This window comes from Aeromicrobium sp. EU05-FHT14F07, from assembly GCF_058790455.1.
This window is the reverse complement of record NZ_JBYTCR010000015.1, coordinates 1-54,350: the sequence shown is the minus strand read 5'-3', so window position 1 is coordinate 54,350 and position 54,350 is coordinate 1. Positions and strand designations below refer to the sequence as shown.

Below are 54,350 nucleotides of genomic sequence, written 5' to 3'. Positions count from 1 at the left end.
GTCGAGGCCCTTTCGGAGCGCAGGACGAGGACAAGCCGCGCCAGCGCAGCACCACCTCCGCGAGAAGCCGTGCCAGCGCAGCCCCACCCGAGAGACAAGCCACGCCGACGCAGCCCCACCCGAACGAGAAGCAGAGCCCCCCGCGGACGACCTCAGGCGGGCTCGTGCCCTGACGCCAGCCCGAGGAAGGGGACGAGGCGTGCCAGGAGGTTCTCGCGCAGGACACGCGCCGACCACGCGTGGTCGGCGCCGGGGATCTCCGCGAAGGTCGCCTGCGGCAAGAGGTCTGCGTAGCGACGTCCGTACTCGAGCGGCACGATCTCGTCCGCCGTGCCGTGCACGACCTGGACCGGGCCGGTGTACCCGGCCGCCTCCGCGTACACGTCGAGGTCGTCGCGGACATCGTCGATGAAGGCGCGGCCGAGCCACATGCCGCCGACGTCGAAGCCGTCGTCCTCCTCGACGGTGGCGAGGGAGCGGCCCTGGATCTCGTGCTTCACGACGATGTCGTCGACGACGACCCCGGCGGGCGACCAGAGGGTGAGGCTGGCCACGAGGTCCGGGAGCCGGGCGGCGGCGAGGGCCGACTCCACCGCGCCGAGGCTGTGCGCCACGACGTGGACGGAGCGGGACCGGTCGGCCGCGAGCGCGCGGATCATCGACGACACCTGCTCGACCTCGTCGCGCAGCGTGATGTCCGCGAACTCGCCGTCGCTGACGCCGTGCCCGAGGCGGTCGTACGTGCGGACGACCGCCCCGAGGGCCGTCAGGCGCCTGGCGACCTGCACGAACAGACGCCGTGGCCCGACGCTGGAGTCGCTGAACCCGTGCACGAGCAGGACGGACGGCGCGCCGTCGGCGACGTCGACGGGACGGAGCTCGTGACCGCGGACCACACGGCCACCATGGGAGAGCGTCAGCGGCACCACCTCGGGATCCTGCGGCCCCACGTCAGTTCCTCCGGTCGGCGAAGCCCGGGGGCAGGTCGCCGGGCGCCGTGTCGATCACGGTCTCGTCGTCGATGCCGACGAACTCGAAGAGGGTGATGTGCGCGAACTCCGGCACGACGTAGATCGGGTAGGTGGGGCCCTCGTCGCGGTAGCGGCGCATCTCCTCGAGGTGGTCGTTCTGGAACAGGACGGTCCTGGACCCGTCGAGCTCGACCCAGTGGGGGAAGAAGATCGTGCCGTGCAGGACGCGGTCCTCGGGCACGACGTTCACGACGACGCTCGTGCCGGTCGGCTCGTTCCACGAGATCTTGAAGACCCCGCGACCCAGACCGACGAGGTCGACCTCCTGGTCCTTCACCCAGCGACCGCCGACCATCCCGGAGTGGATCCGGTAGTCGATCGTCGTGGCGTTCTTGACGTACATCTCGTACTGCCACCCGTTGGCGTAGGTGTAGACGAGGCGGTGGCCGACGATCGCGTCCAGGTCCTGCTCGGGGACGGGGTTCTCGATGCTCGTGTGCGTGTCCATGACTCCACTCTGACACATGATGCGTTTGTTTCAAACGCATACGGCGCGGGTCGCGTACCCTGTCGGCGTGCCCGACCCCACGAGCCAGGACGACCTCGGCGCGCTGGCCCGTGGCCTGAGCGACGAGATCGGCCCGTTGCGCCGGACGCTCCTCAACGCCTCACGGGCCCGCGCCGGTCTCCCCTCGCTGCCCGATGCGCAGATCGAGGTGCTCCGTCGCCTCTCCCCCGACCGCTGGGAGAGCCCGACGGCGCTCGGTCGCCGGTTGGGGCTCGCTCGACCGACGGTCAGCAACCTCGTCTCGGCCATGGAGAGAGGTGGTCTCGTGACGAGACGAGCCGACGCGTCGGACGCTCGCAGCGTCCAGGTCGGCCTCACCGACCTGGCCCGTGAGCAGCTGCGCGTCTACGACGCCGCAGCGGAGAGCCTCCTCGTCGAGGTCCTCCACGACCTGGACCCGCCGGAACAGAGCACCCTGCGCGACGTCCTCCCCCTCCTCGCCCGGATCCGCGCCGCACTGGACGAGGGCGGGGCTCGCTCCCCGGGCTCGTCGTTCGAGGCGCGGACGGACGAGGCGTAGCCGGACGAGGACCCTGCGGCGACGAACGGCCCTGCGCGCCTCAGGCGTCGAGGACGGCGAGGACCTGGTCGCGGCGGGGCAGGCCGGAGGCGCGGCTGAGGACAGTGCCGTCCGGACCGACGACGAGGACGGTCGGGGTGCGCATGACGTTGAGCCGGCGCACGAGGTCGAGGTGGGACTCGGCGTCGACCTCGACGTGCGTCACGTCGGGGCGGGTCGAGACGACGTCGCTCAGCAGGGTGCGCGTGGCGCGGCAGGGGCTGCAGAAGGCGCTGGAGAACTGGACGAGGGTCAACCGGTCGCCCAGCGGGCCGCCGATCTCCTCCGCCGTGAGCACCTCGCGGGTCTCCGTCGGGACCTCCGGTGCCGCTCCGGTCGCCGGCTCCCGCGTGGCCCCGCCGTCCACGGCCTGCACGGGCGCAGCCGACGCCGGGGCGGAGAACCGACCGTCACGACGGCGCAGCAGCAGGGCCACGACGCCGGTCGCCGCGAGGGCGACGAGGAGGACGATCACACCGGTCACCTCATCAGGTTACGACGCCCCCGGTCGTCCGACCTCAGGTCCGGGATCGGCCCCTAGACCGTGAGGACCGCCAGCGACGCCCCCACGTGGACCGCGGGGCCGACGAGGGCCACCGACACCGCGGCGGGGAAGGCCCACGTCTGCGGCCCGGGCAGGGCTCCGATGCTCCAGGCCCGTCCCAGCACCTGTCCCAGGACGGCGCACCCGGCCGCGGCGCCGCCGACGGCGAGGCCCAGCACCCACGTGCCGGTGCCGTCGACCGTCGCGGAGACGAGCACGCCGGTGAGCGCACCCGCCGTCACCGCGGCCGACCCGAGCAGCACCCTGTCGCCCGGCAGCGCCCACACGAGGAGCGCCACGGAGAGCGCGGCGGCGGCCATCGCGACGACGTCGATCGAGGCCGACTCCCCCGACGCGGCCACCCACCCGGCCGCGCACGTGGCGACGACGCCGACGAGCACGGTCGCGGCCACGGCCCGCACGAGGTCCTCGCGCCCGTCACGTCGCAGCATCTGCCCGACCAGCCCGGCGAAGACGACCACCGCGGACCCGAGCATGACCCCGGAGAACACGCCGGCGGAGATCAGCGCGTCCTCGGTGGCCACCGTCCCGTCGGTCCCACGCAGCAGCTGCGGGTCCCACGCGACCGCCGTGGCGACGGCGCCGCCCGCCACCACCGGCACGAAGGTCGTCAGCCGCGGCCGCTCCCCCGCACCGTGGGCCGGGGCGGTGGCGACGAGCACCTGCACGACGAGGACGCCGACGGCGACGAGCCACAGCTCACCTGTCGCGACCGCGAGGGCGAGCAGCCCCGCCAACGCGGCGGAGAGCAGGGACGGGACGAGTCGAGTCACCCTCGCATGATGCCAGGTGGCGGGGTGCGGCCCGACCCGCTCAGCCCACCGGCTCAGCCGCCGGCGAAGGGCGGCAGGAACTCCACGAGCGCCCCGTCGTCGAGGCCCACCTCGGTGCGGTCACGACGCCCGACGGGCACCTCCCCCACGAGGACGGAGCACATGTCGAGCACGGCACGCAGCCGCGCGTCGCCGTCGTGGCGGCGCACCGCCTCGTCGACGGCCTCGGCGAGGGTGCTCGCCGCCAGCTGCTCGCTCTCGACCCCGGCGGCGGCCCGCGCCGCCGCCCAGTAGCGCACCGTCACCACAGGTGTCGACGTCCCGTCCGCCCCCCGGCCACCTGCCGGTGTGACGTCGTTCTCTTTCGCGACACCTCGTGGTGATTCGTCCGACACATGCACTAGTCTGGGCCATGCGACGAGGCCACGGTGATTTCACCTGGCCTCTTGTCATAAGTGCGAGCCGCGGGCACGGCGCCCGGGGCGGACCGACGGAGGACCGCAGTGTCACACCTCTTGCTCCTGACCAAGAGCACCCAGTCCTCGGTGGAGGTGCTGCCCGCCCTCGCGCTGCTGCCCCACCACGTCAAGATCCTCCCGGCGGAGGCCAGCGCGCTCATCGACGCACCGCCCTCCGACGCCGTCCTCGTCGACGGCCGTCACGACCTCGCGCAGGTCCGCAGCCTGACCCGCGTCATCCGCAGCACGGGGATCGAGTGCCCGCTGGTGCTGATCCTCACCGAGGGCGGACTCGCCGTCGCCGCCTCCGACTGGGGCATGGACGACGTCATCCTGACGACCGCCGGCCCGGCGGAGCTCGAGGCCCGGCTCCGGCTGGCCATCGGCCGCGTGGCAGCCGGTCAGGGCGGCGAGGACGACTCCCACGTCATCGCCTCCAGCGGTCTCGTCGTCGACGAGGCGACGTACACGGCCAAGCTGGAGAACCGCACGCTCGACCTCACGTTCAAGGAGTTCGAGCTCCTGAAGTTCCTCGCCCAGCACCCGGGCCGGGTCTTCACCCGCCAGCAGCTGCTGCAGGAGGTGTGGGGCTACGACTACTTCGGCGGCACCCGCACGGTCGACGTCCACGTACGACGGCTCCGCGCCAAGCTGGGCACCGAGCACGAGACGCTGATCGGCACGGTGCGCAACGTCGGCTACCGCTTCGTCGCGACGACGGCGGAGGCCGACGAGCCCGCCGCACGCCGCAGCACGTCGGTGCCCGGGCCGGGCGCCCGCGCCTAGCGGACGCCGGATGGACCGCATCAGCGCGCTGGACCTGGTCGCGCTGGTCCTCGACGAGGGCAGCTACGAGTCCTGGGACGAGCCGATCGACGTCTCCGCGTACGCGCCGGACTACCGCGCGGCCGTCGAGAAGGCCACGCAGCGCTCCGGCTGCGACGAGTCGATCATCACCGGACGGGGACTCGTCCGGGGCCGTCCCGTCGCGTTCGTGCTGAACGAGTTCGGCTTCCTCGCGGGCTCGATCGGCCGCGCCGCCGCACAGCGCATCGTCGCGGCCGTGCGGCGTGCCACCGCGGAGGGCCTGCCGCTGCTCGCCTCGACCGCGTCGGGCGGCACGCGCATGCAGGAGGGCACCCCCGCGTTCGTCCACATGGTCGACATCTCCCGCGCGATCATGGACCACCGTGCCGCGGGGCTGCCGTACCTCGTGCACCTGCGGCACCCGACCACGGGCGGCGTGTTCGCGTCGTGGGGCTCGCTCGGCCACATCACGGTGGCCGAGCCCGGCGCGCTCGTCGGGTTCCTCGGTCCGAAGGTCTACGAGCTGCTGGAGGGGCGACCGTTCCCACCCGGGGTGCAGGTGAGCGAGAACCTCGCCCGGCGCGGGATCGTCGACTCCGTCGTGCTGCACGAGGAGCTCCCGTCGGTCGTCGACCGAGCACTCGGGCTGCTGCTCGACCCCGTCGCCGACGGGTCCCGCACCCGACGGCCCGGCGTGGAGCCGGGTGCGCCGCGGCGTCACGGCACCTGGGAGTCGATCGAGATCACCCGCGCCGAGCCGCGCGTGGGCGTGCGCGACGTGCTGCGCCACGGCAGCGACGCCACCGTGCGACTGCAGGGCACCGAGGAGGGCGAGCGCGACACGGCGATGCTGGTGGCGTTCGCGCGGCTCGACGGCGTGCCCTGCGTGGTGGTCGGCCAGGACCGCACGACGCAGACCCCCGCCAACCCGATGGGACCGGCGGCGCTGCGCGAGGCGCGGCGCGGCATGCGGCTGGCAGCCGAGCTGGGTCTCCCGCTGGTGTCCCTGATCGACACCCCGGGCGCGGAGCTGTCGGCGAGCGCCGAGGAGGGGGCGATCGCCGGCGAGATCGCCCGCTGCATCGCCGCCATGTCGACGCTGGAGGTCCCGTCGGTCTCCGTGCTCCTCGGCCAGGGCTCCGGCGGCGGTGCGCTCGCCCTGCTGCCCGCCGACGTCGTGGTGGCCACCGAGAACGCCTGGCTCTCGCCGCTCCCGCCCGAGGGTGCGAGCGCGATCGTGCACGGCGACGTCGACCACGCACCGCAGATGGCGCAGCAGCAGCGGGTCTCCGCCCTCGACCTGCAGGAGACCGGCACGGTGCACCACGTCGTGCCCGAGCCGGAGGACGACTCGCCCGAGGCGCTGGCGCGCGCGGTCGCCGCGGAGGTCGGGCACCGGCTGCGCGAGCTGCTCGACGCCCGCGGCGCGAGCGGCCTCCCGTCCACCCACGCCTAGGCTGGGAGGGGTGAAGACCTCTCGCGACCGTCGATACGGCGGCATGGTGCTGATCTGGACCGCCATCGGCGCCCTGTTCACGCTCGTCAACGGCAACCCCGTCTGGATCGGCGCGTTCCTGGCGATCGGCGTGGCGCTGGCCGAGTCCCAGCGCGGCGAGGTCGAGCCCGCGACGCCGCCGTCGGCCGCCCCCGACGCCGCACAGGCGCCGCCGGCCGACGACCACGGTCTGATCGCCCTGAACCACGCCGTCCACGCGGCCGACGGTGTGGAGCCGTTCAACGAGGCCACCCGCCTCGCGATCGCGGCCGGCGCCCGGTTGCGCGTGGCACGCGTCGTCGACGGTGGCGTCGCGGCCGCGGTCGCCCCCGACGACGCGCCCGTGGAGCTCGCGGTGCACCCCGACCACCGACGCCAGGGTCGCGGTCGCGCCCTCGTGAGCGAGCTGCTCGACGCGGGCGAGCGTCGGTTCTGGGCGCACGGCGACCTGCCCGGCGCGCAGGCGCTCGCGTCATCCCTCGCGCTCGAGCCGGTCCGCACGCTGCTCGTGCTGCGCCGCGAGGGCGGCGAGCCGGTCGTCGAGCGGGTTCCCGACGGCGTCCGCATCCGCACGTTCCGCCCCGACGACGCCGACGCCGTCGTCCGCGTCAACGGTCGCGCCTTCGCCGACCACCCGGAGCAGGGCGCGATGGACCGCGCCGACTTCGACCGACGCGCCGCCAGCGACTGGTTCGACCCCGAGGGCCTCTTCGTGGCCGAGGACGAGCAGGGCCAGGTCATCGGCTTCCACTGGACGAAGGTCGAGGCGCCGGCCTGGGGCGAGCCTCCCGTCGGCGAGGTGTACGTGGTCGGCGTCGACCCCGACCACCACGGCGGCGGGCTCGGCACGGCGCTGACCGCCCGCGGACTGCGACACCTCGCCGAGTCGGGCGTGGACGTCGTCGACCTCTACGTCGAGGGCGACAACGCCCCCGCGCTCGCGGTGTACCGCAGGCTCGGCTTCGTCGAGCGGGCGCGCGACGTGCTCTACGCCCGCTCCTCCGAGCCGGCTAGCTGAGCCCGCGCTGCAGTGCCGCCGCAGCACGACGCATGGCGCGCGGAGCGGAGCGGCCGATGCCGACCATGTTCGCGAAGCCGTGGATGAGACCGCTCTCCTCCACGTGCTCCACCCGCACGCCCGCCGCGCGCAGGTGCTCCGCGTACGCCGTCCCCTCGTCGCGCAGCGGGTCGAAGCCGGCGGTCACGAGGTAGGCGGGTGCCACGCCGTGCACGTCCTGGCGCAGCGGCGAGAGCCGGTCGTCGGCGCGGTCCTCGTCGCCCGCGAGGTAGTTCTCCTCGCACAGGTCCATGAACGCCTTGGTGAGCAGGAAGCCCTCGCCCAGACGCGTGCGGCTGGGTCGCTCCTCGACGAAGTCGGTGGCCGGGTAGACGAGCAGCTGGAACGCGGGCGCGACGACCTCCTCGGAGCGGGCCGCGTGCTGCGCGACGAGCGCTGAGAGGTTGCCACCGGCGCTGTCGCCGCCGATGGCGATCGCACCGGGCTCGATGCCCAGGCCGGGGGCGTGCTCGGTGACCCAGCGCCAGGCCGCCCACACGTCGTCGAACCCGGCGGGGAACTGCGCCTCGGGCGCCAGGCGGTAGTCGACCGAGACGACCCGCACCTGCGCCTCCTCCGCGAGGAAGGAGCAGACGGCGTCGTAGGCGTCGAGGTCGCCGTAGACCCAGCCGCCGCCATGCAGGTAGACGAGCGCCGGGGAGCGTCCGCTGAGCCCGCGCGGCGTGTAGAAGCGCAGGCCGACCGGACCCTCAGGACCGTCGATCGTCCGGTCCGTCACCGCGCCGACGGGCTGACGTCCGCCGAGCATCCGGAACGCCTCGGTGTAGACCCGTCGACCGCGCGTGATCGAGAGCGTCTCCACCGCCGGACCGTTGAGTCCCATCACCCGCAGCAGCAGCTGCATCTCGGGGTCGAGCGTGCGCCCGTCGACCTCGACCGGACGGCCGGCGAGGCGCCGGACGACCGGGGTCGGGAGCGAGAAGAGGGCCTGGGCACCCTTGGCCTGCACCAGCGCCAGCAGGTCCGACGTCGTCACCATGCGCGCAACATAGCGCGCCGTCGCGCCCGGCGGAGCGCTTCGCCGCACGACCCCGCAGCTTCGGGCCTCGCGCGCCTCGACGGGCCGCGGACCGTGCCGTCGGGACCCGCCGACGCACGCCACCGACCGCCGGCACCGCGCCCACGGACGGACGCGCACCCGCGCCGTTCAGGCGACGTTCACGTCGTCTTGCCACAATGTGCGCGTGGACACCACCGATCTGGACCTGCCTGCGGTCGAGAACCCCTCGTCGCCCGACGAGTTCGACGTCGACCCGCCGTACGAGCCCGTCGACGACGCACTGCCGGCCGACCGGTTCCTCGACCGGGAGCTGTCGTGGATCGCGTTCAACGCCCGCGTGCTCGAGCTCGCCCAGGACCCGAGCCTGCCGCTGCTCGAGCGGGTGCGGTTCCTGTCGATCTTCGGCAGCAACCTCGACGAGTTCTTCATGGTCCGCATCGCCGGCCTCAAGCGTCGCATCGCGGCGGGCGTGGCGGTGCCCTCGGCGAGCGGCTTCCACCCCAAGGACGTGCTGGCCAACAGCCTCGAGGCGAGCCACCGGCTGATGGTCGAGCAGGCGCGGACCTTCGTCGACGACGTCGTGCCCGCCCTCGCCGACGCCGGCATCCACCTCGTCCGGTGGGACGACCTCGCCGCGCAGGAGCGCGAGGAGGTCGCGGCCACCTACCGCGAGCGGGTCTTCCCCGTGCTCACGCCGCTGGCCGTCGACCCGGCCCACCCCTTCCCGTACATCTCGGGCCTGTCGCTGAACCTCGCCCTCGTGCTGCGCAACCCCGAGACGGGCAAGCAGCACTTCGCGCGCGTCAAGGTGCCGCCCATCATCGACCGGTGGATGGTCACGAGCGCCGGCCGCCACGTGCCGCTCGAGGACGTCATCGCCGCGCACCTCGACCTGCTGTTCCCCGGGATGGAGATCATCGCGCACCACGTGTTCCGCGTGACCCGCAACGAGGACCTCGAGGTCGAGGAGGACGACGCGGAGAACCTCCTCAAGGCGCTCGAGAAGGAGCTGCTGCGCCGTCGCTTCGGTCCGCCGGTGCGCCTGGAGGTCGAGGAGTCGATCGACGAGGAGGTGCTCGACCTGCTCGTCACCGAGCTGGGCATCCGCCACGGCGAGGTGTTCCGCCTGCAGGGTCCACTCGACCTGCGCAGCCTCGGCGAGATCGCCGACCTCGACCGCCCTGAGCTGAAGTTCGACCCGTTCGTGCCCGGCACCCACGAGCACCTGGCCGAGGTCGAGACCGCCAGCCCGGCCGACCTGTTCGGCACGCTGCGCCGGCGCGACGTCCTCGTGCACCACCCGTACGACTCGTTCGCGACGAGCGTGCAGCGCTTCATCGAGCAGGCCGCCGCCGACCCGCACGTGCTCGCGATCAAGCAGACCCTGTACCGCACCTCGGGCGACTCGCCCATCATCGACTCGCTCGTCGACGCCGCCCGCGCCGGCAAGCAGGTGCTCGTGCTGGTCGAGATCAAGGCCCGCTTCGACGAGCAGGCCAACATCCGCTGGGCCCGCAAGCTGGAGCGCGCCGGCTGCCACGTCGTGTACGGGCTCGTCGGGCTGAAGACGCACTGCAAGCTGGCGCTGGTCGTCCGCGCGGAGCCCGACGGGCTGCGCCGCTACGCCCACCTCGGCACCGGCAACTACAACCCGAAGACGGCCCGCCTGTACGAGGACTTCGGGCTCCTCACGAGCGACCCGGACATCACGAACGACCTGCTCGAGCTGTTCAACTCGCTGTCCGGGTTCGCGCAGCAGGGTGACTATCGCAGCCTCATGGTGGCACCGTCGGGCCTGCGCGAGGGGCTTCTCGAGCGCATCCGCCAGGAGATCGCCCACCACCGGGCCGGTCGGCCGGCAGGCATCGCGTTCAAGGTCAACTCCCTCGTCGACGAGGCCGTCATCGACGGCCTGTACGAGGCGTCGCGCGCGGGCGTGCCCGTGCGCCTGGTCATCCGCGGCATCTGCACGCTCCGACCCGGCGTGCCCGGGCTGAGCGAGACCATCGAGGTCCGCAGCATCCTCGGTCGCTTCCTCGAGCACAGCCGCGTGTACTGGTTCAGCGGCGGAGGCGAGCCGGAGGCCTGGATCGGCTCGGCCGACCTGATGCACCGCAACCTCGACCGCCGCGTCGAGGTGCTGGTGCGGGTGCCGAGCGAGCAGCACACGCAGGTGCTCGGCGACCTTCTGGAACGCATGGCCGACGACGAGACCAGCTCCTGGCACCTCGGCCCCGACGGCACCTGGACGCGCCACCCCACGGGCCGCGACGTCCAGTCCGAGCTCATCGCCCGCGCGAAGAAGCGCCGCAGCCGCCTGTCCTGACCCCGCCGCACCGCCATCGCGGCATCGACCACCGCTTCCGCCGGTCGAGTAGCGGGCACGCGCGAGGAACGAGCGCCGTGCCGCGTATCGAGACCACCCGGCAACGGATCAGCGTGGGCCAACCCCCAGCGAACGCCCAGAATGGTCTCGATACACCTCCCCTCGCTAGCGCTCGTGGAGGCACTCGACCAGCGAAACGTTTCGCTGGTCGAGTAGTAGCGACGGCGAGCGCCAGCGAGCTCGTCGCTACGTATCGAGACCACCCGGCAACGGATCAGCGTGGGCCAACCCCCGGCGAACGCCCAGAGTGGTCTCGATACGTCGCCGCCGGCTCCTCCGTCGCGGCGTCGCCCACTCGACCAGCGAAACGCGTCCGGCGGGCCTCAGCAGGCGGCGAAGAGCAGGGCGCCGGTGCCGAGCATGAGGACGGTGCCGTCGGCGGAGCGGTCGAACGACAGGCTCACGGTGGCCTGGTCGACGGCGACCCTCGGGTCGCGCAGCTCGTCCTCGACCTGGCCGGAGCGTCCGACGAACGGACCGGTGGCCAGTCGCTCGCGCAAAGGCGCCTGGCGACGGGCGCGGGCGACGTCGTCGAAGGTCATCGAGAAGGTCGCGGTCTGCGCGCTCGGCCCGGAGCCGCCCCGGTCGGTGAGCGACCGGCCGCTGTAGACGTAGCCCGCGAGCCGGCCGGCGCGCGCCTGGGCGGCCTCTGCCTCGTCCGCCGACTCGGCGGGCACGGCCGCGTCCTCGCAGCCGAGCGCACCGGCCTGCAGCAGCACCGTGTCGGCGTCCGCCAGCGGTCCGGCGGTGTCGACCGCCCGTCGCACCGACGTCAGCGCCGGGGCACGCCCGGTCGCGGCACGCACGACCTCCTCGACCGCGGCGGAGTCCGACCCCGCGACGAGCAGCCCGGCGCGCCGCAGGAGCCGGACGTCGGCCAGCTGGTCGCCCAGCCCGGTCGAACCCAACACCTCGGCCGACGCCGTCCAGCGCCCGCCGCCCGCGTCGTCGAACCCGGCGCGCCGGAACCCTGCCTCGAGCCGTCCCCACGACAGGCCCGGACCCGGCGCGACGACCAGCACGCCGGCCGCCGTCGGGTCCTGCACGTACGCCTCCCAGGCCACGTCGTCGGTCGACCAGCCGAGCGCGCCCGGGACGGCGTCGCCGAGGTCGTCCAGCACCGACCGGGTGGTCAGGTCGCGTGCGCCGGGGTCGTCGGACCCGACGTCGCGCACACGCTGCCAGTCCGTGAGGCCGAGCACGGTCGTGCCCGCGGGCGCCGCGGCGAGCGCGGCGGCCAGCGGGCTGCGCACCTCGGCCCGAGCGGTACCGGAGACCCACCAGCCGGCGGCGATCGCGACGGCCAGGACCACGACCGCGACCAGCGGGTCGCGTGCTCGTCGCAGCACCGCACACCTCCTCGCGCATCGGCCCGTCACCGTCCGGACACCTAGGACGTGAACAATACGAGGCATGGCACGTGAACGTCCGCTGACCGCCGCCGGAGCCGTCACCTGGAGGCGCTGCGCGCCCCGTCCGGGCTCGTCGGGGAAGCGGGGCGTCGAGGTGCTCCTCGTCCACCGGCCCCGCTACGACGACTGGACCTTCCCGAAGGGCAAGCCGGACCCCGGCGAGGACCTCGTCGCCACCGCCGTGCGCGAGGTGGCGGAGGAGACCGCCCAGCGCGTGCGGCTCGGCCACCCGCTCCCCGACACCCGCTACCGGGTGGCCGGGGGCCCGAAGCGGGTCAGCTACTGGGCGGCGCGTGTGGTCGGCGAGACGGCGACGCCGTTCCAGCCGAACCGCGAGATCGACGACCTGCGCTGGGTGCGCCCCGGCGAGGCCCGCCGGCTGCTCAGCTACGAGCACGACCTCGACCTGCTCGACGCGTTCCTGGCGCTGCGCGACGTCAAGGCCCACCGCACCCGCACGCTCGTCGTGGTCCGCCACGGCAAGGCCAAGGCTCGTGAGCACTGGCGTCGTGAGGACCTGCTGCGTCCCCTCACGCCCAGCGGACGCGGGCGGGCGGACGCTCTCGTGCCCCTGCTCGAGGCCTACGGCGTGCGTCGGGTCGTGTCGAGCCCCGCGCGGCGCTGCGTCGAGACCGTCGCGCCCTACGCCGACGCCCGTGGGCTCGAGCTGCGGCACGACCCTCGCCTGTCCGAGGACACCACCGCGGGCGACGTCCGGCGGGCGGTGGAGGACGTGCTCGCCGAGAAGTCGCCGGCCGTCCTCTGCGGCCACCGTCCGACCCTGCCGTGGGTCTTCGCGGCCCTCGGGGTGGACGCGCCCGAGCTCGCTCCGGGCGAGGGGGTCGTGCTGCACCTGCGTCGCGGGGCCGTCGTGGCAGATGAACCGCTGGGGAGACCTGCATCACCCCGCTGACCTGCGACGGGGGCCCATCCTTCGCTCGCCGTTCACCCTGCGTTCACGCACGGAGGACCCCCGATACACCTGCCCTCCCTAGCGTCACGGACGACAGAAGCCTGTGATCATCGAAGGGACACCCCCCGTGAACCGCACCACGCTGCGCGTCGCCGCCCCCGCGGCGCTCGCCCTCACCCTCGCACTCGGACTCTCCGCCTGCGGCGCGTCCAACGAGGGCGGCTCGGACTCCGGCTCCGACTCCTCGCTCTCCGGCACCCTCAACGGTGCCGGCGCCAGCTCGCAGGAGGCCGCCGTCGACGCCTGGACCGCCGCGTTCCAGACCGCCAACAGCGACGTGACCGTCAACTACGACCCGGCCGGTTCCGGCGCGGGCCGCGAGCAGTTCATCGCCGGTGGCGTGGACTTCGCCGGCTCCGACGCGTACCTGGACGACGACGAGCTCGCGCAGGCCAAGGAGCGTTGCAACGGTCCGGTCGTCGAGGTCCCCACCTACGTCAGCCCGATCGCGGTCATCTACAACCTCGACGGCGTCGACAACCTGCAGCTCTCGCCCGCCACCATCGGCGGCATCTTCGAGGGCAAGATCACCAAGTGGGACGACGCGGCCATCAAGGCCGACAACCCGGACGCCACCCTCCCGGACACCGACATCACCCCGGTGCACCGCTCGGACGACTCGGGCACCACCAAGAACTTCACCGCCTACCTCGACGCCGCCTCCGGTGGCTCCTGGACCGGTGGCGAGGTCGAGACCTGGCCGATCAAGGGTGGTGAGGCCGCCCAGGGCACGTCGGGCGTCGTCCAGTCCGTCACCAACGGCTCCGGCACGATCGGCTACGCCGACGAGTCGCAGGCCGGCGACCTGGACAAGGCCAAGGTCAAGGTCGGCACCGAGTACACCGAGGTCACGCCCGAGGCCGCCGCCAAGGTGCTCGACACCGCCAAGCAGGTCGAGGGTCGCGACGCCACCGACATCGCGCTCGACATCGACCGCAAGACGGAGGAGTCCGGGGTCTACCCGATCGTCCTCGTGTCGTACATGATCGGTTGTGAGTCCTACGACGACGCCGCCAAGGCCGACCTCGTCAAGGGCTGGCTCGAGTACGTCACCAGCGAGGAGGGTCAGAAGGAGGCCGCCGACAAGGCCGGCTCCGCCCCGCTGACGTCGGAGTTCTCGGGCAAGGTCGCCGAGGCCGTCAAGTCCATCAAGGCCGCCAGCTGATCGGATCCGGTCCCCGCCGCCTGTCCCTCCGAGGGCAGGGGCGGGGACCGGACCTGCTCCACCCCCACCCCTCCAACCACTGGGAAGGACCGTCGTGACCTCGCAGCTCGCCCCCGAGCCCGCCAAGGCCCGCCGAACCCCGACGCGCCCCGGCGACCGAGTGTTCTTCGGCATCTCCTTCGGCGCCGCCCTCGTCATCCTGCTGACGCTCGCCGGCGTCGCCATCTTCCTCACCGCCGAGGGCATCCCCGGCGTCACCGCCTCCGCCGACCAGGTGAAGAGCGGCCTCTCGTTCCCCGCCTACGTCGGCCCGCTGGTCTACGGCACGCTCCTCGCGGCCGTGATCGCGCTCGTGCTGGCCGTGCCGGTGGCCATCGGCGTGGCGCTGTTCATCTCGCACTTCTCCCCGCGGCGGCTCAGCTCGGTCTTCGGGTACGTGATCGACCTGCTCGCGGCCGTGCCCAGCGTCGTCTACGGCGCCTGGGGCATCATCTTCCTCGCGCCGACGATCGTGCCCTTCTACCGCTGGCTGTACGACAACCTCGGCTTCATCCCGCTGTTCGCGGGCCCGCCGTCCGCGACCGGGAGCACGATCCTCACCGCGGGCATCGTGCTCGCCATCATGGTGCTCCCGATCGTGACCGCCATCTGCCGCGAGATCTTCCTGCAGACGCCGCGCCTGCACCAGGAGGCGGCCCTCGCCCTCGGCGCGACCCGCTGGGAGATGGTCCGCATGGCCGTCTTCCCCTACGCCCGCTCCGGCATCGTCTCGGCGTCCATGCTCGGCCTCGGCCGCGCCCTGGGCGAGACCATGGCCGTCGCGATGGTGCTGTCGCCCGCGCTGGTCGTCACGCCGAACCTCATCAGCTCGACCAACCCGAACACGATCGCGTCCAACATCGCGCTCAGCTTCCCCGAGGCCAGCGGACTCACGGTCAACGCGCTGATCGCCTCCGGTCTCGTCCTGTTCGTCATCACCTTCGCCGTCAACTTCGCCGCCCGCGCGATCGTGGACCGGCGCAAGGACTTCTCGGGAGCCAACTGATGACCACCACCGACCCCCGTCCCCAGCGTGACCGCGACGCCGAGGAGCTCCTGAGCTCCCTGCGCGGCAACACGCTGCCCCTGTGGGCCCCGCGCGTCGTCGTGGGCATCGCCGCCACCGTGGCGGTGCTGGGTGCCCTGAGCAGCCTCGGCGTGGTCCGCGGCGTGCTGCTCGGCTGGCTGCTGACGTTCGCGCTGCCGATCTGGTCGCGCGTCGTCGAGGGCCCGCGCAAGGCGACCGACCGGCTCGTCACGCTGCTCGTCTACTCCGCGTTCAGCCTGGCGCTCATCCCGCTCGGCAGCATCATCTGGACCGTGTTCTCCCGCGGCCTGTCGGTGATGTCGGCCGAGTTCCTCACCTACTCGATGCGCAACGTCGTCGGCGAGGGCGGCGGCATCTACCACGCGATCATGGGCACGCTGCTGATCACCGGTGCCGCCACCGTCATCAGCGTGCCGATCGGCCTGTTCACGGCGATCTACATCGTCGAGTACGGCGACGGGAACCGGGTGTCCAAGGGCATCCGCTTCCTCGTCGACGTGATGACCGGCATCCCCTCGATCGTCGCCGGTCTGTTCGCCTACGCCCTGTTCGTCCTGTTCTTCGGAGAAGGCGTCCGCATGGGCATCGGCGGCTCGGTGGCCCTCGCGGTGCTGATGATCCCCGTGGTCGTCCGCTCGAGCGAGGAGATGTTGAAGCTCGTGCCGAACGAGCTGCGCGAGGCGTCGCTGGCCCTGGGCGTGCCCCAGTGGCGCACGATCGCCAAGGTCGTGGTGCCGACGGCGCTCGCCGGTATCGTCACCGGCGTGACCCTCGCGATCGCCCGCGTGATCGGGGAGACCGCTCCCCTGCTGATCATCGCCGGCGCCACGGACTCCACGAACTTCAACCTGTTCGACGGACGCATGGCCACCCTGCCGGTGTTCGCCTACACCTCCATCCGCTTCCCGGGCGTCCCCCCGGAGTTCAGCATCGACCGAGGGTGGGGCGCAGCGCTCACCCTGCTCGTCATCGTGATGCTGCTGAACCTCGTCGCCCGACTCGTGTCCTTCTTCTTCTCTCCCAAGGGCGAAAGGTAAACCCCGATGGCCAAGAGCATCGACGTCTCCGACCTGAACATCTACTACGGCGACTTCCTCGCCGTGGAGGGCGTCAACATCGCCATCCCGGCGCGGTCCGTGACCGCCTTCATCGGCCCCTCGGGCTGCGGCAAGTCGACCTTCCTGCGGTCGCTGAACCGCATGCACGAGGTCATCCCGGGCGCCCACGTGCAGGGCAAGGTGCTGATCGACGGCGAGGACCTCTACGCCGACGAGATGGACCCGGTGAACGTGCGCCGCATGGTCGGCATGGTGTTCCAGCGTCCGAACCCGTTCCCGACGATGTCGATCTACGACAACGTCCTCGCGGGCCAGAAGCTGAACAGCAAGCGGATGAAGAAGTCCGAGTCCGACGCGATCGTCGAGCGGTCGCTGCGCAGCGCCGGCCTGTGGGCCGAGGTGAAGGACCGCCTGTCGCGTCCCGGCTCGGGTCTGTCGGGTGGTCAGCAGCAGCGTCTGTGCATCGCGCGCGCCATCTCGGTGGAGCCCGAGGTGCTGCTCATGGACGAGCCGTGCTCGGCCCTCGACCCGATCTCCACGAGCGTCATCGAGGACCTCATCCACGAGCTCAAGGAGAAGTACACGATCGTCATCGTCACCCACAACATGCAGCAGGCCGCTCGCGTGTCGGACGAGACGGCGTTCTTCAACCTCTCGGGTGTCGGCAAGCCCGGCAAGCTGGTCGAGTCGGGCCGGACGGAGAAGATCTTCTCCAACCCCGACGAGGAGGCCACCGAGGCCTACATCCAGGGCCGGTTCGGCTGAGGCTGACCCCGATGGGCGCTCAGCGCCCGAGCGGGTCAGACAGGTCGAGTGGTGCGCGCCGAAGGCGCCGGTCGGTATCGAGACCTCGGAAGAGTCCAGACCCCCGCACGACGACGAACGCCCGCTCCACCAGGAGCGGGCGTTCGTGCATTCCAACGCGAAGCCATCGACGAGCGGACGGGCCGAGCCTGACGCCCTCGGAAGGTCTCGTTACGGAGGGAACCGGCTTCGCCGGTGAGACCACTCGACCTGCCCGAACCGCTCGGGCGCTGAGCGCCCTCGGGTTCGGTCAAGGCAGGAAGAGGCGGGCGATGAAGTAGAACACCGCCGCCACCGCCGCCGCGGCGGGGATGGTGACGATCCAGGCGGTGACGATGCCCTTGGCCACGCCCCACCGGACGGCGCTGAACCGCTTGGTCGCGCCGGAGCCCATGATCGCGGAGGTGATCGTGTGGGTGGTCGAGACGGGTGCGTGCAGGCCGATGGCCATGACGTACAGGACGGTCGCGGCCACGCCCTCGGCGGCGAAGCCGCGGGGCGGGTCGAGGTCGATGATGCGTCGGCCGAGGGTGCGCATGATGCGCCAGCCGCCGGAGTAGGTGCCTGCGGCGATGGCCGACGCGGCGGCGACGATGACCCACAGGGGCACGTCGGAGCCGTCCTCGAACCCGCCGGCGACGAGGGCGAGGACGATGACGCCCATCGTCTTCTGCGCGTCCTGCAGGCCGTGGCCGAGCGACATGCCCGCGGCGGAGACGGTCTGCGCGTGCCGGAAGCCGCGGCTCACCTTGCCGGGGTTGGCGCGCCGGAAGATCCACATGATCGCGGTCATCAACGCGAACGCGCCGATGAAGCCGATGAGCGGCGAGGCGACCATCGGGATGGCGACCTTCTCGACGAGCGTGCCCCAGTCGACCGTGGTGCTCGATGCCGCACCCGCACCGACGATGCCGCCGATGAGGGCGTGCGACGAGGACGACGGGATGCCGAAGTACCAGGTGATGAGGTTCCAGGTGATGGCGCCGACGAGGGCGGCGAGCACGATCGTCAGGCCGTGGGCCCGGTCGATCGAGACGCCGGACGACACCTGCGAGTCGATGTCGATGATGCCCTGGATGGTCTGCGCGACACCGACGCCGAGGAGGGCGCCGACGAAGTTCAGGACGGCGGCCATGGCCAGCGCGATCCGCGGCGTGAGCGCGCGCGTGGAGATCGACGTGGCGATCGCGTTGGCGGCGTCGTGGAACCCGTTCGTGTAGTCGAAGACGAGCGCGATGACGACGACGGCGATCACCATCGCCAGGACGAGGTCCATGGCTCAGGACTCCTTGACGGCGATCTGCTCCACCGTGTTGGCGACGGACTCGAGCGCGTCGATGGCGTGCTCCAGGGAGTCGACGACGTCCTTGAGCTTGAGCACCTCGAGCGACTTGTAGCCGCCGCCGAAGAGGTCGGCGAGGATGCGTCGGTAGGAGCGGTCGCCCTGGTTCTCGAGCCGGTTGATCTCGATCCAGTACTCCTCGAGGTCCTTCATGGTGCGCAGGCGCGGCATGGCCTCGGCGGTGAGCTGGCAGGCGCGCTGGAGCACCTCGACCTGCGCCGCGAACTGCCCGGGGAGGTCCTTGATCTCGTACAGGCTGATGAGGTCGACGGTCTCCTCCATGAAGTCCATGACGTCGTCGAGGCTGCTGGCGAGGCGGTAGATGTCCTCACGGTCGAACGGGGTCACGAACGTGGAGTTGACGCGCTTGACGATCTTGTGGGTCGTCTCGTCGGCCTGGTGCTCGGCGTCGCGCATCTGCTCGGCGAGGGCGGCGCGGTCGACGTCGGGGTCGAGCACCTGCGCGAGCAGATTGGCCCCGTCGACCAGGTGGGACGCCGACTCGGCGAAGAGGTCGTAGAAGGTGGTCTCCACCGGACGGATGCGGAATCGCACTCCAAGGCTCCTGTCGGGTCGGTTCAAGCCGAGACAACTGTAGGTGCTGGCGTTCACCGGGTGTCAATCGGCTGGACCCCCGCAAGCGGGTCAGTGGACGTCGAGGCCGAGGAACGCGTCGATCTCCGCCTGCGACATGGGTGTCTCCCGTCCGGAGGCCGCGATGATGAGCCGGCTGGTCAGCTCGATCTCGTCGAGCACGTCGTCGTCACGGAGACGATCGTCGAGGGGCTCGAGCACGAGAAACTCCACTGCTGGCAGGGGGGTGGGGACCGCCGGGGGACGGTGCTTCCAGGGTAACGCGCCGTCTCACCTGTCGGGCCGGCTTCGCACGATTGGGGCGCCCGCCCCACCTCCCGTCCCGACGCTGGCAGACTGGGCTCCGCCAGGGCCTCTAGCTCAACTGGCAGAGCAGCGGACTTTTAATCCGCGGGTTGTGGGTTCGAGTCCCACGGGGCCTACTTTTCCCTGCCTACGCTGCAGCGCGCGTCGCGTCAGCCAGCTCGAAGAGTGGATGGAACGATGCATCCGTGAGACCCCGCATCTACGCGAGCAGCCTGCTGAACGTGTGGGTCTCGACGGTCGGGATCGCAGCGTTCGCGATGGAGTTCGTCATTGGCATCATCGTCGCGGCAGACTGCCGGCCGGATCGCCGCTCGAGTGGTGCATCTACGGCTCAGTCCTGACCATGGTGGTCGACGTGGTCGTGGTCACGAGCTACAAGGTCATGACGGGTGCGGACCGTCGGCGCGCCGTCGATCGCGCGCGGGATGCCTCTGCGCAGAAGGACTACGCCACGGTCGTCGAGGAGCTCGAGCCGCACGAGCGAGACCTCAGCTACGTCGACACGTTTCGCTACCTGCGCGCCAAGGACCTCCTCCGGAGGGCGCACGACAACGCGGCGAAACGGCCAGACGCCGACCTCTGAACGAGGCCGAGGTGCTGCTCGTCCGCAGGACGCCCCATCGACACGAGATGTCGGACGCTAGGTCCCTCATCGGCACCGTCGCCCTGACCCCTGCGCCTCGCTCCTCGCATGGCGCGGACTGACCTACCGCAGCCGCGACCAGTCCATGGCGAGGACGTCGTCGATCACTGCGACGTACTGGGAGCGGTCGAAGCGGGCGGACCAGACCTTGGCGTTGAAGCCGGCGAACGGCTCGTACGTGACCTGCCAGCCGATCACGCGCCACTCGACCACGTCGTCACCGACGACGACCTCGGTCGTCAGAGCGCCGCAGTCGAGGTCCCCGCAAGGGCACTCGAGGAGCACGACGCGACCGTCCTCGAACGCGGGCCCGAAGGGGGCCCACGGAATCCCCCGCCGCCCGAGCAGCCGGTCGAGCCGGGAGCGTTCGAAGCGCGGGACGAACGTCGGAAGGTCGGTGCGGCTGCCGCGCAGACGCAGCAGCAGCTCGCGCCGCTGGTCCTCGTCCGCTGCGACGTAGAGGGGCGACATCGAGCTGGGGTCGCCGACGATCTCCCGGAGCGGGACGCCGTTGATCGTCCACTCCAGGACTGCCGTCGCCGACTCGTCCTGTCGCGAACGCTGGTCGCCGTCGAGAAGTGCGACACGACTCGTCTGCACGCCCAGTCGGTCCATGACCGAAGGCTAGGGCTGACCCTGCCTGCGGCGCACCCACCGGACCGGACGCTCGCCACGTCGAGGACCTCGTGCCGTTGCAGGGCAGCTGCCGTCATTGACAAGAAGACTCAGACGCGGCCATCCTGGTCGGTTGCCTCAAGGGAGGGGACGGCCGCGTCGTGCCGCTGGCCTTCATCTCGTGAACGAGGTCGACACATGTCCGGAAGAGCTCGACGGCGGGCGCGCCGGAACCCCACGTACGTCCCGCCACTGCGGTTCTGGGTCGGTCCCAGCGGTGAGATCGGCTACCCGCCCGACCTGGTGGGCTGGCCCGCGCCGCGCTCGTCGGGTCCAGCACATCCCGCGCTCCCCCGCACCGAGGTCATCGGTGTGGAACCGGAGTCGCTGGCGGACGCTGCGGCGAGCGGCGACCTGGCCGACCTCCTCCTGCCCGACGGCAACCGGCTGTACGACTACCACCTCCGCATCGAGCACTTCGCCTACGCGTTCGTCCCCGTCCCGACCCTGACACTGGTGCTGCCCCCGTCGTCGGACGGTGGACCGTCGACGCGGGTGCCGTTCGTCGACGCGGTGGTGACCGACTGGACGACCGAGGCGAACTACTCCCCCGCCGACCCGAACGACGAGCTGTGCGAGTTCCGGTGGGACGGATCGCGCACGTTCCTGCTCGAGTTCCTGAGCGCCAAGATCATCGTCCGCGCGAGCCGTCTCGACGTCGAGGTGATCGAGTAAGCCACGGCGAGCTGGCTGCGCACCGGCACCACCGTTCGAGCAACACCTCTCGTCACGCCACGCGGCTGGGTGCCGTCGAGGTCAGCCGGCTCGGGTGCGGCGGGGGCTGGTGCGTCGGGTGCGCAGGGTGCGGTGAGTCTCGTGGGTGTCGGGGTCGATGGTGAAGAACCCTTGGTGCACGGCCGCATGGCATCTCGGGCAGAGCCCGATCAGGTTGGCGAGGTCGGTACTGCCGCCGGCTGACCAGTACTCGATGTGGTGCACGTGGACGACAGGTCCGTGGCAGCCGGGTCCGGCGCAGCTGCCGCCTTGTCGGTTGACGACCGCTCTGCGTTGGTGGGGTGTGGCGAGTCGGTGGGTGCGGCCGACGTCGAGGACAGCGTGCTTGCCGGCGGTCAGGATCGGGGTGAGGTTGGCATCGCAGAGCATCTGCTGGAGCTGGGCGGGACCGATCGACCCGAACCCGGCGAGCTCACCGGTCGCAGTGTCCGCGCCCTGGGCGAGGGCGGTCAGGTCGGCGGTGAGGGTGACGTGCGGGCGGACGCCCTTGTCCTGGGGCAGGCCGGAGTCGAGGATCCCGGTGAGGAGCTGGTCGAGGGCCGTCACTCGGCGGACGCTGACGGGGCGCTGGTCCTCGGCGCACGTGGGTGTGGAGAGTGACTGCAGGACGGTGCGGAACTTCGCGCCGGTGTCGGCGGGCAGGAAACCAGTGAGGTGGAACCCCTCACCGACGGGGGTGAGGGTGATGTCGTGGCGGTCCATCCCGCGGATCCAGGCCTCGTCGAGGTCGTCGGGGTGGGCGGTGGCGCGCAGCTTCTTGACGGCCTGACGCACGGTCGCAGGTGCAGCGTGGGTGGCCAGATCCAGCAGTGGGTTCATGCACTGCTCGACGACCATGGGGTCGATGTGCTTCGCGGCGTACGTGAACGCGTCCACGTGATCGAGCGAGACGGCTCCCTCGACGGCTACCGACTCCAGGTCGGGCATGTCCCGCAAGGTCCGACCCGAGCGGACCAGCTGAGAAGCCTGCCTGCCGTCGAGGTGCAGCTGGTCACGCAGCCAGTTCTTCAGGCTCGAGCAGCCCTCGGCCCCGAAGTCCCGATGCTCCTCCATCTCCGCGACCAGGGCGACCTTCTCCGCGTCGATCGCGTTCGAGAGTCCCTGCAGCAGCCGCAACGCGTCGGTGGTCGTCGGGTAGGTCCGCAGCTCGGCAGCGACGGCCTCGAGCCGGTCGACGAGTGCGGTGCTGGACATGCTCCTATGATACCGAACACGTGTTCGACTATCAACTCTTCTTTGGCTCTTTCCGCCTGCAATTCCAGGATTCTTCCTTCGCGTCCACAGCGGAGGCCTCGCGCGCGTCCTCGCCGGACACCGACGGCGCCCGTCGCTGATGAAGCCACATCTCGACGACGCCACCCCGGACGTCAGCGACGCTGCGGGGTCCCGACCTCCGGGAGGGTGGTGCTGCAGATCTGCGCGGCCTCCTCGCGCTCGATGCCCAGCATCACCAGCAGCTGGCACGCGAGGTCCTCGACGTCGTCGGGCGACACGAGCTCCGGGTGCGACGAGCGCAGGCGCAGGAAGCCGAGCAGCGAGCCGCCGACGACGCTCAGCGCCACCGGCAGCTGCGTGACCGTGAAGCGGCCCGCCTCGACCGCGTCCGTGATGTCGCGCAAGGCGCGCGGGCCGAGGCCGTCGGCCAGCTCGAGGAGGTCGAGACCGAACTGGTTCAGCACGTCGGCGAGGGCCGGGTGGGTCCAGGCGAGACGCGCCGAGATGCGGAAGGACGTCGCGAACCGCTCGGCGGGGTCGGCGATGTCGCGCGCGGCGTCCTCGATCAGCTGGCCCCACTCCTCCAGTACTGCCGCGGTCGCGGCGTGGAAGAGCTCTTCCTTGCTCGTGAAGTGGTTGTAGAACGACCCGAAGCCGATGTCGGCGGTGTCGGTGATCTGCTGGATGGTGGCCGTCGCGGCGCGGCCCTCGATGATGAGCCGCTTCGCCGCCTCGATCAGCGCCCCACGGGTACGGGCCCGGCGCCGGTCGGTGCGGCGCGGCGTTCCGTGCGCGGCGACCTCCGTCATCGCGGTCCTCTCGTCAGCATCGCGCACCACCCTAGTGCGTCACCCAGGGACGAGGCCGCGTCCTTGCACGACCGCGCCGCCGTTCCTATACTGATGATCTCATCAGTTCTGTAGGAGATGATCACGTGTCCGGCCACGACCACAGCCACAGCGACCTGCACAGCGAGCAGGGACGGCTGGCCGGCGAGCACGTCGGTCGCTCCGCCCAGCCGGTCGTCAAGGTGCGCGACATCGCCTGGCTCGAGTTCGAGAAGCCCGACCTCGTCGCGGCCGAGGCGTTCAGCCGCGCCTTCGGCTTCACCACCACCTACCGGTCGGCCACCGAGCTGAACCTCCGCGGCGCCCTGCCCGGCGCTCCCTGCGTGATCATCCGCAAGGGCCGGCGTTCGCGCTTCGTCGGCCCGGCGTTCTCCGCCGAGCCCGCCGACCTCCTGCGCCTGGCAGAGCACACCGGGCACACGGTCCAGCGGCTCCCCGAGCACCTCGGCGGCACCACCGTCGACCTGCGCGAGCCCGCCGGTGCACGGGTCCGCGTCGTCGCGGACGTGCTGGAGCACCCGGCCCTGCCCACGCAGGACGTCCACACCTTCAACGTCGGCCACGACGTCCGACGCGTGAACGCGACGCAGCGCCCGCCGCGGCAGCCCGCCGTCGTCGAGCGGCTCGGCCACGTGGTGCTGCAGTCCGACCGCTACCGCGCGTCGCTCGACTGGTACCTGGACCACCTCGGCATGATCGTCTCGGACTTCCTCTACTTCCCCGGCCAGCGCGAGCGCGGCCCTACGATGTCGTTCATCCGCTGCGACCGCGGCGACGAGCCGGCCGACCACCACACGCTCGCGCTCACGCTCGGCCCGCGCAGCCGGTACGTCCACTCCGCCTACCAGGTGGCCGACCTCGACGCGCTCGCCGCGGGCGGGGAGCACCTGCGCGACCTCGGCTACCAGCACTCCTGGGGCATCGGGCGCCACATCCAGGGCAGCCAGCTCTTCGACTACTGGCGCGACCCCGACGGCTTCCTCGTCGAGCACTTCAGCGACGGCGACCGCTTCGACGCCTCGCTCGAGCCCGGCTGGGCCGAGATGACCGCGAGCGGCCTGGCCCAGTGGGGTCCACCCGCGACCGCGGACTTCCTCGGCGTCGCACCCGGGCGCGAGTCGCTGCACGAGCTGCTGTCCATGACCACCTCACTCCGTTCCGACAACGAGTTCGACGTCCCCCGTCTGCTCGGCCTCCTGAAAGTGGCCCGCTCATGACCCTCCCCGTCCTCCGCACCGCCGACGCCTGGTGGCTCCAGCGCGCCGACGGCGCCGTCCGCATCGACACGACGGCCACGACCACGGCCGAGCTGCTCGCCGACCGCGCATCGGTCGAGGCGGCCCGCGAGGGCGGCGACCCCGTGCCCGTCGCCGACCTCGCGCTCGTCTCGCCCGTCACCGTTCCCTGCCGCGTCGTCGCCCAGATGGCGAACTACGCCAGCCACGCGCAGGACGCCAACATGGACCCCGCCAGGGTGCCGCTCGCCTTCTTCCGCAAGGCGTCGGGCTCGATCAGCGGCCCCCACGACGACATCGTGCGACCGGCGCACGTGACCCTCCTCGACTACGAGGTCGAGATCGGCATCGTCGTGGGTCGGGCCGTGCCCGTCGGCACCGAGGTCACCCGCGAGACCCTCGCCGACGTCGTCGCGGCCCTCGTGGTCACCAACGACGTCTCGGCCCGCGACCAGCAGCTGCCGAAGACCCAGTTCTACGAGTCCAAGTCGTACCGCACCTTCACCCCGGTGGGTCCGGCCCTCGTCATCCTCGAGGAGGGCGAGCTCGACCGCTTCGCCGACCTGCGGCTGCGGCTCTGGGTCGACGGCGAGCTGCGCCAGGACGAGCTGGCCGCGGACATGATCTACCGCCCGCTGGAGGCGTTCACGGCGCTCGCGCGCTTCCAGGACCTCGCCCCCGGCGACCTGCTGCTCACCGGCACCCCGGTCGGCACCGCGCTCAGCGCCCCGCCGCCGATCGTCGAGAAGATCGGCGCCCTGCTCCCGGCGCACAGGAAGTGGGAGATCTTCTTCCGCAAGCAGGCGAAGAACCCGCGCTACCTGCAGGACGGCAACGTCGTGGAGGTCGGCATCGCCACGGACGACGGCGCGATCGACCTGGGCGTCCAGCGCACGACCGTGCGGTGGTCGAGGTGAGCGTGGCCCTGCTGGTCCTGGTCGGGGTCAGCGTCGTGCTGGTCGCGACGGGGGCCGCCAAGCTGCTTGCCCTCGCCCCCATGCGGGAGCGAGCGGACCACCTCGGGTACTCCGTGACCGGCTTCCGCGTGGTGGGTGCCTTGGAGCTCGCCGGGGTCGGCGGCCTCTGGTGGGGCCGGTACGGCTCGACGCCGCTCGCCGTCGCCGCCGCCGTCGCGCTCCTCGCCCTGATGGTCGGCGCCGTGGTGTCGCACCTGCGTGCCGGCGACCGGCTCGTCGAGGCGGGACCCGCCGTGGTCGTCGGCGCCCTGCTCGTCCTGCTGCTGGTCCTGGGGGTCACCTCGTGACCCGCGGGGCCCCCGTCGCGATCGTCGGCGCCGGGCCCACGGGCAGCACCGCCGCCCTGGGCCTCGCCGCGCGCGGCATCCCCAGCGTCGTGCTCGACCGCTGGCCGGAGGTCTACCCGCAGCCGCGCGCCGTGCACCTCGACGACGAGGTGTACCGCGTGCTGGCCCGGCTGGGCCTCGGCGACGACCTCGCCCGGCTCACCCGACCGACCCGCGGCCTGCGCCTCGTCGACGCCGACCTGCGGTGCCTCGCCCAGCTCGACCGCGACGGCGTCTCCCCGGCGACCGGCCACCCCCGGGCGAACCTGTTCGACCAGCCCGTGCTCGACGCTGTGCTCCGCGAGCGGCTGCGCGCGACGCCCGAGGTCACGCTGCTGGCGGGCCACGAGGTCACCGCCGTGGAGCAGGTCGCGGCCGACCGGGTCGAGGTACGCCACCGCACCGGTCCGCACGCCGAGGAGGAGGTCGTCGAGGCCGGGTACGTGCTCGGGTGCGACGGTGCGAACAGCCTGGTGCGCACCGCAGCGGGAGCCCGTCTGCTCGACCTCGGCTTCGAGCAGCGCTGGCTCGTGATCGACGTCGAGACGTCGGCCGAGCTGGACCAGTGGGACGGCGTGCACCAGGTCTGCGACAGCAGGCGCGCGGCCACCTACATGCGGGTCGGGACGACGCGGCACCGCTGGGAGCTCCAGCTCCTCGACCACGAGGACGCGGCGGACCTCGCGACCCTCGACGCCGTGGCGCCGCTGCTGCGGGCATGGCTGCGGGACGTCGACCCGGCCGAGCTCACCCTGGTGCGCGCCACGGGCTACACGTTCCGCGCCGCCGTCGCGGACCGCTGGCGCTCCGGCCGCCTGTTCGTGCTCGGCGACGCCGCGCACCTCACGCCGCCCTTCATCGGGCAGGGCATGGGCGCCGGCATCCGCGACGCCGACAACCTGGCATGGAAGCTCGCGGGCGTCGTCGACGGCTCGCTCCCGTACGAGGTGCTCGAGAGCTACGAGCCCGAGCGGTCGGCGCACGCCCGGTCGATGATCGGGCTCGCGCGCGCCGTCGGCATCACGATGACGAGCGGCGGCCCCACCGGCGACGTCACGCGCCGCGCGCTGCTCCCGCTCCTGCCCCGCCTCCCCTACCTGCGCGGCCTGGCCGTCGACAGCGCCACGCCGCCGCTGGTGGCGACCCCCTGGGTGCACCGACGTCGGGGCGACCGGCTCGCCGGTCGACTGTGCCCGCAGGTCGTCCACGGCCGGCCGACGCTGGACGCCGAGGTCGGGCCGCGCTGGGCGCTCGTCTCGGCCGTCGCGCCGTCGCCCTCCTGCGTCGCGGCACTGACCGAGCGGCGGGTCGCCGTCGTCGAGACCGGCAGCCGGCCCGAGCTCGACACCTGGTTGCGCGACGGACGTGCGCGCGCCGCCCTCGTCCGTCCCGACCGCACCGTCCTGACCTCCGGCGACGACGTCGCCGCCCTCGTCGCCACCGCCACGGCCCTCATCGCACCCCAGCCCGGCGAGGTCCCCGCATGACCTCTCCAGCCCCTCGGTACACGCCTGACGCCTACGCGGACGACGCCATCCTCGACCCCCACCCGCACTACCGCCGCATGCGCGAGCTCGGTCCGGTCGTGTGGCTGCCGCGCCAGCGTGCGCACGCCGTCGTGCACCACGCCGCGTGCAAGGAGGTGCTGCTGGCCGACGACACGTTCCGTTCCGTTCCGAGCGGGGCGTGGCGCTCAACCCCGTGGCCAACCGGATGAGCCGTGGCACCACGTTGAACAGCGACGACGAGGACCACGTCCGACGACGTGCGCTGCTCGCGAGCCGGCTGACGCCCACGGCGCTGCGGTCGATGCGCGACGAGGTGCAGGAACGTGCCGACGCCGTCGTCGAGGCGGCCGTCGCCCGAGGCACGGTCGACGGCGTGGCCGACGTGGCCGAGGCCCTGCCGACGTCGTTCGTCCCGGACCTCATCGGCTGGCCCCGGGATGGTCGCGAGAGGCTCCTGCCCTGGGCCGGCGCCACCTTCGACTCCCTCGGGCCGGTCAACGCCCGCACCGTGCGCTCCGCACCGCGCACGCTCGCGATGATGCGGTTCGCCCGGTCCGTCGTGCGGGAGCGGTCGACGCTCCCCGGGTCGATGGGGGCCGACCTGCTCGCCAAGGCCGACGCCGGCGAGCTGGGCCACGGCGAGTGCCCGGCCCTCATGATCGACGACCTGGCACCGTCACTGGACACCACGATCAGCGCGATCGCCAGCGCCCTGTGGCTCCTCGCCGTCCACCGCGACCAGTGGGACGCGCTGCGCGCCGACCCGTCGCTCGTGCCCAACGCCGTGAACGAGGTGGTCCGCGTCGAGTCGCCCCTGCGCGCCTTCGCCCGCTACGTCGCGGAGGACACCGAGGTCGCGGGCACCCCCCTGCGGCGCGGGTCGCGCGTCGTCGTCTTCTACGCCTCGGCCAACCGCGACGAGCGCGCCTGGGACGCACCGAGAAGCTCGACGTGACCCGCGACGCGAGCCGGCAGCTCGGCTTCGGCCAGGGTGCCCACGGGTGCGCCGGCCAGGGCCTCGCCCGGCTCGAGACGCAGTCCATCCTGCGGTCGCTGCTCGAGCGGGTCGACCACCTCGAGCTCGTCGAGGAGCCCTCCTGGGGCCTGAACGACATCATCCACAAGCTCGACCGACTGCCGCTGCGGCTCGTCGCCGCCTAGGAGGAACCTCGCCATGAGAGCTCGATCCGTCATGATGCAAACTGTATGACAGTTGAACTGCTAGACACAAGGACGATTCCTGAATTACTGTGCAGCCATGACGTCACTCGACATCGCCGTCCGACGCACGACCGCGGCGCAGCAGGTCGCCGAGGGGCTGTCCGACCTCATCATGTCCGGGCACTTCAGCCCGGGCACGCGGTTGCGTGAGAGCGCGATCGCCGCCGAGCTCGGCATCTCCCGCAACACCGTGCGCGAGGCGGTGCGCATCCTGGAGCTGGGCGGTCTCGTGAACTACGAGGTCAACCGGGGCGCCGTGGTCATCGCGCCGACCTCCGAGAGCGTCATGGCCCTGTACGACGCGCGGCTGCACCTCGAGACCGCGGCCGTGCGGGTGCCGCGGGAGAGCGACGAGCTCGACGGCGTGCGCGACGCGCTCGCCGAGCTGTCGGCGGCGGCGGACACCCACCAGGTCCGCGACATCGTGACGGCGGACCTCGCGTTCCACGCCTCGATCGTGGCGCTCCTGCAGAACACCCGGATCGACGACTTCTACCGCGACCTCACCACCGAGCTGAGGTACTACCTCACGGTGCTGTCGAAGGAGACCCGCGAGTACGACGACCCGACGACGATCGTCTCCGAGCACGCCGGGATCCTCGAGGCCATCGAGAGCCGGGACACGACGGCGGCGGCACAGGCCGTCTTCGCGCACGTCAACCACAACGCGCACCGCGTCTGCGACATCCTCCGCGCGCGGGAGGCGGCCGGCTCCTCCTGACCCCGTCCCGGCGGAGCGGGGTCAGGAGGATTCCCGGCTCAGGCCGAGCAGTGCGTGTAGTAGTACTGCGACACCTTGGTCGAGGCGTCGAGGTACTCCTTGGAGGAGAAGTCCGCGAACGGGCTCGTGCCTCCCGAGCCGCTGGCCGAGGCCGAGCTCGACATGAGGTCGGCGAGGACCTTCACGTCGTCGGCGATCTCGGCCGGGGCGGCCTTGCGCAGCGCCTCGTACTTCGCCGCCGTCTCGTCGAGCTGCTTGCGCAGGGCGTCGAGGTCGGGGGTGCCGCTCGTGCTGTTGTTCAGGTTCTCGAGGCTGTTGACGCTGCTGTCGCGCAGGTCCTTCATGACCGAGCAGAACGCGTCGGAGTCGCCCGACCCGCTCGCCTCGTCGCCACCCTCGTCGTCGCTCTTCTGCGACGACGACGCCCCGGCGACCGGGCTGTCCGAGTCGTCGTCGCCGGTCAGGGCACGGATGCCGAAGTAGCCACCTGCGACGAGCGCGGCGATGACGCCGAGCACGAGCAGGACGCGCACGACGCTCGCCCCGCCTGCGCTCGCCCCCTCCGTGCTCGTGCCGTCGCTGCTCACGCCGCTGCCGGCTCCGTCGCTCTCGAGCGCCGTGGGAGCGGGGGTCGGGGTCGTCGGCTGCGCGGCGGCCACGGGGGTCGGGGTGGCGGCTGCGGGCGTCGGCGCGGGGGCCGGCGCGACCTCGGTCGGCGCCACGGGCTCCGACACGAGGGTCGGCTCCTCGACCGGCGGCTCGGGCGGCGCCGGCGGGCCGGGCGGCGGAGGCGGCGGGGGCACGGCGGCCGCGCGGGCGGCGATCGCCTCCCGGACGGTGTCGTCGCCGTACTCGCCGAGCCACTCGAGCAGCCCGTCGTAGGCGTGAGGGTGGGCGGCGATCAGGGGCCAGACCTCACGGTCTGCCTGGGCAATCTCCCGCAGACGCGCTGCGGGGGTCTGGGGGTCGGCGGCCTCGCGCTGCAGGTCGTCGTTCGTCATGGTCTGGCTCCGGCGTAGGACGAGAGGGACAGGTGCCGCGACCTCAACTGCTCAGGCCGCGACGCGATGATCTTGCGCCATCGTACGACTTGACCAGGCCAGAGTCGGCGCGTGGTCCTGTAGAGACATGGCGGAGGCAGGCGATCTCTCCGACTAGTGCGACCTGTTCCTCGGGCATCGGCCCTGCCGTATCGACAGCACCAAACGCGCACCATGCTCGTACCGATTGCTCTCTGCAATCCCGCCCGGCGGGCCGCCACGGCACTCATACTGTGCCGCATGAGTTCGTTCCGAGAATGGCTTGAGTCCCACGCCAAAGTGCTGGCGAGCCTTGCGGCCGTCTTGGCGCTCGTCGGTGGGTTGTATGCGGGAGGTGAGAAGCTCTTCGGCCTGTTCTCGAGGGCAGACGACACCCAAGCCGCGACACCGACTCCCAGTGCCAGCGCGACGAGCGCGTCGCCGTCCCCGTCGCCGTCGCCGTCGCCGACAGGCATCACCGACGAGTCCCCCGAAGACGGGGATCGGACCCAGGAACCCTCCGTCGAGGACGGCACGGGAATCTACTATCTGGCCGACGTGAGCCCCCGAGCCACCGAGAAGGAAGGCCGGCCAGGCAGGTGCACGGGCGGATGCACCGGGTTCACGAGCGGAGCGGCGAAGATCGGAGCTTCTCTGTTCTCGCGCAGCTACCTCATGGAAGTTGCCTCGGATGGACGTCGAAGCGTCGCAGTCTGGTCGCTCGCGCGCGCATGCACAGAACTCTCCGTCACCGTTGGCATCTCGGACAACACGCAGACATCAGGCGTCGTCATGTTCTCGGTGTCCCTCGACGGGAAAAGCCTGGGCCAAGCGAAGACTGGAGTCGCTGAGCCCCGGAAACTTCAACTCGACGTGACGAACGCAGCGACATTGGAGCTGGCGGCAGCGGCACAGAGCGCAGACGACGACGGCCCGATCGACATCGTCTGGGGCGATGCGATGGTGCGATGCGCCGCTGGGGCTCTGGGCCCCGCTTGACCCCGCGACCCCACGGACACGAACCCACGGCTCCACCTGCTCTCGGACCAACGCACCTGGCGCCGTTCTAAACGCGCTCATGGGATGCTCCGGCAGCGATGAGGAACCGGAGTTCGTGCCTGAAGAGCCCCGAGCGGGCGGGCGAGCCGCGGGTCAGCCGAGGAGGGGACGGACGCCCTCGGCGAACCAGTAGGCCTCCTCCACGTGCGGGTAGCCGGAGAGGACGAACTCCTCGATGCCGATGGCGCGGTACTGCTCCACCAGCTCGGCCACCTCGCGGTGCGACCCGACGAGGGCCGTGCCCGCGCCGCCGCGGACGAGGCCCACCCCGGCCCACAGCCCCGGCGCGACCTCGAGGTCGTGGGCGTCGCGGGCGTCGCGCCGCCCCTCGTGCAGGGCGCGCATGCGCTGCTGACCCACCGACAACGACGCACCGAGCGTGTCCTGGGCCTGGGCGACGACGGCCGGGTCGAGCTCGTCGAGCATCTGCTGCGCGACCGCCCAGGCCGCCTCGCTGGTGTCGCGGGTGATGACGTGCAGCCGTTCAGGGGCGAGTCGAGCTTCTCGCGCGGCAGCACGCCGGTGCTCGACGCCAGCTGCCACGCGGCGAGCAGCGCCAGGGGGCTGACCGCCCGGCGCCAGGCCCGGCGGGGCTGCCCTGGCCGCCGCGGACGCCGCGTGCGGGCGAGAGGTGCGGTGAGTGACATGGCCGCGACCCTCGCCCGACCGTTGCCCCGCCTCGCGGCCTGCTCACGTCGTGGGCAGACCGCGGGACCCTCGCGGGCTGTGCTATCCCGCGGTCACCACGGCACGTCGTCGCCGTGGCGGTCGAGGAAGCGCAGACCCGGGCGACCGCGCTGGGCCTCGACCGTGTCGATCAGCGGCGGGATGCTCTCGGAGACCTTGAGCACGGCGCCGGGGCCGCCCATGTCGGTGCGCACCCAGCCCGGCGCCAGCAGGAGGATGCTGCGGGAGCCGCTGGACTGCCGCACGGCGTAGCTGCGCACCATCTGGTTGAGCGCGGCCTTCGTCGCCCGGTAGACCTCGAAGCCGCCCGACGTGTTGTTCGCGACGCTGCCCTGGCCCGACGACATGACCGCGACGGCGCCGTCCGCGGCCACGAGGTCGTCGAGGCCCTCGACCGTGCGCATGACGCCCAGCACGTTCGTCTCCATCATGCGCGTGAAGTCAGCGGTGGCGATGTCGACACCGGCGGCGTCCCGCGGGGCGAGGGAGATGCCCGCGACCACGAGGAGCAGGTCGAACGTCCGGCCCCGCAGCCGCTCGCGGAGCGCGGCCACCTGCTCGGGCCGGGTCACGTCGAGCCGCTCCACCTCGACTGCTTCGCGGTGCCGCTCGGCGAGCCTGCGCAGGCCCGACGGGCCGTCGGTCCGCTCGGTCGCCACCACGTGCGCTCCCCGGCCCACGTACTCCTCGACCAGGGCCAGGCCCAGGCCCCGGGTCGCGCCGACGACCAGCACCTGAAGGGTGGTCGTGCGGGTCTCGGTGCCGTCGACGTCGTTGCTCTGATCGTTCATGGGTGCCCCCTGTGCTCATCGACGAGCATTTCGCTCATCAGTTGTTGAGTCAACGCTAGCACCTCGCTCAACAGATGTAGAGTGAAGGCATGACGGACGCCCAGCCGACCCGCGCCCAGCGCCGCGAGGCCACCGCCGCGCGCATCCTCGAGGCCGCCCAGGAGGAGTTCGGGACCCACGGCGACGGCGCCACCATCCGCGGCATCGCCCGGCGCGCCGGGGTCGATCCCTCCCTGGTCCTGCAGCACTACGGCTCGAAGCAGGCGCTGTTCGCCCTGGCGGTGCGCGCCGTCGACGACCTCGACCACGACGACGTGCCCCGCCACCTGGAGGAGGTGCTCGACATCCGCCTCCACGAGCTGCCCGCGCCCACCCGCGCGCTCCTGCGCTCGATGCTGACCTCCCCGCAGGCGGCGGAGGTCATGAGCACCTACCTGCAGGAGCGAGCGGCGACCCTCGCCGCGACCATGGCGGACGATCGGGCCGACACCCGCGCCGCGCTCGTCGTCGCGAGCATCATGGGCGTGACGATCGCGCGGCACTTCCTCGACCTGCCCGGCTTGTCCGACGCGCGTGGGAGCGACCTCGCCGAGCTGGTCGATCGGTGGCTCGACACCGGTGCCGACGCTCCGACGCCGGAGCGCTGAGCGTCCTCACCGACCGGTGGACGGACGCCAGCGGCTGCGGTTGACCTTGCCGGTGTCGGGCCGCAGACGCTCGGCGACCCGCTGCCACGACCTCGGCCGCCGTTCCGGCGCCAGCCGCTCCGCCGCCCAGCGCTCTACGTCGGCGAGGTCCGCGTCGGTCTCCACCACGGCGTGCACCACCTGGCCCCACCGGTCGTCGTCGGCCGGGACGACGACGCACGCGCGCACGTCGGGGTGCGCCTCCACCACGCCCTCGACGTCGGCCGGGTACACGACGCCGCCGCGCGTGGTGATGACGTCGGCGAGCCGGTCCTCGACGAAGAGGAAGCCGTCGCCGTCGAGGTAGCCGACGTCGCCCAGGGTGTGCCAGCCGTCGCGGACGGTCGGCTCCGCGCCGACGTAGGAGTACGTCGGGTGGTCGCGGCGCATGAGGATCTCGCCGCGCTCGCCGGGCGCGCAGTCGGCGCCGTCGGGCCTGGCGACGCGGAACCGCGTTCCCCCGCAGCCACGCCCGACCGACCCCGGGTGCGCGAGCCACTCCCGGCCCGTGATCATGGCGACGCCCTGCGACTCGGTGCCCGCGTACACCTCGACCACCCGCTCCGGGCCGAGCCAGTCGATCCACGCGCGCTTGAGCCACGCAGGACACCGGGCGCCGAGGTGCAGCACCTGCTCGAGGGACGACACGTCGGCCGCCGCGAGCACGTCGGGGCCGAGGCGGTGGACCCGGTGCATCGCCGCGGGCACGAGCACCGACCACGTCACCCGGTGCCGCTCGACCAGCCGGAGCCAGTCGGCCGGGTCGAACGTCGGCATGAGCACGAGCTCGTGCCCCGTCATCAGCCCCCGCATGGCGTACACGAACGGCGCGGCGTGGAACAGCGGGCTCGCGACGAGCTGCACGGCGTGCCGCGGCACGAAGGGCGCCACCGGCCGGTCGAGGTCGACCGTCGCCGGCGCGGCGGCCCGCACGACCTTCGGCCGACCGGTGCTGCCGCTCGACGTCGGGGCCTTCCACGAGGAGGCGACGGCGTCGGGCAACGGCCGCGGGTCCCCGTCGACCGCGCCGAGAGGGGCGTCGACGACGAGGGCCGGACCCGTGAGGTCGAGGACGGCCTGACGCTCGGCGGCGTCGAGCGTCGGCGCCAGCGGCTGGGGCGTGGCACCCAGCTTCCACGCCGCGACGCACGCGCGCACCAGGTCGATGCCGCTCGGCAGCGCCACCGTGACGACGTCATCGACGGCCACCCGGTCGCTCCAGGCCCGGGCCAACCGGTTCGTGTCGTCCTCCAGCCGGCGACGGGTCCAGACGTCGTCGCCGTCTCGCACCGCCGCCGCGTCCGGCGACCGCTCCGCCAGCACGGCGAAGGCGCGGCCGATGGGCAGGTCGGTCACGACACGTGGCCCGCGTAGACCTCCAGGTGCGCCAGCGCTGCCGCGTCCCAGGTGTAGGAGCGGGCGAGCTCGCGACCCGGGTCCGGGTCGGTCCCGCGGGACAGCACCCCGTCGATCGCGTCGGCGATGCCCGCGGGGTCGGTCGCGAACGCCACGGTCGACCCGAACACCTCCCGCAGCACCGGCAGGTCGCGCGCCACCACGGGCACCCCGGCGGCGAGCGCCTCCAGCGCGGCCAGACCGAAGCCCTCCTTGGTCGACACGAAGGCCATGGTCCGCGCGGCCGCGACGAGCGACGGCAGCGCGTCGTCGTCGACGACCCCCAGCATCGTCGGCTCGACGCCGAGCTCGCGGGCCCGCTCGTCGAAGGCGGCCCGGTAGTCGCGGTAGTCGAAGAGCGTCTCCCCGCCCGCGAAGGCGAGCCGCAGGTGCGGGTGCCGCGACCGCAGCAGCGCGTACGCCTCGAGCAGGTCGATGCTGCCCTTGCGGGGCTCGATGCCCCCGACGGCCAGCACGTAGTCGCCCAGCTGCCCGCGCCACCGGTCACGCTGCGACGCCGCCGCGGGCGACGCCGCCTGCTCGAAGCGGCCGGCGTCGACGCCGTTCGCGATGACGACGGGCTGCACGCCGTACTGCTCGCGCACCTCGCGGGCGACCGCCTCGGAGACGCACACGTGCCCGACCGGCTCGAGCACGGCGCAATCGTGGCAGGCCACGAGCTCGGGCGTCGTGAACGTGTCGAGGTGGTGGATGGTGCGCAGGCAGCGCAGACCCGCCGCCAGTGCGGCGTTCGCGCTGATGCAGTCCTGCGCGTGCACGACGTCGTGGTCGGCGCCGCGCAGGGCGTCGCGCAACGTGCTGATCGAGCGGAGGATGCGTGCGCCCACCGTCTCCCCTGGCACGTCGGGGAAGGGGACGGGCCGCAGCCTGACGGCTGGGTCGACGGAGCGGAAGAAGGTGCGGTCGCCACCGCGCGCGAGCGTCCACACGTCGACGGCGACCCCGGCGCGGGCGAGGGCCTCGGCGAGCGCGAGCGTGTGCACGACGCCGCCGCGCGGCTTCGTCGAGTACGTCAGCAGCGCCACCCTCATGACGGCTCGCGACCTGCCGTGACGTAGCTGTCGGGCCGCAGCTCGTCGAGGTGGTGCAGGACGCGGCGCGACCGTGCGACCTCGTGCTCGACGTCGACGTCGGCCACGGCGATCCCGCCCTTCGACCAGGTGCGGGCCAGCACGTCGCCACCCGGTCCCACGACCTTGGCCTGCCCGAGGAAGCGCAGCCCGCCGAGCACACCGGTCTGGTTCGACGACGCCCAGACCACCTGGTTCTCCGCGGCGCGGGCGCTGTCGTAGAGGTCGAAGAGCCGCGACTGCCGGTCCTGCGGCAGCCGCGACGCCCGGTCGGTCACGCTGGCCGGCCACGCCGACAGGCAGGCGACGACGTGCGCCCCGTCCAGCGCCAGCGAGCGCGCGGACTCGGGGAAGGTCTTGTCGTAGTCGATGAGCATGCCCAGGCGGCCGACCGGGGTGTCGAACGCCTCGAACCGGTCGCCCGGCGCGTAGACGAGCGACTCCCCCAGCGGCTGGTGGACCTTGCGGTGCCGGCCGTGGACACCGTCGCCCGAGACGCACAGCGCGGCGTTGTGCCGCACCTGCTCTCCGTCGACCTCGGCACGCTCGGCGTACCCGAGGCACACCACCATGTCGCCCGCGGCTGCCGCGACCTCCGCGAGCCGCGGGTCGTCCTGGGCCAGCGTCGGCGGGAGGTCGGCCCGCGGGTCGCGCAGGTCGGTCAGGTAGCCGCCCAGCGTCGCGTCGGGCAGCACCAGCAGCTCGACGCCGTCCGCACGGGCGGAGTCGATGATGGCCCGGACCTTCGCGAGCGCGCGGTCGAGGTCGCGCCCGAAGTGCGCCGCGACGGCACCGATCCGCATCAGGCCTCCGCGGGCACCGAGCGGCGCGCGCCGACGATGCACCGGGCGACGTGCTCCGCGTCGGCCGCGACGCCGAGGAACCGTCCGGAGCCCCACGTGTGCATCCACGGCAGCCCGACGAAGAACAGGCCGGGCACGGCGGTCACGCCGCGGGTGTGCGTCGGTCGTCCCGTCCCGTCGAAGACCCCGACCCGCAGCCAGCGGTAGTCGGGCCGGTACCCGATGGCCCAGACGACCGACGTGATCCCCTCGGCGGCGAGGTCGAGGCTCGTGGGGTCGACGTCGGGCGCCCACGGCGGCACGTAGTCCGGCTCCGGCGGCGCCTCGATGCCCTCGCGCTCGATGAACCGGTCGATGTCGCGCCGGATCGAGGTGTAGACCGCGTCGGCGGAGTCGAGGGAGCGGGTCAGGGTGGGCGCGAACGTCAGGTCCGTGCCCTGCGCGTCGGTCAGCTTGCCGTACAGGCGCATGCCGTCGAGGGCGAACGCCCGCAGGTCGATGTCGCGGCCGCCGTCGCGGCCGGTCACGTAGTGGTTCGTCTTCTCCCGCGCGGCGAGGCCCCCGGGGTACTGTGCCACCGCGGTGTCGTACAGGCCCATGTCGGCGAGCCACGTCATGCAGTCGCGGCCGCGGTGGAAGCGCGCCACGCGAGGGGCGTCCCCCAGCGCGAGGTGCACCTGGCGACCCTCGAGGTGCAGGTCCTCCGCGATCTGCGCGCCGGACTGCCCGGTACCCACCACGAGCACGGCACCGTCCGGCAGCTGGTCCGCGTTGCGGTACTGCTGGGAGTGCAGCTGGGTGACCGACGGGTCGATCGCCCGGGCGAACGACGGCTCGATCGGGCGGTGGTACCCGCCGGTCGCGACGACCACGTCGTCGGCCTCGAGCGTGTCGGGACCGTCGGGCGTCTCGAGGTCGAGCACGAAGCCGCCGCCGTCGCGCTCGCGCGCCTCGACGACGCGCGTGTGCGTGCGCACGGGCGGGTCGAAGGAGCGCACGTAGTCGTCGAGCCAGGCGACCACCTCGTCGCGGGTCATGAACCCGTCGGGGTCGGGGCCCTCGTAGACGTGGCCGGGCAGTCGGCAGTGCCAGTTGGGCGTCACGAGCGTGAAGTTGTCCCAGCGGCTGTCGGCCCACTCGTGCGCCGGGGTGGCCGCCTCGAGCAGGACGTGCTCGACCCCGAGGCTCGTGAGGTGGTGGCTGACCGAGAGCCCGGCCTGGCCGGCCCCGACGATCGCGACGCGGGTCATCGGGTCACCTCCACCGGCAGCGGCGGGTGCATCCGCAGCACCTCCACGACGTCCGTGGGCGCGTGCGCGGCGGCCGAGCGGCGGATCTGCTCCTGCGTCGCCGCGGACGACGTGCAGGCGAACCCGTAGCGCAGCCGGACCCGCTCGCTGGCGATCGTGAGGGCGGCCGTGGAGCGGTCGACGAAGTCCTGGACGGTGTACCGCTCGCCGACCTCCAGGTGGTCGTGCACGACCAGCGACGGGGAGTAGCAGTGCTCGACGTCGCCGTCGGGCCAGCGGACGGTGAAGGTCATCTCAGGCATGGGCGGGCTCCCGGTAGGTCTCGGGACGGCGGTCCCGCAGGTGGAACATCGCGCGGCGGGCGGTGTCGAGCTCGGCGCGCACGTCGAGCTCGGCCACCGCGACCCCCGCGTCGACGCCGGTCGTGGCGCGGACGTCGCCGCCGGGACCCACGATCTTCGCGTGGCTCACGAAGCGCAGCGACCCGAAGGTCCCGACCTGGTTCGACGCCACCCAGACGACCTGGTTCTCGAGCGCGCGTGCCGTGTCGAAGAGGTTGAACCGCTGCGTCCACCGGTCCTCGGCGATGTCGCCGGCCGTCGCCGTGCGGGACGCGGGCCACGCCGAGATGCACACGACGACCTCGGCACCGTCGAGCGCGAGCGCGCGACCGGCCTCGGGGAAGGCCTTGTCGTAGCAGATGAGGGCACCGAGCCGACCGGCCGGCGTGTCGACGGCGGCGAACGTGTCGCCGGCCTCGTAGAAGGACCCCTCCCCCAGCGGCTGGTGCACCTTGCGGTGCACGTGGAGCACGCCGTCGCCGGTCACGACGGCCGCGCTGTTGTAGCGGGTGGCGCCGTCGGACTCGCAGAACCCGACCACCAGCGTCAGGTCGCGGGCGATCGCCGCGACGCGACGGAGCTCCGGGCCGTCGACGTCCATGACGGGCGGCAGCGAGTCGGGCTGCTCGTCGTGGCTGCCGTCGCGGCCGCGCCCCAGCACCGAGAGGTAGCCGCCGAGGCAGGCCTCCGGCAGCGCGAGGAGCCCGCCGCCACCGGGCGGTCGCACCTCGTCGGCGAGCGTCGCGATCCGCGCGAGGTTCTGCTCGACGTCGCGGCCGAAGTTCTCCGCGACCGCGGCGAGTCGTGTCGTGGTCATGCTGCTGCTCCCATCCCGGTGACCGGGCCGCGGACGGCCTCGGTCACGACTCCGTCGGGCCAGCGCAGCCCGACTCCGGCGCCCTCGAGCGTCTCGCCGCACACGCGCGACGTGACGTGCCTGGGCAGCTCCCCCGGGTGGGCTCCGGCGCAGTCGGTCGTGACCATCGCGAAGCCGGGGAAGCACGTGAACCAGTCGCCCACCGTCGCTCCGGCGGGTGTCGGCACGCGGTCGACGTCGAGCACGACGCGGACGCCGCTGGCCTCCGCGAGCATGCCGGTGGTGCCGACCAGGCCGCTCATGCTGACGTCCTTGGCGGCGGCGGGGCGCAGGTCGGCGACGACGCGGCCGAGGGCGCGCAGGTCCTCCGGCGACCGGTGCGACGAGGAGTCCCACTGCGACCCGGTGTACCCGGGTCGCCATCCGCCGCCGAGGTCGGCCGTCAGCCGGACCTCCTCGCCCGGTCGGGCACCGCCGCCGGGCACGGGTCGGTCGGTGCGGCCGAGCGCGGTGACGCTGAGCGCGGGGGCGACGCCGAGCTGGGTGTGGCCGCCGAGCACCGGGACGCCCCACGCCTCGGACGCGGCCCGCAGACCCGCCAGGACCCGTCGCGCGAAGGAGGCGTCGCGGGCCCCGACGGCGTCGAGCAGGCCCACCGGTGTCGCGCCCATGGCCGCGAGGTCGTTCAGGTTGACCAGCGCCGCGCACCAGCCGGCCCACTCGGGGTCGCGCTCGACCATCGACGGCAGGATCGCGTCGCAGGCCGCCACGAGGTCGGACCCCGGCACGGGCGCCCCGTCGTCGCCCCAGAAGCCCGGGGCGGGGACACCCCCCTGGGGAGCGCCCAGGCCTGTGAGCAGGCCGCCGAGCGACGCCTTCGTGGCCTCGGCCAGCCGCTGGACCCGCGCGATGGGCCACGAGAGCGCCACGTGGGGACGGCCCTGCAGCTCGACGTCGCCGGTCGTGGTCCAGCCCAGCCGGGTGAACAGGGGGTGGTGCCGGCTCTGCACGACCGCGTCGAAGCGGAGCGCGCCGAGCGACTCGGCCCAGGCGCAGGCGGCGCGGACCAGCGCCGAGCCGATGCCGGTCGCGCTGCGCACGTCGGGTCGGACGGCCAGCCGGCTGCCTCGCCACCAGCCGAGGTCCCGCTCTTCGGTGGAGACGTGCGGCGCCGGGTGCAGCCGCACCCCGCCGAGCACCTCGCCGGCGGTCGAGCGGGCCACCAGCACGACGGTCCGCGGGTCGTCGTCGGCGCGGTCGTGGTCGGACGTCGCGAACAGGCCCTGCTCGCGCACGAACACGTCGCGCCGGAGCCGGCGGTACGCCGCGAGCTCGGTCGCGTCGGCCTGCACGACGATGTAGTCCGCCGGCGCGGTCCGGGCGGGCCGCGTGCCCGTGAGGATGCCGTGGTCGATCTCGAGCGTCATGTCAGGCTCCTTCGCAGCTGAGCGCCGAGCAGGCACCGCAGGCGGCGCAGCCCGCCGCCTGGTCCGACCCGGCCATGCCGGCGACGCGCAGCGCGGTCGCGACCTGGCGGGTCACCCGACCGACGTCGGCCGTGGCCGGCGCGGCGACGTGGTCGACGTCGGTCGCGAGCGTCCCCTCCAGCGGACGGAACGGGACGACGAAGGGGTACACGCCCATGTCGATGAGCTCGCGGGCCCCGGCGACGAGCTCGTCCGGGTCCTCGCCGAGCCCGACGAGCAGGTAGGTCGAGACCTGGTTGTGGCCGAAGACGCTCACCGCCTCGCGCCACGCGGCCCGGTACTCGTCGAGGGACACCGTGGACTTGCCGGGCATCCAGCGACGGCGGACGTCGTCGTCGAGCGACTCCACGTGGATGCCGATGGACCGCGCGCCCGCCTCGTGCAGCTCCGCGATCGAGGCGAGGTCGCCGGGCGGCTCGATCTGCACCTGGATCGGCAGGTCGGGCAGCACCTCGTGCACGGCGCGGACGCACCGGGCGAGGTGGGTGGCGCCGCGGTCGCGTCCCCGGGAGGTGCCGGTGGTCATGACCATCTGGGTCACGCCGTCGAGCTCCACCGCGGCCCGGGCGACCTCGGCCACCTGCTGCGGCGTCTTGACCGCGATGGTCGAGCCCTGCTCCAGCGACTGCTCGATGGCGCAGAACCGGCACCGCTCCGACTCGTCGTAGCGGGCGCAGGTCTGCACCACCGTCGTGGCCAGCACGTTCGCGGCGTGCAGCCGGGCGATCTTCTCGTAGCTGACCCCGTCGGACGTCTCGAGGTCGTAGAACCGGGGCCGGCTGACCGCCTCGACGCCGAGGCCGGTGTCGGCCCCGTCGAGGAGGAGGCGGCCGCCGGACACCGAGTACGGGCTCCTCGGGTTGAGCGGGATGGCCGCACCGACCCCGTCCAGCAGCACGTGGCCGTCGGCGCTCGGTCCCGCGCCGTTCGGCCGCGTGAGCGGCGCGTCGAGCAGCCGGATGCCCTGGATGGCGACGTCGACGCGCGTCGACGTGCGGCTGTGTGCGGCGAGGTCGGAGGCGGCACTCATCGTCCCGACCTCAGAGGTTGTAGGTCGAGTTGATGATGGCGCCCTTGCGCGCGTAGTGGATCAGCGCGTCCTGGACGTCGAGCGGGTGCGCCGGGATGACGCCCTCGATGAGGTCCTCCTCGCGCAGACCGTGCAGGGCGAGACCGAAACGACAGCAGAACACGGTGCCGCCCTCGGCGATGAACGTCTCGAGCGAGGCGTTCATGTTCAGCTCGCCCGGGAACCCGGCGTCGCCCGTCGTCGGGAAGCCGCGGGTGGCCATGCACGCGAGGGTGCCGGGCCCGTAGAAGTACATCGCGGAGTCGAAGCCCTTCCGCAGGGCGCGCGTGGCCTGCAGGATCGCGACGAAGCTGACGCTGGACTCGTGCGGGATGCCGTGCACGAGCGTGAAGTAGCTCTCGCCGTCCTCCGCCTGGTAGTCGGGGAAGATCTTGGTCGAGCCGTAGAGGTTGGTGCCCTTCGCCTGGGACGGGTGCGGGATCTCCGCGAGCGAGGCGGCGATGTTCTGGGCGATCTGGTCGTCGATGTCGGTCATGGCCTTCTCCTGGTGCGGTGTGGGATGGGGTGCTGCGGTAGGGGGTGCTGCGATGTGGGTGGTGCGGGTGGTGCACTGGCCGCCGAGCCGCGGCCAGGGATCAGGGGGTCAGGTGCCGTAGAGCGCCTCGAAGTTGCGCCGGAAGAAGAGGTCGGCGAGCTCGCCGTCGCCGGCCGCGGCGGCGAGCCGGGCGTGCTCGCCCGCGAAGTCGCCCCACGGGGCGTCGGTGGCGAACAGGATCCGGTCGTGCCCGACGCCGCGTCGCTCGATCTCCTGCACGAGCCAGGCGGGCGCGAAGCCGATGGTCCAGCTGGTGTCGGTGTAGACCTTCTTGCCGGCCTCGATCCAGTCGAAGAGCCGTCCGCCGATGAGCTTCATGTGCCCGCTCATCCCGCCCCCGAGGTGGACGAGGTGGATCTTCGTGTCGTCGCCGTAGCGGTCGACGAGCGTCCCGACCTGGTCGACGTCGGACGCGGCCCCCGGCGAGGTGTGCACGTGGACGACGAGGTCGTGGTCGGCGGCCGTCGTGAAGATGCGGTCGATCTCCTCGGCGCAGTCGGGGTCGGTGGGGCTGCCGCCGAGCAGGAAGCTGGTCTTGAGCGCCTTGACGCCCTGCTCGCCGACGAGGGCCAGCGCGGCGGTGTTGCGCTCGGCGTCGGACGCCTTCGGCGAGACCCACAGGCCACAGATCACCCGGTCGTCGCGCTGTGCGGCCTCGATTGCAAGCGGGTTCAGGTCGAAGGCGGCGTCCGGCACCGGCACGCCGTAGTTCGGCAGCACCAGGGTCCGCTCGGTGCCCTCGTCGTCGAGGGTCTGGAGGAAGTCGCGCACCGTCGCCTTGGCCGTGACGTCGGCCCGGATCGGCGGGCCGCCGTAGAACGGGAACGCGGGCAGCTCGCCGATGTGGCGGTGCGCGTCGAGCGGTGCGGGAGGCATGCCACCATTCAGCAGCCGGGATGTTTCAGACTGGTCACTGTCGGACTACGTCGCCGGAAGGTCTGCGCAACTCGACTGTTTCGCGGCGGCGATCGCGAAACATGGCCGACTCGCGCGAGGCCGTGGACGGTTCCCCAGGACAGCCAGGACCACGGACGGCTCGCACGGCGTGCGCCGGAGGCGTGTGAACCTCGGCGCTCCCACTGGCCACCCGCTTGGATCCGACCCGCTACCACCCCCGGGGCGTCACCGCTCCTCTTCGCCGTGGCGCCGGCGGCGTTGCTGCGACCTGCCGGTCAGTGTCTCCCCGCCCATCGTTTCCGACTACACCGTCAGCTGATCGGTGCCGCACCGCACGCCCGGATAGTCGGTCTCGGTGGGCGTGCGGTCGACGATGATGCGTTGGTCTCCGAGGCTGACGCCGATCTCATCAGCGCGGGCGTTGGGGACGAGGCGGGTGCCGGAGGGGCCGGTATGCTCGGTCATCTTGTAGGTGACCGCAGAGTGCTCTCAGGAAATTCTTGGAAAAACCATCCGCGCTCGGCGCCGGCGTGCTCTACTTCAGCGAGCTCGGCGATCGGGGGAACCATAGGACAGGAAGCGCGGCGGATGAATCCAGGGAAGATCACTCTGGCATGCGGACTTGTGAGTTCGCTGCAGGTGAGCATGCTCGTCGCCTCGACGACAGGTTCATTGCCAGCGGGAGCGTCGGTGGGAACGGGCGGCTCGTTCGTTCCGGTGACCCCGAGCCGCATCGCTGACACGGCGGAGGCAAGCTCGGGGTTCAGCTCCGATGGCCACTTCGGTGGTGGCGAATCCAGGACGCTGCAAGTGACAGGTCGTGCGGGTGTTCCAGCGCTGACGTCCGTGAGCGCTGTGGTTCTTGATGTGGCCGCGGCTTCCAGTCGCGACACCAAGGTCTACGTCGACCCCTCCGACGAAACCCGCCGCCTCTCGGCCCTTTCCATCCACGGTGCCACAACGTGGGACTCCACCACGGTCATCGTGCGCCCCGGGCCGGACGGCAAGGTCAAGGTATTCAACGAGGCCGGCGCTACCCGCATGAACGTGGATGTGCAGGGGTACTTCACCAAGTCGTCGACGTCGAGCACCACGGGCGGTTTCGTACCGACCACCCCCACACGCGTCGTCGATTCGGCCAACAACAAGGGCTTCACCTCTGCTGTGAGCGGAGGGACCGCGAAGGCCGTTCAGCTGGCCGGCAGCGCGGACATTCCAGCGGACGCCACTGGCGTCTTTGCGCACGTTCGTGTTCTCAACGCCACCGGTCAGGGAGGTCTGCGGTTCGCTCCCTACAACGGTTCGATCAGCCAGAGCACGCCGTCACTGGTCAACTACGACTCTGACCGTCCCTTCGACGGAAGCGGCGTTATCCCGGTGGACAGCAACGGAACTGCCCAGCTTCTGGGGAGCACGAACACTACATTCGACGTCGCAATCGATGTGCACGGTTACTTCACCCGCGGCACGGGCGGGGGGAGCTTCCATCCACTCACCAACGGTCGCGTCTACGACTCCGCCTCAAGCCCGTCGGGCAACCTGGCCCCAGGTGAGGTCCGAGAGATCAAGGTCGGTGGCAAAGCCAGCGTTCCTGACACCACGGACCTCGGCTCTGTGGCCATGAGCATCACCGCTCTTGACTGGACCTCTAGAGGCTACGTCAGTGTCGTGAACTCAGACTTGGCGAACGACAACGGCACCAGCAATCTCGCCTACACCGGTTCATATGCCGACACTGGGACCGCTTTGACCTCAAGCGCCATCGTCGAGGTCAGCCGAGGGAACACGGTGACCGTCAGGAACAGGTCTAGTTCCTCCTCAGTTCGGCTGCTGATCAATTCGGCAGGCTGGTTCGATCGGTCACAGACTGCTCAGGTTGACGAGGCGGGTCCTTCGACTCTTGGACCCAACCCGGAGGTTCAGTTCGCGGATGCAAGCAATCAAGCGTCCCAGCAGCTGACGTTCAACCTGCCGATCGACGCGTCGTTAGGCCGCGAGATGAGTGGCGCCCGGGTGGTCATCAAGAGCTCTGGGACCGAGCTGGGCTACTACTCTGGCGTCGCTGTGGATGCGGACGGAGTAGACGTGCCCACGATCCTGTCAGTCAACGGTGCGCAGGTGATTCAAGCCGTCACGCCAACCGCATCTACAACTTTCCCCGTTACCGCGTTCCCCGCATTCAAAGCAAAGGACGCGAACTACGGACCAACCGCCGCGCTTTACCCGGAGGTGGCGCGGGAGCAGGGAAGCGGGCTTTCGGCTTCCCAGATCATCGAGAACATCGATGCTGCGATGGCCGAACGGATCGCGGACCTCCGAGATCCAGGCGCCGGCGATGAAACCCCCGCTGACCCGCCCGGAACGCCCGCATACTCGTCCAACCCAGACGAGGTTGAAGACGGAACTGACCCCGAGGCGGTCACCACCTTCGCCTCGAAGCCCTACATCCCCATTCCGGCGCGGCGAAACGACAAGAGCGGCGCGCCCATCAAGCCGAAGTTCTACTACTACAACCCCGACGCCAAGACGCGGCCGTCGTGGCACGACTACTGCACTAATTCCAAAGACGCCATGGAACTCAATGGTTACAGCGTCAACTTCCGTGGTCCGTGCGGCAGGCACGACCTTTGCATCGAGTTCAAGCAGGCGCCGGAGCGGTACTATTGTGACGACGGCTTCAAGTCGTGGCTGCGAACGAACTGTCGTCACGCCATCGACAACAGCAAGTCGCTGACACGCTGTTACAGCTGGGTTGACATCTACGTCGCCGCTGTCCGCCGCACAACTGAGAAGCACGGTGGTGGATGGGGCCACGACGGAGAGACCTGGTACCCGGCCTACCGATGGAGTCCCTGGTGATGATCAGTAAGCGAGCGATACCGCACCTCATCATCGTTGCGGCAAGCACTCTCAGCGTGTACGCCTGGCTTGCGGTAGATTCGAACAGCCTCTCCTACGCTCTTTACCTCGGTAGTGCAGTAGTGGTCGTCCTTCTTGCTCTGACGATGCGCGTATCGGAATCTCCTGCTGGACGACGATGGTGTGACGTCATCGCCGTCCTGGGACTCCTGCAGATCCTCGCTGTTCCGCTCTACAGCCTGGTGTGGACGGACCCCTCGAGTTTGGACATCGTGCTGGTGCCGACCATGCTGGGGCTGCTGACCGTTTTCGTGAGCGGGATGACATTCCTAGCAGCGAGGCTGACGCGCTTGATCGGGGCGTGAGTTCTTCGTACGGCGACGTGCGTTGCCGGAAAGTTCGAATCGAACCTCGCCATCCGCGCCCGCACCTGGATTCCATGGTCGGCAGCTTCCTCGTGAGGCTCGCGGTGCGCAGCGCGTCGAGGTGGGCGGATTCTTGTCCACCGCCGGGGATCTCGTCGACGGCGGGCGGTCTGCGTGGCTATCGCGTCCCTTTCGGCCCTTCAGATCTTGGTCCTGCTGGTAGGAAATCTGCCGATCCTTCACGACGCTCCCGATCCGTCGCTCGCTTTGCTTCTAGCCGCATTGACGCTGCTCGGTGCTCTGCTAAGCCTCGACTCGACCACACTTCTCACACTCGACAATGGCACCCGGCCGGTCTAAATCCCGATCTCGGATACCCGTGGACGCATGGGCGCGGATGGCGAACTTGTCCTTGCTGCGCTCGTCGAGCTCAGCGGTCTCGGCGAGCAGCTCCGGGAGCGTGGAGTCGGAGTAGCGCCAGGGTGATGGCCCGGGCGACACCGCGGCCAGATCGTGCCGCGTGTCGTCGACGGAGGCTCCTGGCCAGGGACCGGTTGGCAGCGGCGCCCAGGGCTCAGGGCTACTGGTGTCGCCGGGGGCGCCGTGTCGCGGATCGGTATGCGGGCGGCCTCGCCGAAGTCTTCGACGGCAGCGGGGTCGATCGTCCTGCGGGATGCGGTGGCCGGGACTGCACCTCCCCAGCGAGTACCTGGATCTCGAAACTGGCTTGACCGTTGGTCCCCTCGACCGCGCCCAACGCCTCCTCCGCGACGTCGAGCGGTCGCAGGGAGCGTGGATCGTTGCGAGAAGGGCGGGCTTGCCGGGCGGCCCGCGCAAGAATCAGCGGGGCTACGAGCGCCGATCGTCCCGGTCGACGCCCGGGCGCTGGCGGTCGAACGCGCCGCGGATGGGAGCGGTGTCGTAGACAATCGTCAGCCGCTCGATCCGTCCCGCGTCGTCGAGCTCGGCGACGTCGACCACCGAGAACGGGGCCGGCTCGCCCGAGGCCAGCGTCCAGTCGAAGTCGAACCAGAAGCTCACCAGCTCGCGGCCGTCGCGCGTGCCGCGCATCGTCGCCTTGAGGGTCAGGCGCGACTCGGCCGTGTCAGCGAACAGGACGGGGTAGAACTTGCGCGCCGGCACCGTGCCGTACAACGGCGAGACGACCGTCGCGTCCGGTGCGAACAGGGCGAGCACGGCGTCGAGGTCGGCCGCCTGCAGGGCCGCGAGGTAATGCTCGACGAGGAGGTCTGGGTCGGCCACGCGCCCATCGAACCACGCCCCGCCCTCAGGGCTCGAGCGAGAGCACCGCCACCGAGGTCGCGAGCAGCAGCCGGTCCCACGCCGAGCCGACGTCGCGACCCGTCGCCTCACGCACCCGCCGCAAGCGGTAGCGCATCGACTGCGGGTGCAGACCGAGCACCTGAGCCGCCGCCACCGCCGACCCGTGCTCGAGAAACGCCCGCAGCCCGGCGAGGAGGTGCGCCTGGCCGGGCTCCAGCAGCGGGCGCAGGGCCGCCTCGGCCAGGGTCCGAGGATCCACCGGCGGCTGCCCGTGCAGCAGCGCCACCAGCAGGGCGTCGGCCTCGACCATCGCAGCAGTCTTGTGCGCCGCCCGTGGCCCGGCACCCCCGCCGGCGGCCTCCGTGTCGGGCGGCGCGTGACGCACCGCCACCTCGGCGAGCCGGAACGTGGCGGGAAGGTCGGTGAGGGCGACGTCGTCGAACCGGCAGGTGCGCCGACCGCGGGACCGCACGTCGACGCCGAGGTCGAGCGGTCGCTCGTGCAGGACGACGCCGACCCCCTGGCGCGTCGTCGAGAGCACCAGCCCGTCGGGGGCCGCCGTCGTCAGGAGCTGGGCGACGTCGCCCGCGGTCACGTCGCTCCCCGGGGCACCGACGACCGTCATCGTCAGCCGCGCCGGGAGGGTGAGGTCGAGCAGGCGGGTGCGGTCCGCGAGCGCCGACGTCGACGTCTGGCGACCGGCGAGCAGGTCCTGCGTCAGCGTGCGCACCACCTCGTCGCGGTCGGTGGCGAGACGCTCCGTCGCGGCTGCGTACCCCGCCGACAGCGCCTCCGACAGCGCGTCGAGCGACTCCAGCAGCACGACGTTCATGGCCAGCACGTCCTCGACGTCGAGCTCGGCCACGCCGCTGTCACGGACCAGGCCGCTCGCCTCCACCGCCGCGACCCGGTAGGCGCGCAGCACCGCCGACAGCGGGCGGCCGTCGGTCCCCCGTGCCACGCCGATCCCGTGGAACTGGCGCAGGTCGGCCTCGCCGAGCCGGCCGTCCTCGACCCAGAGCTCGAGCAGACGCTGCACGCCCCACCGGCTGATCGCCTCGGTCTCCTGCCGCTGGCTCTCACCGAGCGCCGCGTACGCGGGGATCTCGCGCTGCAGCGCGTCGGAGATGCGGCGGGCGAGGTGACCGGAGCCGGCCAGGACGCGGGCCTGGACCGCGCGACGCTCGACGGTCCCCACGGATGCCTCCTGTCAGCCCGCCGCGATCGTGATGCTCACCCGATGACAAAGGCCGTGGTCAGCAGGCGGTTCGACTTGCATCCTAGGTGACAGGACGGCCGACCAGGCCGGGCGAAGGAGCAGACATGGACGCCGACGTCATCGTCATCGGAGCCGGCCTGGCCGGTCTCGTCGCCGCGGCCGAGGCCGCCGACCGCGGGCGCAGTGTGCTGCTGCTCGACCAGGAGGGCGAGCAGAGCCTGGGCGGCCAGGCGTTCTGGAGCCTCGGCGGGCTCTTCCTCGTCGACTCGCCGGAGCAGCGGCGCATGGGCGTCAAGGACTCCCGGGCCCTCGCCGAGCAGGACTGGATGGGCAGCGCCCAGTTCGACCGGCCCGAGGACGCCTGGCCACGACGCTGGGCGGAGGCCTACCTCGACTTCGCGGCCGGGGAGAAGCGGTCCTGGCTGCACGGCATGGGCCTGCGCCTCTTCCCCGTCGTCGGCTGGGCCGAGCGCGGCGACGGTCGCGCGGAGGGGCACGGCAACTCGGTGCCCCGCTTCCACCTGACCTGGGGCACCGGACCGGGCGTGGTGGCACCGTTCGAGCGACGCGTGCGCGAGCACGTGGCGACCGGACGCGTCCGGTTCGCCTTCCGGCACCAGGTCGACGGACTGGTCGTCGAGGACGGTGTGGTGGTCGGCGTCCACGGATCCCTGCTGGAGCCCACCACCGTCGAGCGCGGGGTCGCGTCGAGCCGCACGCTGGTCGGTGACTTCGAGCTGCGTGCGCAGGCCGTGGTCGTGACGTCCGGCGGCATCGGCGGCAACCACGACCTCGTCCGCCGGGTCTGGCCCGAGCGGCTCGGCACTCCCCCGGCCACGATGGTCGCCGGCGTGCCGGCCCACGTGGACGGTCGCATGCCTGCCATCACCCAGGACGTCGGCGCGTCCGTGATCAACCCCGACCGGCTCTGGGCGTACGTGGAGGGCCTGCGGAACTGGGACCCGGTCTGGGAGAACCACGGCATCCGCATCCTGCCCGGACCGTCGTCGCTCTGGCTCGACGCCACCGGCGCCCGGCTGCCCGCCCCGTACTTCCCCGGCTTCGACACCCTCGGCACGCTGCGGTACCTCCGCGGCACCGGCCACGACTACTCGTGGTTCGTGCTCACCCAGAAGGTGATCGAGAAGGAGTTCGCGCTCTCGGGCTCGGAGCAGAACCCCGACCTCACCGGCAAGGACGTCAGGCTGCTGCTCTCCCGCGTCCGCCCGGGCGCGCCGGGACCGATCGAGAAGTTCAAGACGCACGGCGAGGACTTCGTCGTCGCCGACACCCTCGACGAGCTCGTCGCCGGCATGAACCGCGTGGGCGACGACGACGTGACGATCGACGCCGACGCGCTGCGCCGGCTCGTCGAGGCCCGCGACCGCGAGATCGACAACCCGTTCACCAAGGACGCCCAGATCACCGCGATGCGCGGAGCGCGGCGCTACCGCGGCGACCGGCTCGTCCGGGTCGCGACGCCGCACCGGTTCCTCGACGCGAGGAACGGTCCGCTGATCGCCGTCCGGCTCAACATCCTCACCCGCAAGACGCTCGGCGGCCTGGAGACCGACCTGTCCGGACGCTGCCTGACCGGTGACGGCACGCCCCTGCCCGGGCTGTACGCGGCCGGCGAGGTGAGCGGCTTCGGCGGCGGCGGGATGATGGGCTACAACGCGCTGGAGGGCACCTTCCTCGGCGGCTGCCTGTTCTCCGGCCGCGTCGCCGGACGCGCCGCCGCGGAGCAGGTGGGCTGACCCGGCGCTCAGGCGTCGAGGCGGTGGACGCCGAGGTCCGTGCGGCCCGGGTGCAGGTCGGCGCGCAACGCACGCCCCTCGCGGTACTCGCCGTCGCGCAGCCGCCGGTAGGGGCGGCCGGGCTCGGTGCCGATCCCGCGGAGCCGCTCGCGCAGCCTCGCCTCCTCGCGCTGGACGCCGTCCTCGTCGAGCCCGTCGGCGTCGTGCACGACGTGCAGGGCCAGCGCCTCGATCCCGACGTACCAGAGCGTGCCGTGGAGCAGCGGGAAGAGCAGCGACTCGAGGTCGCCGCTGATGCCCCGTGGCCCGATCGAGCCCGGGTCCTCGCCGGCGGTGACCACCACGAGGGCCCGCCGTCCGACCAGGCCGCCGTCGCCGTAGCGCCGCGGCACGCCGTACCTGGGGTCGAGGCGGTCGTCGTACGCGAACCCGCCGACCAGCACGCGGTCGAGCCAGCCCTTGAGGATGGCCGGCGGCCCGTACCACCAGAGCGGGAACTGCAGCACCAGCAGCTGCGACGCGGCCAGCTTGGCCTGCTCCGCGACGACGTCGGCCGCGAGCTCGCCGCGGGCGTACGCCTCCGCGAGACGCTCGGCCGCGCGACCGCCGGGCCCGGAGGCCGGTCGGCCGAGGTCGGACTCGCGCAGCACCGGGTCGAACTCCTGGGCGTAGAGGTCCGACGTGACCACGTCGTGGTCGGCCGACAGCGTCTCGACACCGGAACGGAACAGGCGTCCGTTCAAGGAGTCCTGCTGCGGGTGCGCGAGCACCCAGTGCGCACCGCGCGCGGTGCCCCCGGTCATCGTCGTCCTCCTGACGCCACGGAGACCACCACGGAGGCGAGGAGCGCCCGCGCTCGTCCAGGCGTGCTCGTGCCGTCGATCGCGCTGCGGGCCACGGCGTCGCCCGCACCGACAACGGCCTGCAGCGCGGCGTCGTCGAGCGGGCCGGAGACCCGCTCGACGGCCTCGCGGAGCATGCCCAGATAGGCCGCCTCCGCCTCGTCGCGCACGAGCTTCAGCGTCGGGGAGCCGGCCAGCGCGGCCACGACGTCGGCCAGCTCCGCGCCCTCGGCGATGCAGCAGTCGACGTACGCGCCCGCCACCACCGCGGCCACGGCCTCGAGCTCGTCCGGCGTGGAGCGGAGGGCGTCGGCGAGCACCTCCCGCTGCCGGACCTCGAAGGACCGGTACAGCTCGGCGAGCACACCGGCCCGGTCGCCGAAGTGCTGGTAGGCCAGCGGCTTCGTGACGCCGGCCCGCTCCGCGAGTCGGGCGAGCGTGAAGCCGTCCGTGCCCTCCTCGCGGATCAGCGCCCGCGCCTCCTCGAGCAGCTGGTCGTGCCGCTCCTCCCGGCTCAACCGGGGTCGTCGACCCTCCGGACTCATCCTCGACCTCCTGCTGACCATCGGTAAGTTACGGTCAGTAACCTAGCACGCGCCGAGAGGGTCGACCGTTCAGCCCAAGCGGGGCTGCCCGTTCGACGCGGTGAGCCCGCCGTCGACCGGGAGCACGACACCGTTGACGAACGACGCGTCGTCGCTCGCGAGGAAGGCGATGACCGACGCCACCTCCTCCGGCTCGGCCGCACGCCCGAGCGGGAGCCGGTCCCAGAAGCGGTCGAGCAGCTCCTGGTCGTCGGCCATCCCGGCCGTCATCTCCGACTTCGTCAGGCTCGGTGCGACCGCGTTCACCCGCAGGCCGGCCTCGGCGTGGTCGAGCGCCATCGCACGGGTCAGGTTCGTGACGCCGCCCTTCGCCGCGTTGTACGCCGCCGCGCCCCAGTCGCCCCCGACGCCCGAGACCGACGAGACGTTGACGATGCTGCCGCGCGTCTTAAGCAGGTGGGGCAACGCCGCGCGGGACGTGTGGAACACGCCGCCGAGGACGATCGCCAACGTCTGATCCCACGCGTCGCGGTCGACGTCGGGCACCGGACCCGACGGCCCGATGCCGGCGTTGTTGACCAGCACGTCGAGCCGGCCGTGGGCCTCGACGGTCGAGGCGACGAGCTCCTCGACCGCTGCCACGTCGCTGACGTCGCAGCGGTGCGGCACGACCGTGCCGTCGGCGGACTCCGCGACCTCGCGCAGCTTCTCCTCGCGCCGTCCCGCCACGACCACCGTGGCCCCCTCGGACGCGAACCGCCGCGCCGTCGCGGCCCCGATGCCGGACCCGCCCCCCGTCACGATCACGACGTCGCCGTCGAACCTGCCCATGTCGCGTCTCCCGCGTCCCTCGCCGTCGACTCATCGAAGCACGGGACCGCGGGACCGGCGCGCCGACGAGGGGCGCCGAGCGTCCACGCCGCTCCGCCCCTAGGCGGACTCCCACGGGTAGGCGTGCGCCAGGAACGCCTCGCGCACCTGGTCGCGCGGGGCCTCGAGACGCTCGTCGAAGAGGCGCCGCCCCTGCGTCCCGTCGATCACCAGACGTCGACCGTCGCGGTACACCCCCACCACCTGGTCGCGCGCCACGGTGCGGCGGTCGCGGCCGTGCACCAGCACCAGCTCCTCGTCGCGCACGACGACCCGGTGCTCGTCCACGATGGTGAGCGCCGCCAGCGCGCCGCCGACCGCAGCACCCACGGCCAGGCGCGCGGCCCACGCCCACGGGGTGTCGAAGCCGGCCACCCAGCGCGCGACGTCCTCGAAGGGCACCCACGGGAAGCCGCTGAGCAGCTCGAGCAGCCACGGCAGCACGAGCAGCAGCGCCGCACCGCCCCCGGCCAGCAGCACGACGGTCCAGACCCGGTCGGCGTCGGACATGCGCAGCTCGGTCTCGGGGCCCGCGATCATGACGCCCACGCTAGGAGGGACGGCACCGCGATCGCGTCGTCCGAAAGGCCGGACCTCGAGGTCCGAAGGTCGAGGTCAGGACCGACCGGCGGCCGACCGCAGCGCCTCGACCGACTCCGCGCTGACGAGCAGCTCGCACCGCCCGGAGCAGGCCAGCTGGTGCTCGACCCGCCCGGTCGCGATGAGCCGGTGCACCTCCGACGTCGGCACCGCGAGCAGCGCGGCAGCCTCGGCGACGGTCAGCTGCGACGACATGGACCCAGCGTAGTGCTGCGTCTCGACTCGACCACCGACACCTTCCGCTGGTCGAGTAGCAGCGACGGCGAGCGCCAGCGAGCTCGTCGGTGCGATGGAGCCGTCGCACAGGGGGCGTAGCCGCGACGGAGCGAGACCACGCGGCAACGGACCGGCGCGGGCCGACCCCCAGCGAAAGCCTGGAATGGTCTCGATACGCCCGGAGCACGCTCGTCCCTCGCGGCTCCGCGCTACTCGACCAGCGAAACCCTCCGCTGGTCGAGTAGTCCGAGCGAGCTTGCGAAGCTCGGACGTATCGAGACCACCCGGCAACGGATCAGCGCGGGCCTGCTCCCAGCGACCGCTTGGAGTGGTCTCGATA

58 protein-coding genes, 1 tRNA gene and 1 pseudogene are annotated in these 54,350 nt (G+C 72.0%); 26 read left to right on the top strand and 34 right to left on the bottom strand.

The features are described 5' to 3' along the window. Positions 1 to 152: 152 nt before the first annotated feature. The gene (locus AC3WRM_RS13510) at positions 153 to 950 is read right to left on the bottom strand and encodes an alpha/beta hydrolase (protein WP_492248383.1); all 798 of its coding nucleotides are present in this window, start codon (positions 948 to 950) and stop codon (positions 153 to 155) included. 1 nt (position 951) lies between these two features. Continuing rightward, positions 952 to 1,479 (bottom strand): phenolic acid decarboxylase, encoded by a 528-nt coding sequence (locus tag AC3WRM_RS13505; RefSeq protein WP_492248382.1) that lies wholly within the window; start codon positions 1,477 to 1,479, stop codon positions 952 to 954. A gap of 67 nt (positions 1,480 to 1,546) precedes the next feature. On the opposite strand from AC3WRM_RS13505, the gene AC3WRM_RS13500 reads away from it, so the two are divergent. Further along, a complete protein-coding gene (locus AC3WRM_RS13500; RefSeq protein ID WP_492248381.1) occupies positions 1,547 to 2,059 on the top strand; it encodes a MarR family winged helix-turn-helix transcriptional regulator in 513 nt (170 codons plus the stop codon). A 40-nt stretch (positions 2,060 to 2,099) separates the two neighbouring features. On the opposite strand, the gene AC3WRM_RS13495 is transcribed toward AC3WRM_RS13500, so the two are convergent. The 3 genes from AC3WRM_RS13495 to AC3WRM_RS13485 are packed head-to-tail and all read right to left on the bottom strand — an operon-like array spanning position 2,100 to position 3,741. Further along, positions 2,100 to 2,582, bottom strand: coding sequence for a thioredoxin family protein (locus tag AC3WRM_RS13495; protein WP_492248380.1), 483 nt, complete (start codon positions 2,580 to 2,582; stop codon positions 2,100 to 2,102). A 53-nt stretch (positions 2,583 to 2,635) separates the two neighbouring features. After that, positions 2,636 to 3,436, bottom strand: coding sequence for a hypothetical protein (locus tag AC3WRM_RS13490; protein WP_492248379.1), 801 nt, complete (start codon positions 3,434 to 3,436; stop codon positions 2,636 to 2,638). Positions 3,437 to 3,489: 53 nt separating this feature from the next. Further along, positions 3,490 to 3,741 (bottom strand): MoaD/ThiS family protein, encoded by a 252-nt coding sequence (locus AC3WRM_RS13485; RefSeq protein ID WP_492248378.1) that lies wholly within the window; start codon positions 3,739 to 3,741, stop codon positions 3,490 to 3,492. A 198-nt stretch (positions 3,742 to 3,939) separates the two neighbouring features. On the opposite strand from AC3WRM_RS13485, the gene AC3WRM_RS13480 reads away from it, so the two are divergent. Genes AC3WRM_RS13480 through mshD form a run of 3 tightly spaced genes read left to right on the top strand, consistent with a single transcriptional unit; the run spans position 3,940 to position 7,214 of the window. Beyond that, complete coding sequence (locus tag AC3WRM_RS13480; RefSeq protein ID WP_492248377.1) at positions 3,940 to 4,680, top strand: winged helix-turn-helix transcriptional regulator; 741 nt, start codon at positions 3,940 to 3,942, stop codon at positions 4,678 to 4,680. 10 nt (positions 4,681 to 4,690) lie between these two features. Continuing rightward, positions 4,691 to 6,157: a carboxyl transferase domain-containing protein gene (locus AC3WRM_RS13475; protein WP_492248376.1), complete on the top strand. Its 1,467-nt coding sequence runs from the start codon at positions 4,691 to 4,693 to the stop codon at positions 6,155 to 6,157. Positions 6,158 to 6,167: 10 nt separating this feature from the next. Then, positions 6,168 to 7,214 carry a mycothiol synthase gene (mshD, locus tag AC3WRM_RS13470; protein ID WP_492248375.1) on the top strand — a complete coding sequence of 349 codons (1,047 nt, stop codon included), beginning with the start codon at positions 6,168 to 6,170 and terminating at the stop codon, positions 7,212 to 7,214. On the opposite strand, the gene AC3WRM_RS13465 is transcribed toward mshD, so the two are convergent. Continuing rightward, positions 7,207 to 8,253, bottom strand: coding sequence for an alpha/beta hydrolase (locus AC3WRM_RS13465; RefSeq protein WP_492248374.1), 1,047 nt, complete (start codon positions 8,251 to 8,253; stop codon positions 7,207 to 7,209). The two genes, mshD and AC3WRM_RS13465, sit on opposite strands and share 8 nt — an antisense overlap. Positions 8,254 to 8,458: 205 nt before the next feature. On the opposite strand from AC3WRM_RS13465, the gene AC3WRM_RS13460 reads away from it, so the two are divergent. Continuing rightward, the gene (locus AC3WRM_RS13460; protein WP_492248373.1) at positions 8,459 to 10,600 is read left to right on the top strand and encodes an RNA degradosome polyphosphate kinase; all 2,142 of its coding nucleotides are present in this window, start codon (positions 8,459 to 8,461) and stop codon (positions 10,598 to 10,600) included. Positions 10,601 to 10,983: 383 nt separating this feature from the next. On the opposite strand, the gene AC3WRM_RS13455 is transcribed toward AC3WRM_RS13460, so the two are convergent. After that, the gene (locus AC3WRM_RS13455) at positions 10,984 to 12,009 is read right to left on the bottom strand and encodes a hypothetical protein (RefSeq protein WP_492248372.1); all 1,026 of its coding nucleotides are present in this window, start codon (positions 12,007 to 12,009) and stop codon (positions 10,984 to 10,986) included. A gap of 64 nt (positions 12,010 to 12,073) precedes the next feature. Here AC3WRM_RS13455 and AC3WRM_RS13450 point away from each other — a divergent pair, with 64 nt between their 5' ends. From AC3WRM_RS13450 to pstB, 5 genes are all read left to right on the top strand, one after another. Next, the gene (locus AC3WRM_RS13450; RefSeq protein ID WP_492248371.1) at positions 12,074 to 12,985 is read left to right on the top strand and encodes an NUDIX hydrolase; all 912 of its coding nucleotides are present in this window, start codon (positions 12,074 to 12,076) and stop codon (positions 12,983 to 12,985) included. Positions 12,986 to 13,112: 127 nt separating this feature from the next. Continuing rightward, a complete protein-coding gene (pstS, locus tag AC3WRM_RS13445) occupies positions 13,113 to 14,210 on the top strand; it encodes a phosphate ABC transporter substrate-binding protein PstS (protein WP_492248370.1) in 1,098 nt (365 codons plus the stop codon). Positions 14,211 to 14,304: 94 nt separating this feature from the next. Continuing rightward, a complete protein-coding gene (gene pstC / locus AC3WRM_RS13440) occupies positions 14,305 to 15,255 on the top strand; it encodes a phosphate ABC transporter permease subunit PstC (RefSeq protein WP_492248369.1) in 951 nt (316 codons plus the stop codon). Continuing rightward, positions 15,255 to 16,334 (top strand): phosphate ABC transporter permease PstA, encoded by a 1,080-nt coding sequence (gene pstA, locus AC3WRM_RS13435; protein ID WP_492248368.1) that lies wholly within the window; start codon positions 15,255 to 15,257, stop codon positions 16,332 to 16,334. Before pstC ends, pstA begins: the two co-directional genes overlap by 1 nt. Positions 16,335 to 16,340: 6 nt before the next feature. Continuing rightward, positions 16,341 to 17,120 (top strand): phosphate ABC transporter ATP-binding protein PstB, encoded by a 780-nt coding sequence (pstB, locus tag AC3WRM_RS13430; protein ID WP_067860139.1) that lies wholly within the window; start codon positions 16,341 to 16,343, stop codon positions 17,118 to 17,120. Between the two features lie 289 nt (positions 17,121 to 17,409). Here pstB and AC3WRM_RS13425 read toward each other — a convergent pair whose 3' ends face one another. The 3 genes from AC3WRM_RS13425 to AC3WRM_RS13415 all read right to left on the bottom strand — a co-directional run bounded on the left by AC3WRM_RS13425 (position 17,410) and on the right by AC3WRM_RS13415 (position 19,296). Then, positions 17,410 to 18,435, bottom strand: coding sequence for an inorganic phosphate transporter (locus tag AC3WRM_RS13425; protein ID WP_492248367.1), 1,026 nt, complete (start codon positions 18,433 to 18,435; stop codon positions 17,410 to 17,412). Between the two features lie 3 nt (positions 18,436 to 18,438). Beyond that, positions 18,439 to 19,056, bottom strand: coding sequence for a DUF47 domain-containing protein (locus AC3WRM_RS13420; RefSeq protein WP_492248366.1), 618 nt, complete (start codon positions 19,054 to 19,056; stop codon positions 18,439 to 18,441). A 90-nt stretch (positions 19,057 to 19,146) separates the two neighbouring features. After that, positions 19,147 to 19,296, bottom strand: a complete 150-nt coding sequence (locus tag AC3WRM_RS13415) for a hypothetical protein (protein WP_169795973.1) — start codon at positions 19,294 to 19,296, stop codon at positions 19,147 to 19,149. A gap of 148 nt (positions 19,297 to 19,444) precedes the next feature. Here AC3WRM_RS13415 and AC3WRM_RS13410 point away from each other — a divergent pair. Further along, positions 19,445 to 19,517, top strand: a tRNA-Lys gene (locus AC3WRM_RS13410). Between the two features lie 107 nt (positions 19,518 to 19,624). Beyond that, the gene (locus tag AC3WRM_RS13405) at positions 19,625 to 19,984 is read left to right on the top strand and encodes a hypothetical protein (RefSeq protein WP_492248365.1); all 360 of its coding nucleotides are present in this window, start codon (positions 19,625 to 19,627) and stop codon (positions 19,982 to 19,984) included. A gap of 123 nt (positions 19,985 to 20,107) precedes the next feature. Here AC3WRM_RS13405 and AC3WRM_RS13400 read toward each other — a convergent pair whose 3' ends face one another. After that, complete coding sequence (locus tag AC3WRM_RS13400; RefSeq protein ID WP_492248364.1) at positions 20,108 to 20,659, bottom strand: hypothetical protein; 552 nt, start codon at positions 20,657 to 20,659, stop codon at positions 20,108 to 20,110. A 198-nt stretch (positions 20,660 to 20,857) separates the two neighbouring features. Between AC3WRM_RS13400 and AC3WRM_RS13395 the strand changes: the two genes are divergently transcribed. After that, on the top strand, positions 20,858 to 21,394 hold the full coding sequence (locus tag AC3WRM_RS13395) for a hypothetical protein (protein WP_492248363.1): 537 nt from the start codon (positions 20,858 to 20,860) through the stop codon (positions 21,392 to 21,394). An 81-nt stretch (positions 21,395 to 21,475) separates the two neighbouring features. Here the strand turns inward: AC3WRM_RS13395 and AC3WRM_RS13390 are convergent, their stop codons facing one another. Next, a complete protein-coding gene (locus AC3WRM_RS13390; protein ID WP_492248362.1) occupies positions 21,476 to 22,648 on the bottom strand; it encodes an HNH endonuclease in 1,173 nt (390 codons plus the stop codon). Positions 22,649 to 22,821: 173 nt separating this feature from the next. After that, on the bottom strand, positions 22,822 to 23,478 hold the full coding sequence (locus AC3WRM_RS13385) for a TetR/AcrR family transcriptional regulator (RefSeq protein WP_492248361.1): 657 nt from the start codon (positions 23,476 to 23,478) through the stop codon (positions 22,822 to 22,824). 125 nt (positions 23,479 to 23,603) lie between these two features. Between AC3WRM_RS13385 and AC3WRM_RS13380 the strand changes: the two genes are divergently transcribed. From AC3WRM_RS13380 to AC3WRM_RS13345, 8 genes are all read left to right on the top strand, one after another. After that, positions 23,604 to 24,734, top strand: coding sequence for a VOC family protein (locus AC3WRM_RS13380; RefSeq protein ID WP_492248360.1), 1,131 nt, complete (start codon positions 23,604 to 23,606; stop codon positions 24,732 to 24,734). After that, on the top strand, positions 24,731 to 25,669 hold the full coding sequence (locus tag AC3WRM_RS13375) for a fumarylacetoacetate hydrolase family protein (protein ID WP_492248359.1): 939 nt from the start codon (positions 24,731 to 24,733) through the stop codon (positions 25,667 to 25,669). Before AC3WRM_RS13380 ends, AC3WRM_RS13375 begins: the two co-directional genes overlap by 4 nt. Further along, a complete protein-coding gene (locus AC3WRM_RS13370; protein WP_492248358.1) occupies positions 25,657 to 26,016 on the top strand; it encodes a DoxX family protein in 360 nt (119 codons plus the stop codon). The genes AC3WRM_RS13375 and AC3WRM_RS13370 overlap by 13 nt, the downstream gene beginning before the upstream one ends. Beyond that, positions 26,013 to 27,542 carry a bifunctional 3-(3-hydroxy-phenyl)propionate/3-hydroxycinnamic acid hydroxylase gene (locus tag AC3WRM_RS13365; RefSeq protein WP_492248357.1) on the top strand — a complete coding sequence of 510 codons (1,530 nt, stop codon included), beginning with the start codon at positions 26,013 to 26,015 and terminating at the stop codon, positions 27,540 to 27,542. Before AC3WRM_RS13370 ends, AC3WRM_RS13365 begins: the two co-directional genes overlap by 4 nt. Then, the gene (locus AC3WRM_RS13360; RefSeq protein ID WP_492248356.1) at positions 27,539 to 27,772 is read left to right on the top strand and encodes a hypothetical protein; all 234 of its coding nucleotides are present in this window, start codon (positions 27,539 to 27,541) and stop codon (positions 27,770 to 27,772) included. The genes AC3WRM_RS13365 and AC3WRM_RS13360 overlap by 4 nt, the downstream gene beginning before the upstream one ends. After that, positions 27,742 to 28,518 (top strand): cytochrome P450, encoded by a 777-nt coding sequence (locus AC3WRM_RS13355; protein ID WP_492248355.1) that lies wholly within the window; start codon positions 27,742 to 27,744, stop codon positions 28,516 to 28,518. Before AC3WRM_RS13360 ends, AC3WRM_RS13355 begins: the two co-directional genes overlap by 31 nt. Then, entirely contained in the window at positions 28,515 to 28,724 is a 210-nt protein-coding gene (locus AC3WRM_RS13350) for a cytochrome P450 (RefSeq protein ID WP_492248354.1), read from the top strand. The genes AC3WRM_RS13355 and AC3WRM_RS13350 overlap by 4 nt, the downstream gene beginning before the upstream one ends. 97 nt (positions 28,725 to 28,821) lie before the next feature. Continuing rightward, a complete protein-coding gene (locus AC3WRM_RS13345; RefSeq protein ID WP_492248353.1) occupies positions 28,822 to 29,505 on the top strand; it encodes a GntR family transcriptional regulator in 684 nt (227 codons plus the stop codon). Positions 29,506 to 29,543: 38 nt separating this feature from the next. Here AC3WRM_RS13345 and AC3WRM_RS13340 read toward each other — a convergent pair whose 3' ends face one another. Further along, positions 29,544 to 30,506, bottom strand: coding sequence for a variant leucine-rich repeat-containing protein (locus tag AC3WRM_RS13340; protein ID WP_492248352.1), 963 nt, complete (start codon positions 30,504 to 30,506; stop codon positions 29,544 to 29,546). 279 nt (positions 30,507 to 30,785) lie between these two features. Here AC3WRM_RS13340 and AC3WRM_RS13335 point away from each other — a divergent pair, with 279 nt between their 5' ends. Further along, the gene (locus AC3WRM_RS13335; protein ID WP_492248351.1) at positions 30,786 to 31,523 is read left to right on the top strand and encodes an NPCBM/NEW2 domain-containing protein; all 738 of its coding nucleotides are present in this window, start codon (positions 30,786 to 30,788) and stop codon (positions 31,521 to 31,523) included. A 153-nt stretch (positions 31,524 to 31,676) separates the two neighbouring features. Here AC3WRM_RS13335 and AC3WRM_RS13330 read toward each other — a convergent pair. Together AC3WRM_RS13330 and AC3WRM_RS13325 are read right to left on the bottom strand one after the other, a co-directional pair. Continuing rightward, positions 31,677 to 32,204 (bottom strand): annotated as a pseudogene (locus AC3WRM_RS13330) (LLM class flavin-dependent oxidoreductase); the annotation flags it as partial. A 119-nt stretch (positions 32,205 to 32,323) separates the two neighbouring features. Next, on the bottom strand, positions 32,324 to 33,061 hold the full coding sequence (locus AC3WRM_RS13325) for an SDR family NAD(P)-dependent oxidoreductase (protein ID WP_492248350.1): 738 nt from the start codon (positions 33,059 to 33,061) through the stop codon (positions 32,324 to 32,326). 89 nt (positions 33,062 to 33,150) lie between these two features. On the opposite strand from AC3WRM_RS13325, the gene AC3WRM_RS13320 reads away from it, so the two are divergent. Beyond that, complete coding sequence (locus tag AC3WRM_RS13320; protein WP_492248349.1) at positions 33,151 to 33,708, top strand: TetR/AcrR family transcriptional regulator; 558 nt, start codon at positions 33,151 to 33,153, stop codon at positions 33,706 to 33,708. Between the two features lie 6 nt (positions 33,709 to 33,714). Here AC3WRM_RS13320 and AC3WRM_RS13315 read toward each other — a convergent pair whose 3' ends face one another. The 11 genes from AC3WRM_RS13315 to AC3WRM_RS13265 all read right to left on the bottom strand — a co-directional run bounded on the left by AC3WRM_RS13315 (position 33,715) and on the right by AC3WRM_RS13265 (position 43,918). Beyond that, on the bottom strand, positions 33,715 to 35,103 hold the full coding sequence (locus AC3WRM_RS13315; protein ID WP_492248348.1) for an AMP-binding protein: 1,389 nt from the start codon (positions 35,101 to 35,103) through the stop codon (positions 33,715 to 33,717). Next, a complete protein-coding gene (locus AC3WRM_RS13310; RefSeq protein WP_492248347.1) occupies positions 35,100 to 36,194 on the bottom strand; it encodes an MSMEG_0565 family glycosyltransferase in 1,095 nt (364 codons plus the stop codon). Before AC3WRM_RS13310 ends, AC3WRM_RS13315 begins: the two co-directional genes overlap by 4 nt. Beyond that, positions 36,191 to 37,036 (bottom strand): carbon-nitrogen hydrolase family protein, encoded by an 846-nt coding sequence (locus AC3WRM_RS13305; RefSeq protein ID WP_492248346.1) that lies wholly within the window; start codon positions 37,034 to 37,036, stop codon positions 36,191 to 36,193. The genes AC3WRM_RS13310 and AC3WRM_RS13305 overlap by 4 nt, the downstream gene beginning before the upstream one ends. Continuing rightward, a complete protein-coding gene (locus tag AC3WRM_RS13300) occupies positions 37,036 to 38,286 on the bottom strand; it encodes an MSMEG_0569 family flavin-dependent oxidoreductase (RefSeq protein ID WP_492248345.1) in 1,251 nt (416 codons plus the stop codon). Before AC3WRM_RS13300 ends, AC3WRM_RS13305 begins: the two co-directional genes overlap by 1 nt. Continuing rightward, complete coding sequence (locus tag AC3WRM_RS13295) at positions 38,283 to 38,588, bottom strand: MSMEG_0570 family nitrogen starvation response protein (protein ID WP_492248344.1); 306 nt, start codon at positions 38,586 to 38,588, stop codon at positions 38,283 to 38,285. The genes AC3WRM_RS13300 and AC3WRM_RS13295 overlap by 4 nt, the downstream gene beginning before the upstream one ends. Then, positions 38,581 to 39,444 (bottom strand): carbon-nitrogen hydrolase family protein, encoded by an 864-nt coding sequence (locus AC3WRM_RS13290; RefSeq protein ID WP_492248343.1) that lies wholly within the window; start codon positions 39,442 to 39,444, stop codon positions 38,581 to 38,583. Before AC3WRM_RS13290 ends, AC3WRM_RS13295 begins: the two co-directional genes overlap by 8 nt. Continuing rightward, the gene (locus AC3WRM_RS13285) at positions 39,441 to 40,871 is read right to left on the bottom strand and encodes an MSMEG_0567/sll0787 family protein (RefSeq protein WP_492248342.1); all 1,431 of its coding nucleotides are present in this window, start codon (positions 40,869 to 40,871) and stop codon (positions 39,441 to 39,443) included. Before AC3WRM_RS13285 ends, AC3WRM_RS13290 begins: the two co-directional genes overlap by 4 nt. A 1-nt stretch (position 40,872) precedes the next feature. Further along, positions 40,873 to 41,961 carry an MSMEG_0568 family radical SAM protein gene (locus AC3WRM_RS13280; RefSeq protein WP_492248341.1) on the bottom strand — a complete coding sequence of 363 codons (1,089 nt, stop codon included), beginning with the start codon at positions 41,959 to 41,961 and terminating at the stop codon, positions 40,873 to 40,875. Between the two features lie 10 nt (positions 41,962 to 41,971). Continuing rightward, on the bottom strand, positions 41,972 to 42,496 hold the full coding sequence (locus AC3WRM_RS13275) for an MSMEG_0572/Sll0783 family nitrogen starvation response protein (RefSeq protein WP_253026680.1): 525 nt from the start codon (positions 42,494 to 42,496) through the stop codon (positions 41,972 to 41,974). A 108-nt stretch (positions 42,497 to 42,604) separates the two neighbouring features. Then, a complete protein-coding gene (locus AC3WRM_RS13270) occupies positions 42,605 to 43,432 on the bottom strand; it encodes an amidohydrolase family protein (RefSeq protein ID WP_492248340.1) in 828 nt (275 codons plus the stop codon). 324 nt (positions 43,433 to 43,756) lie between these two features. Continuing rightward, positions 43,757 to 43,918, bottom strand: coding sequence for a hypothetical protein (locus AC3WRM_RS13265; protein WP_492248339.1), 162 nt, complete (start codon positions 43,916 to 43,918; stop codon positions 43,757 to 43,759). A gap of 174 nt (positions 43,919 to 44,092) precedes the next feature. Here AC3WRM_RS13265 and AC3WRM_RS13260 point away from each other — a divergent pair, with 174 nt between their 5' ends. Both AC3WRM_RS13260 and AC3WRM_RS13255 read left to right on the top strand, forming a co-directional pair. Next, complete coding sequence (locus AC3WRM_RS13260; protein ID WP_492248338.1) at positions 44,093 to 46,312, top strand: phospholipase A2 family protein; 2,220 nt, start codon at positions 44,093 to 44,095, stop codon at positions 46,310 to 46,312. Beyond that, a complete protein-coding gene (locus tag AC3WRM_RS13255) occupies positions 46,309 to 46,677 on the top strand; it encodes a hypothetical protein (protein ID WP_492248337.1) in 369 nt (122 codons plus the stop codon). The genes AC3WRM_RS13260 and AC3WRM_RS13255 overlap by 4 nt, the downstream gene beginning before the upstream one ends. A gap of 849 nt (positions 46,678 to 47,526) precedes the next feature. On the opposite strand, the gene AC3WRM_RS13250 is transcribed toward AC3WRM_RS13255, so the two are convergent. Together AC3WRM_RS13250 and AC3WRM_RS13245 are read right to left on the bottom strand one after the other, a co-directional pair. After that, complete coding sequence (locus AC3WRM_RS13250; RefSeq protein ID WP_492248336.1) at positions 47,527 to 47,940, bottom strand: nuclear transport factor 2 family protein; 414 nt, start codon at positions 47,938 to 47,940, stop codon at positions 47,527 to 47,529. A 25-nt stretch (positions 47,941 to 47,965) separates the two neighbouring features. Then, complete coding sequence (locus AC3WRM_RS13245) at positions 47,966 to 49,159, bottom strand: RsbRD N-terminal domain-containing protein (RefSeq protein WP_492248335.1); 1,194 nt, start codon at positions 49,157 to 49,159, stop codon at positions 47,966 to 47,968. Positions 49,160 to 49,284: 125 nt separating this feature from the next. Between AC3WRM_RS13245 and AC3WRM_RS13240 the strand changes: the two genes are divergently transcribed. Then, a complete protein-coding gene (locus AC3WRM_RS13240) occupies positions 49,285 to 50,937 on the top strand; it encodes an FAD-binding dehydrogenase (RefSeq protein WP_492248334.1) in 1,653 nt (550 codons plus the stop codon). A gap of 8 nt (positions 50,938 to 50,945) precedes the next feature. Here AC3WRM_RS13240 and AC3WRM_RS13235 read toward each other — a convergent pair whose 3' ends face one another. The 5 genes from AC3WRM_RS13235 to AC3WRM_RS13215 all read right to left on the bottom strand — a co-directional run bounded on the left by AC3WRM_RS13235 (position 50,946) and on the right by AC3WRM_RS13215 (position 53,989). Beyond that, on the bottom strand, positions 50,946 to 51,740 hold the full coding sequence (locus tag AC3WRM_RS13235) for an NAD(P)H-dependent oxidoreductase (protein ID WP_492248333.1): 795 nt from the start codon (positions 51,738 to 51,740) through the stop codon (positions 50,946 to 50,948). Continuing rightward, the gene (locus AC3WRM_RS13230) at positions 51,737 to 52,324 is read right to left on the bottom strand and encodes a TetR/AcrR family transcriptional regulator (protein WP_492248332.1); all 588 of its coding nucleotides are present in this window, start codon (positions 52,322 to 52,324) and stop codon (positions 51,737 to 51,739) included. Before AC3WRM_RS13230 ends, AC3WRM_RS13235 begins: the two co-directional genes overlap by 4 nt. 69 nt (positions 52,325 to 52,393) lie before the next feature. Then, complete coding sequence (gene budC / locus AC3WRM_RS13225) at positions 52,394 to 53,155, bottom strand: meso-2,3-butanediol dehydrogenase (protein WP_492248331.1); 762 nt, start codon at positions 53,153 to 53,155, stop codon at positions 52,394 to 52,396. A 99-nt stretch (positions 53,156 to 53,254) separates the two neighbouring features. Beyond that, on the bottom strand, positions 53,255 to 53,734 hold the full coding sequence (locus AC3WRM_RS13220) for a YqeB family protein (protein WP_492248330.1): 480 nt from the start codon (positions 53,732 to 53,734) through the stop codon (positions 53,255 to 53,257). Positions 53,735 to 53,809: 75 nt separating this feature from the next. Continuing rightward, positions 53,810 to 53,989, bottom strand: coding sequence for a hypothetical protein (locus tag AC3WRM_RS13215; protein ID WP_492248329.1), 180 nt, complete (start codon positions 53,987 to 53,989; stop codon positions 53,810 to 53,812). Positions 53,990 to 54,350: the final 361 nt, after the last annotated feature.

What these genes read in the sequence shown, in the direction of transcription:
- AC3WRM_RS13505 (WP_492248382.1), bottom strand. Translation starts at nt 1,479, where the DNA reads ATGGACACGCACACGAGCATCGAGAACCCCGTCCCCGAGCAGGACCTG.
- AC3WRM_RS13475 (WP_492248376.1), top strand. Translation starts at nt 4,691, where the DNA reads ATGGACCGCATCAGCGCGCTGGACCTGGTCGCGCTGGTCCTCGACGAG.
- AC3WRM_RS13465 (WP_492248374.1), bottom strand. Translation starts at nt 8,253, where the DNA reads ATGGTGACGACGTCGGACCTGCTGGCGCTGGTGCAGGCCAAGGGTGCC.
- AC3WRM_RS13450 (WP_492248371.1), top strand. Translation starts at nt 12,074, where the DNA reads ATGGCACGTGAACGTCCGCTGACCGCCGCCGGAGCCGTCACCTGGAGG.
- pstA (WP_492248368.1), top strand. Translation starts at nt 15,255, where the DNA reads ATGACCACCACCGACCCCCGTCCCCAGCGTGACCGCGACGCCGAGGAG.
- pstB (WP_067860139.1), top strand. Translation starts at nt 16,341, where the DNA reads ATGGCCAAGAGCATCGACGTCTCCGACCTGAACATCTACTACGGCGAC.
- AC3WRM_RS13425 (WP_492248367.1), bottom strand. Translation starts at nt 18,435, where the DNA reads ATGGACCTCGTCCTGGCGATGGTGATCGCCGTCGTCGTCATCGCGCTC.
- AC3WRM_RS13400 (WP_492248364.1), bottom strand. Translation starts at nt 20,659, where the DNA reads ATGGACCGACTGGGCGTGCAGACGAGTCGTGTCGCACTTCTCGACGGC.
- AC3WRM_RS13395 (WP_492248363.1), top strand. Translation starts at nt 20,858, where the DNA reads ATGTCCGGAAGAGCTCGACGGCGGGCGCGCCGGAACCCCACGTACGTC.
- AC3WRM_RS13390 (WP_492248362.1), bottom strand. Translation starts at nt 22,648, where the DNA reads ATGTCCAGCACCGCACTCGTCGACCGGCTCGAGGCCGTCGCTGCCGAG.
- AC3WRM_RS13385 (WP_492248361.1), bottom strand. Translation starts at nt 23,478, where the DNA reads ATGACGGAGGTCGCCGCGCACGGAACGCCGCGCCGCACCGACCGGCGC.
- AC3WRM_RS13375 (WP_492248359.1), top strand. Translation starts at nt 24,731, where the DNA reads ATGACCCTCCCCGTCCTCCGCACCGCCGACGCCTGGTGGCTCCAGCGC.
- AC3WRM_RS13360 (WP_492248356.1), top strand. Translation starts at nt 27,539, where the DNA reads ATGACCTCTCCAGCCCCTCGGTACACGCCTGACGCCTACGCGGACGAC.
- AC3WRM_RS13345 (WP_492248353.1), top strand. Translation starts at nt 28,822, where the DNA reads ATGACGTCACTCGACATCGCCGTCCGACGCACGACCGCGGCGCAGCAG.
- AC3WRM_RS13340 (WP_492248352.1), bottom strand. Translation starts at nt 30,506, where the DNA reads ATGACGAACGACGACCTGCAGCGCGAGGCCGCCGACCCCCAGACCCCC.
- AC3WRM_RS13335 (WP_492248351.1), top strand. Translation starts at nt 30,786, where the DNA reads ATGAGTTCGTTCCGAGAATGGCTTGAGTCCCACGCCAAAGTGCTGGCG.
- AC3WRM_RS13325 (WP_492248350.1), bottom strand. Translation starts at nt 33,061, where the DNA reads ATGAACGATCAGAGCAACGACGTCGACGGCACCGAGACCCGCACGACC.
- AC3WRM_RS13320 (WP_492248349.1), top strand. Translation starts at nt 33,151, where the DNA reads ATGACGGACGCCCAGCCGACCCGCGCCCAGCGCCGCGAGGCCACCGCC.
- AC3WRM_RS13310 (WP_492248347.1), bottom strand. Translation starts at nt 36,194, where the DNA reads ATGAGGGTGGCGCTGCTGACGTACTCGACGAAGCCGCGCGGCGGCGTC.
- AC3WRM_RS13305 (WP_492248346.1), bottom strand. Translation starts at nt 37,036, where the DNA reads ATGCGGATCGGTGCCGTCGCGGCGCACTTCGGGCGCGACCTCGACCGC.
- AC3WRM_RS13300 (WP_492248345.1), bottom strand. Translation starts at nt 38,286, where the DNA reads ATGACCCGCGTCGCGATCGTCGGGGCCGGCCAGGCCGGGCTCTCGGTC.
- AC3WRM_RS13295 (WP_492248344.1), bottom strand. Translation starts at nt 38,588, where the DNA reads ATGCCTGAGATGACCTTCACCGTCCGCTGGCCCGACGGCGACGTCGAG.
- AC3WRM_RS13290 (WP_492248343.1), bottom strand. Translation starts at nt 39,444, where the DNA reads ATGACCACGACACGACTCGCCGCGGTCGCGGAGAACTTCGGCCGCGAC.
- AC3WRM_RS13285 (WP_492248342.1), bottom strand. Translation starts at nt 40,871, where the DNA reads ATGACGCTCGAGATCGACCACGGCATCCTCACGGGCACGCGGCCCGCC.
- AC3WRM_RS13280 (WP_492248341.1), bottom strand. Translation starts at nt 41,961, where the DNA reads ATGAGTGCCGCCTCCGACCTCGCCGCACACAGCCGCACGTCGACGCGC.
- AC3WRM_RS13275 (WP_253026680.1), bottom strand. Translation starts at nt 42,496, where the DNA reads ATGACCGACATCGACGACCAGATCGCCCAGAACATCGCCGCCTCGCTC.
- AC3WRM_RS13270 (WP_492248340.1), bottom strand. Translation starts at nt 43,432, where the DNA reads ATGCCTCCCGCACCGCTCGACGCGCACCGCCACATCGGCGAGCTGCCC.
- AC3WRM_RS13265 (WP_492248339.1), bottom strand. Translation starts at nt 43,918, where the DNA reads ATGACCGAGCATACCGGCCCCTCCGGCACCCGCCTCGTCCCCAACGCC.
- AC3WRM_RS13240 (WP_492248334.1), top strand. Translation starts at nt 49,285, where the DNA reads ATGGACGCCGACGTCATCGTCATCGGAGCCGGCCTGGCCGGTCTCGTC.
- AC3WRM_RS13235 (WP_492248333.1), bottom strand. Translation starts at nt 51,740, where the DNA reads ATGACCGGGGGCACCGCGCGCGGTGCGCACTGGGTGCTCGCGCACCCG.
- AC3WRM_RS13230 (WP_492248332.1), bottom strand. Translation starts at nt 52,324, where the DNA reads ATGAGTCCGGAGGGTCGACGACCCCGGTTGAGCCGGGAGGAGCGGCAC.
- budC (WP_492248331.1), bottom strand. Translation starts at nt 53,155, where the DNA reads ATGGGCAGGTTCGACGGCGACGTCGTGATCGTGACGGGGGGCGGGTCC.
- AC3WRM_RS13220 (WP_492248330.1), bottom strand. Translation starts at nt 53,734, where the DNA reads ATGATCGCGGGCCCCGAGACCGAGCTGCGCATGTCCGACGCCGACCGG.
- AC3WRM_RS13215 (WP_492248329.1), bottom strand. Translation starts at nt 53,989, where the DNA reads ATGTCGTCGCAGCTGACCGTCGCCGAGGCTGCCGCGCTGCTCGCGGTG.